The organism is Intestinimonas timonensis (assembly GCF_900626145.1).
GTDB classification, from domain to species: Bacteria; Bacillota; Clostridia; order Oscillospirales; family Oscillospiraceae; genus Intestinimonas; species Intestinimonas aquisgranensis.
Window position 1 is genome coordinate 363061 of sequence record NZ_LR130817.1, and the last position, 54937, is coordinate 417997.

The 54937-nt window shown below is 58.3% G+C and carries 62 protein-coding genes (1 of these 62 cut by a window edge); 38 read left to right on the top strand and 24 right to left on the bottom strand.

Annotation, left to right across the window (positions count from 1 at the left end; all coding sequences use genetic code 11):
• Positions 1-298 precede the first annotated feature (298 nt).
• Both epsC and cysS read left to right on the top strand, forming a co-directional pair.
• Positions 299-952, top strand: coding sequence for a serine O-acetyltransferase EpsC (gene epsC / locus E0E29_RS07945; RefSeq protein ID WP_165449838.1), 654 nt, complete (start codon positions 299-301; stop codon positions 950-952).
• A gap of 14 nt (positions 953-966) precedes the next feature.
• Positions 967-2415: a cysteine--tRNA ligase gene (gene cysS, locus E0E29_RS07950; protein ID WP_130849414.1), complete on the top strand. Its 1449-nt coding sequence runs from the start codon at positions 967-969 to the stop codon at positions 2413-2415.
• 74 nt (positions 2416-2489) lie between these two features.
• Here cysS and E0E29_RS07955 read toward each other — a convergent pair whose 3' ends face one another.
• The 3 genes from E0E29_RS07955 to E0E29_RS07965 form a co-directional block, all read right to left on the bottom strand.
• On the bottom strand, positions 2490-3110 hold the full coding sequence (locus tag E0E29_RS07955; protein ID WP_130849415.1) for a DUF4230 domain-containing protein: 621 nt from the start codon (positions 3108-3110) through the stop codon (positions 2490-2492).
• 124 nt (positions 3111-3234) lie between these two features.
• On the bottom strand, positions 3235-3420 hold the full coding sequence (locus tag E0E29_RS07960) for a hypothetical protein (RefSeq protein WP_130849416.1): 186 nt from the start codon (positions 3418-3420) through the stop codon (positions 3235-3237).
• 56 nt (positions 3421-3476) lie between these two features.
• On the bottom strand, positions 3477-4661 hold the full coding sequence (locus tag E0E29_RS07965; protein ID WP_130849417.1) for a M20 metallopeptidase family protein: 1185 nt from the start codon (positions 4659-4661) through the stop codon (positions 3477-3479).
• A gap of 182 nt (positions 4662-4843) precedes the next feature.
• Here E0E29_RS07965 and E0E29_RS07970 point away from each other — a divergent pair, with 182 nt between their 5' ends.
• Positions 4844-6214: an MATE family efflux transporter gene (locus E0E29_RS07970; protein WP_130849418.1), complete on the top strand. Its 1371-nt coding sequence runs from the start codon at positions 4844-4846 to the stop codon at positions 6212-6214.
• Positions 6215-6265: 51 nt separating this feature from the next.
• Here E0E29_RS07970 and E0E29_RS07975 read toward each other — a convergent pair whose 3' ends face one another.
• From E0E29_RS07975 to E0E29_RS07985, 3 genes are all read right to left on the bottom strand, one after another.
• Positions 6266-6814, bottom strand: a complete 549-nt coding sequence (locus E0E29_RS07975; RefSeq protein WP_130849419.1) for a DUF5317 family protein — start codon at positions 6812-6814, stop codon at positions 6266-6268.
• On the bottom strand, positions 6808-7998 hold the full coding sequence (locus E0E29_RS07980; RefSeq protein WP_165449839.1) for an HD-GYP domain-containing protein: 1191 nt from the start codon (positions 7996-7998) through the stop codon (positions 6808-6810). Before E0E29_RS07980 ends, E0E29_RS07975 begins: the two co-directional genes overlap by 7 nt.
• Positions 7999-8363: 365 nt before the next feature.
• Positions 8364-9029, bottom strand: a complete 666-nt coding sequence (locus E0E29_RS07985; RefSeq protein ID WP_130849421.1) for a hypothetical protein — start codon at positions 9027-9029, stop codon at positions 8364-8366.
• A gap of 201 nt (positions 9030-9230) precedes the next feature.
• Between E0E29_RS07985 and E0E29_RS07990 the strand changes: the two genes are divergently transcribed.
• The 9 genes from E0E29_RS07990 (at position 9231) to E0E29_RS08030 (ending at position 16486) form a co-directional block, all read left to right on the top strand.
• The gene (locus E0E29_RS07990) at positions 9231-9791 is read left to right on the top strand and encodes a hypothetical protein (RefSeq protein ID WP_130849422.1); all 561 of its coding nucleotides are present in this window, start codon (positions 9231-9233) and stop codon (positions 9789-9791) included.
• 137 nt (positions 9792-9928) lie between these two features.
• A complete protein-coding gene (locus E0E29_RS07995; RefSeq protein WP_130849423.1) occupies positions 9929-10330 on the top strand; it encodes a Mini-ribonuclease 3 in 402 nt (133 codons plus the stop codon).
• Between the two features lie 6 nt (positions 10331-10336).
• On the top strand, positions 10337-11968 hold the full coding sequence (locus E0E29_RS08000; RefSeq protein ID WP_130849424.1) for an Rqc2 family fibronectin-binding protein: 1632 nt from the start codon (positions 10337-10339) through the stop codon (positions 11966-11968).
• A gap of 31 nt (positions 11969-11999) precedes the next feature.
• A complete protein-coding gene (locus E0E29_RS08005; RefSeq protein WP_130849425.1) occupies positions 12000-12323 on the top strand; it encodes a hypothetical protein in 324 nt (107 codons plus the stop codon).
• Positions 12323-13012, top strand: a complete 690-nt coding sequence (locus E0E29_RS08010) for a response regulator transcription factor (protein WP_130849426.1) — start codon at positions 12323-12325, stop codon at positions 13010-13012. The genes E0E29_RS08005 and E0E29_RS08010 overlap by 1 nt, the downstream gene beginning before the upstream one ends.
• Before the next feature lie 96 nt (positions 13013-13108).
• Complete coding sequence (locus E0E29_RS08015; RefSeq protein ID WP_130849427.1) at positions 13109-14032, top strand: ABC transporter ATP-binding protein; 924 nt, start codon at positions 13109-13111, stop codon at positions 14030-14032.
• Positions 14025-14801: an ABC transporter permease gene (locus tag E0E29_RS08020; protein WP_130849428.1), complete on the top strand. Its 777-nt coding sequence runs from the start codon at positions 14025-14027 to the stop codon at positions 14799-14801. The genes E0E29_RS08015 and E0E29_RS08020 overlap by 8 nt, the downstream gene beginning before the upstream one ends.
• Before the next feature lie 18 nt (positions 14802-14819).
• Entirely contained in the window at positions 14820-15584 is a 765-nt protein-coding gene (locus E0E29_RS08025; RefSeq protein ID WP_130849429.1) for a hypothetical protein, read from the top strand.
• A 17-nt stretch (positions 15585-15601) separates the two neighbouring features.
• Entirely contained in the window at positions 15602-16486 is an 885-nt protein-coding gene (locus tag E0E29_RS08030) for a sensor histidine kinase (protein WP_130849430.1), read from the top strand.
• A gap of 38 nt (positions 16487-16524) precedes the next feature.
• On the opposite strand, the gene E0E29_RS08035 is transcribed toward E0E29_RS08030, so the two are convergent.
• Entirely contained in the window at positions 16525-17214 is a 690-nt protein-coding gene (locus tag E0E29_RS08035; protein WP_130849431.1) for a hypothetical protein, read from the bottom strand.
• A 235-nt stretch (positions 17215-17449) separates the two neighbouring features.
• On the opposite strand from E0E29_RS08035, the gene udp reads away from it, so the two are divergent.
• The 4 genes from udp (at position 17450) to E0E29_RS08055 (ending at position 21432) form a co-directional block, all read left to right on the top strand.
• Positions 17450-18223, top strand: coding sequence for a uridine phosphorylase (gene udp, locus E0E29_RS08040; protein WP_130849432.1), 774 nt, complete (start codon positions 17450-17452; stop codon positions 18221-18223).
• A 115-nt stretch (positions 18224-18338) separates the two neighbouring features.
• The gene (locus E0E29_RS08045; RefSeq protein WP_130849433.1) at positions 18339-19409 is read left to right on the top strand and encodes a tetratricopeptide repeat-containing glycosyltransferase family 2 protein; all 1071 of its coding nucleotides are present in this window, start codon (positions 18339-18341) and stop codon (positions 19407-19409) included.
• A gap of 150 nt (positions 19410-19559) precedes the next feature.
• The gene (locus E0E29_RS08050; protein WP_130849434.1) at positions 19560-20018 is read left to right on the top strand and encodes a MarR family winged helix-turn-helix transcriptional regulator; all 459 of its coding nucleotides are present in this window, start codon (positions 19560-19562) and stop codon (positions 20016-20018) included.
• Positions 20008-21432 (top strand): MATE family efflux transporter, encoded by a 1425-nt coding sequence (locus E0E29_RS08055; RefSeq protein ID WP_242622433.1) that lies wholly within the window; start codon positions 20008-20010, stop codon positions 21430-21432. The genes E0E29_RS08050 and E0E29_RS08055 overlap by 11 nt, the downstream gene beginning before the upstream one ends.
• A 49-nt stretch (positions 21433-21481) precedes the next feature.
• Here E0E29_RS08055 and E0E29_RS08060 read toward each other — a convergent pair whose 3' ends face one another.
• From E0E29_RS08060 to E0E29_RS08075, 4 genes are all read right to left on the bottom strand, one after another.
• Positions 21482-21631, bottom strand: a complete 150-nt coding sequence (locus E0E29_RS08060) for a FeoB-associated Cys-rich membrane protein (RefSeq protein WP_130849435.1) — start codon at positions 21629-21631, stop codon at positions 21482-21484.
• A 35-nt stretch (positions 21632-21666) separates the two neighbouring features.
• Complete coding sequence (gene feoB, locus E0E29_RS08065) at positions 21667-23874, bottom strand: ferrous iron transport protein B (RefSeq protein ID WP_130849436.1); 2208 nt, start codon at positions 23872-23874, stop codon at positions 21667-21669.
• A gap of 118 nt (positions 23875-23992) precedes the next feature.
• A complete protein-coding gene (locus tag E0E29_RS08070) occupies positions 23993-24214 on the bottom strand; it encodes a FeoA family protein (protein WP_130849437.1) in 222 nt (73 codons plus the stop codon).
• 26 nt (positions 24215-24240) lie between these two features.
• Positions 24241-24450 (bottom strand): FeoA family protein, encoded by a 210-nt coding sequence (locus E0E29_RS08075; RefSeq protein ID WP_130849438.1) that lies wholly within the window; start codon positions 24448-24450, stop codon positions 24241-24243.
• A 253-nt stretch (positions 24451-24703) separates the two neighbouring features.
• Here E0E29_RS08075 and E0E29_RS08080 point away from each other — a divergent pair, with 253 nt between their 5' ends.
• From E0E29_RS08080 to E0E29_RS08100, 5 genes are all read left to right on the top strand, one after another.
• Complete coding sequence (locus tag E0E29_RS08080) at positions 24704-25078, top strand: metal-dependent transcriptional regulator (RefSeq protein WP_130849439.1); 375 nt, start codon at positions 24704-24706, stop codon at positions 25076-25078.
• Between the two features lie 186 nt (positions 25079-25264).
• Positions 25265-25828: a DUF3793 family protein gene (locus E0E29_RS08085; protein ID WP_130849440.1), complete on the top strand. Its 564-nt coding sequence runs from the start codon at positions 25265-25267 to the stop codon at positions 25826-25828.
• 63 nt (positions 25829-25891) lie between these two features.
• Complete coding sequence (locus E0E29_RS08090; RefSeq protein WP_130849441.1) at positions 25892-26323, top strand: flavodoxin; 432 nt, start codon at positions 25892-25894, stop codon at positions 26321-26323.
• Positions 26324-26341: 18 nt separating this feature from the next.
• Positions 26342-26740, top strand: a complete 399-nt coding sequence (locus tag E0E29_RS08095; RefSeq protein WP_130849442.1) for a metal-dependent transcriptional regulator — start codon at positions 26342-26344, stop codon at positions 26738-26740.
• A gap of 88 nt (positions 26741-26828) precedes the next feature.
• The gene (locus tag E0E29_RS08100; RefSeq protein ID WP_207303591.1) at positions 26829-27620 is read left to right on the top strand and encodes a ZIP family metal transporter; all 792 of its coding nucleotides are present in this window, start codon (positions 26829-26831) and stop codon (positions 27618-27620) included.
• Between the two features lie 6 nt (positions 27621-27626).
• Here the strand turns inward: E0E29_RS08100 and E0E29_RS08105 are convergent, their stop codons facing one another.
• Entirely contained in the window at positions 27627-29618 is a 1992-nt protein-coding gene (locus tag E0E29_RS08105) for a fructose-1,6-bisphosphatase (protein WP_130849444.1), read from the bottom strand.
• Positions 29619-30049: 431 nt separating this feature from the next.
• Between E0E29_RS08105 and E0E29_RS08110 the strand changes: the two genes are divergently transcribed.
• The 7 genes from E0E29_RS08110 (at position 30050) to E0E29_RS08140 (ending at position 36576) form a co-directional block, all read left to right on the top strand.
• Positions 30050-30292 (top strand): ribosomal L7Ae/L30e/S12e/Gadd45 family protein, encoded by a 243-nt coding sequence (locus E0E29_RS08110; RefSeq protein WP_130849445.1) that lies wholly within the window; start codon positions 30050-30052, stop codon positions 30290-30292.
• An 81-nt stretch (positions 30293-30373) separates the two neighbouring features.
• Entirely contained in the window at positions 30374-30796 is a 423-nt protein-coding gene (gene rpsL / locus E0E29_RS08115; protein ID WP_130849446.1) for a 30S ribosomal protein S12, read from the top strand.
• 214 nt (positions 30797-31010) lie between these two features.
• Complete coding sequence (rpsG, locus tag E0E29_RS08120) at positions 31011-31481, top strand: 30S ribosomal protein S7 (RefSeq protein WP_204739783.1); 471 nt, start codon at positions 31011-31013, stop codon at positions 31479-31481.
• Between the two features lie 17 nt (positions 31482-31498).
• The gene (gene fusA / locus E0E29_RS08125; RefSeq protein WP_130849448.1) at positions 31499-33607 is read left to right on the top strand and encodes an elongation factor G; all 2109 of its coding nucleotides are present in this window, start codon (positions 31499-31501) and stop codon (positions 33605-33607) included.
• Between the two features lie 134 nt (positions 33608-33741).
• Positions 33742-34944, top strand: coding sequence for an elongation factor Tu (gene tuf, locus E0E29_RS08130; RefSeq protein WP_130849449.1), 1203 nt, complete (start codon positions 33742-33744; stop codon positions 34942-34944).
• Between the two features lie 197 nt (positions 34945-35141).
• A complete protein-coding gene (locus E0E29_RS08135; RefSeq protein ID WP_165449840.1) occupies positions 35142-35984 on the top strand; it encodes a mechanosensitive ion channel family protein in 843 nt (280 codons plus the stop codon).
• 109 nt (positions 35985-36093) lie between these two features.
• On the top strand, positions 36094-36576 hold the full coding sequence (locus E0E29_RS08140) for a hypothetical protein (RefSeq protein ID WP_130849451.1): 483 nt from the start codon (positions 36094-36096) through the stop codon (positions 36574-36576).
• A gap of 69 nt (positions 36577-36645) precedes the next feature.
• On the opposite strand, the gene E0E29_RS08145 is transcribed toward E0E29_RS08140, so the two are convergent.
• Positions 36646-37128: a DUF4830 domain-containing protein gene (locus tag E0E29_RS08145; protein WP_130849452.1), complete on the bottom strand. Its 483-nt coding sequence runs from the start codon at positions 37126-37128 to the stop codon at positions 36646-36648.
• 93 nt (positions 37129-37221) lie between these two features.
• Between E0E29_RS08145 and E0E29_RS08150 the strand changes: the two genes are divergently transcribed.
• From E0E29_RS08150 to lysS, 9 genes are all read left to right on the top strand, one after another.
• Complete coding sequence (locus E0E29_RS08150) at positions 37222-37932, top strand: pseudouridine synthase (RefSeq protein WP_130850826.1); 711 nt, start codon at positions 37222-37224, stop codon at positions 37930-37932.
• Between the two features lie 185 nt (positions 37933-38117).
• Positions 38118-39209 carry a PucR family transcriptional regulator gene (locus E0E29_RS08155; RefSeq protein WP_130849453.1) on the top strand — a complete coding sequence of 364 codons (1092 nt, stop codon included), beginning with the start codon at positions 38118-38120 and terminating at the stop codon, positions 39207-39209.
• A 117-nt stretch (positions 39210-39326) separates the two neighbouring features.
• On the top strand, positions 39327-40016 hold the full coding sequence (gene ftsE / locus E0E29_RS08160; RefSeq protein ID WP_130849454.1) for a cell division ATP-binding protein FtsE: 690 nt from the start codon (positions 39327-39329) through the stop codon (positions 40014-40016).
• Between the two features lies 1 nt (position 40017).
• Entirely contained in the window at positions 40018-40896 is an 879-nt protein-coding gene (gene ftsX, locus E0E29_RS08165) for a permease-like cell division protein FtsX (RefSeq protein ID WP_242622434.1), read from the top strand.
• 30 nt (positions 40897-40926) lie between these two features.
• The gene (locus E0E29_RS08170) at positions 40927-42207 is read left to right on the top strand and encodes a murein hydrolase activator EnvC family protein (RefSeq protein WP_227603496.1); all 1281 of its coding nucleotides are present in this window, start codon (positions 40927-40929) and stop codon (positions 42205-42207) included.
• An 88-nt stretch (positions 42208-42295) separates the two neighbouring features.
• Entirely contained in the window at positions 42296-43465 is a 1170-nt protein-coding gene (locus tag E0E29_RS08175) for a S41 family peptidase (RefSeq protein WP_130849456.1), read from the top strand.
• Between the two features lie 95 nt (positions 43466-43560).
• Positions 43561-44268 carry a hypothetical protein gene (locus E0E29_RS08180; RefSeq protein ID WP_130849457.1) on the top strand — a complete coding sequence of 236 codons (708 nt, stop codon included), beginning with the start codon at positions 43561-43563 and terminating at the stop codon, positions 44266-44268.
• A 142-nt stretch (positions 44269-44410) separates the two neighbouring features.
• Positions 44411-44890 (top strand): transcription elongation factor GreA, encoded by a 480-nt coding sequence (greA, locus tag E0E29_RS08185; protein ID WP_130849458.1) that lies wholly within the window; start codon positions 44411-44413, stop codon positions 44888-44890.
• A gap of 26 nt (positions 44891-44916) precedes the next feature.
• Positions 44917-46419, top strand: coding sequence for a lysine--tRNA ligase (gene lysS / locus E0E29_RS08190; protein ID WP_130849459.1), 1503 nt, complete (start codon positions 44917-44919; stop codon positions 46417-46419).
• A gap of 1477 nt (positions 46420-47896) precedes the next feature.
• On the opposite strand, the gene E0E29_RS08195 is transcribed toward lysS, so the two are convergent.
• Positions 47897-49171 (bottom strand): tyrosine-type recombinase/integrase, encoded by a 1275-nt coding sequence (locus E0E29_RS08195; protein ID WP_130849460.1) that lies wholly within the window; start codon positions 49169-49171, stop codon positions 47897-47899.
• A 174-nt stretch (positions 49172-49345) separates the two neighbouring features.
• On the opposite strand from E0E29_RS08195, the gene E0E29_RS08200 reads away from it, so the two are divergent.
• The gene (locus tag E0E29_RS08200) at positions 49346-49555 is read left to right on the top strand and encodes a helix-turn-helix domain-containing protein (RefSeq protein WP_130849461.1); all 210 of its coding nucleotides are present in this window, start codon (positions 49346-49348) and stop codon (positions 49553-49555) included.
• A 55-nt stretch (positions 49556-49610) separates the two neighbouring features.
• Here the strand turns inward: E0E29_RS08200 and E0E29_RS08205 are convergent, their stop codons facing one another.
• The 10 genes from E0E29_RS08205 to E0E29_RS08250 form a co-directional block, all read right to left on the bottom strand.
• Entirely contained in the window at positions 49611-50054 is a 444-nt protein-coding gene (locus E0E29_RS08205) for a DnaJ-like cysteine-rich domain-containing protein (protein WP_130849462.1), read from the bottom strand.
• A gap of 23 nt (positions 50055-50077) precedes the next feature.
• Positions 50078-50452, bottom strand: coding sequence for a DUF3307 domain-containing protein (locus E0E29_RS08210; RefSeq protein ID WP_130849463.1), 375 nt, complete (start codon positions 50450-50452; stop codon positions 50078-50080).
• Entirely contained in the window at positions 50449-51183 is a 735-nt protein-coding gene (locus tag E0E29_RS08215) for a hypothetical protein (RefSeq protein ID WP_130849464.1), read from the bottom strand. The genes E0E29_RS08210 and E0E29_RS08215 overlap by 4 nt, the downstream gene beginning before the upstream one ends.
• Positions 51184-51193: 10 nt before the next feature.
• Positions 51194-52003 (bottom strand): DUF1848 family protein, encoded by an 810-nt coding sequence (locus E0E29_RS08220; RefSeq protein WP_130849465.1) that lies wholly within the window; start codon positions 52001-52003, stop codon positions 51194-51196.
• A gap of 7 nt (positions 52004-52010) precedes the next feature.
• Complete coding sequence (locus tag E0E29_RS08225) at positions 52011-52385, bottom strand: HNH endonuclease (RefSeq protein ID WP_130849466.1); 375 nt, start codon at positions 52383-52385, stop codon at positions 52011-52013.
• Positions 52386-52750: 365 nt separating this feature from the next.
• Positions 52751-53845 carry a hypothetical protein gene (locus tag E0E29_RS08230; RefSeq protein ID WP_130849467.1) on the bottom strand — a complete coding sequence of 365 codons (1095 nt, stop codon included), beginning with the start codon at positions 53843-53845 and terminating at the stop codon, positions 52751-52753.
• Positions 53832-54200 (bottom strand): hypothetical protein, encoded by a 369-nt coding sequence (locus E0E29_RS08235; protein WP_130849468.1) that lies wholly within the window; start codon positions 54198-54200, stop codon positions 53832-53834. The genes E0E29_RS08230 and E0E29_RS08235 overlap by 14 nt, the downstream gene beginning before the upstream one ends.
• A gap of 5 nt (positions 54201-54205) precedes the next feature.
• Complete coding sequence (locus E0E29_RS08240; protein ID WP_130849469.1) at positions 54206-54469, bottom strand: hypothetical protein; 264 nt, start codon at positions 54467-54469, stop codon at positions 54206-54208.
• Between the two features lie 3 nt (positions 54470-54472).
• Entirely contained in the window at positions 54473-54778 is a 306-nt protein-coding gene (locus tag E0E29_RS08245) for a hypothetical protein (protein ID WP_130849470.1), read from the bottom strand.
• 3 nt (positions 54779-54781) lie between these two features.
• Positions 54782-54937 carry the end of a dUTP diphosphatase gene (locus E0E29_RS08250; protein WP_278045150.1) on the bottom strand. The gene runs 288 nt beyond the window's last position, so the window shows 156 of its 444 coding nt (coding positions 289-444); its start codon lies beyond the right edge, outside the window — the gene reads right to left on this strand; its stop codon occupies positions 54782-54784.

The following is a 54937-nucleotide window of genomic DNA, read 5'->3' on the forward strand; positions in this document are numbered from 1 at the left end:
ACATGATAATATACTGGAGACATAGGAGAAACCGGCGCAAGGAACGGAAAGAGTAGCGCGGGGGAGCATACCGGAAAGAGAGAGACCGTCACCGGCTGAAAGCGGTCTTACGGCAGTCCCGCGTGAAGTGCATCCGGGAGCGCGGGGGCGTAATGCCCCACGGCCAGGCCCCGTTACCAGCCCGCGAGTGAGAAACGAGAGTGGAACCGCGTGCGTGGATGAACGGCGCCTCTCATGCCTTCGGGCATGGGAGGCGTTTTTTGTGTCTGGCCAACCCACATAGAACGGGAGGTACCCCATGTTCAAACGACTTTCAGAGACCCTGGGCGCCTATCAGGCCCGTGACCCGGCGGCCCGGAGCAAGCTGGAGATCTTTCTCCTCTACCCCGGTGTCCACGCCATCATTTTTCACCGGGTTTCCCACTGGCTCTACCGCCACAGGCTCTTCTTCCTGGCACGGCTTAATTCCCAGATCGCCCGGCACCTCACCGGCATCGAGATCCACCCCGGCGCCAAGATCGGCCGCCGCTTTGTCATTGACCACGGCATGGGTATCGTCATTGGCGAGACCACCGAGATCGGGGACGACTGCCTCATCTACCATGGGGTCACCCTGGGCGGCACCGGTAAGGACCACGGCAAGCGCCACCCCACGCTGGGCAACAACGTGATGGTGTCCGCCGGTGCCAAGGTGCTGGGTCCCTTCAAGGTGGGGGACGGCGCCCGCATTGCCGCCAACGCCGTGGTGTTGAGTGAGATCCCCCCGGAGGCCACCGCCGTGGGCGTTCCCGCCCGGGTTGTGCGTATCGCCGGAGAGAAGGTGGACTTCGCCTCCTCTGTGGACCAGATCCATGTGACCGACCCGGTGCAGAAAGAGCTCCAGGCCCTCTCCTCCCGGCTGGAGTGGCTGGAAAATTATATCGATGAACAACATAGAATGGAAAATAGATAAGGAGTCAGACCGCCATGAAACTGTATAATTCCGCGTCCCATACCCGGGAGGACTTCGTCCCCCATACCCCCGGCAAGGTGAGCATGTACACCTGCGGCCCCACCGTCTACCACTTTGCCCACATCGGCAACCTGCGCAGCTACCTCATGGAGGATGTGCTGGAGAAGTTCCTCAGGTACGACGGCTATGATGTGACCCGGGTCATGAACATCACCGACGTGGGCCATCTGTCCTCCGATGCCGACACCGGTGAGGACAAGATGCTCAAGGGTGCTCAGCGGGAGCACAAGACCGTCATGGAGATCGCCCAGTTCTACACTGACGCCTTCTTCGCCGACTGCAAGAAGCTCAACATCAAGTATCCCGATGTGGTCCAGCCCGCCACCGGCATGATCGACAGCTATATCAAGGTCATCACCAAGCTGATGGAAACCGGCTACGCCTACTTTGCCGGCGGCAACGTCTACTTCGATACCTCCAAGCTGGACCACTACTACGTCTTTAACGACCACGACGAGGAGGACCTGGCAGTGGGCGTCCGGGAGGGCGTGGAGGCCGACGAGAACAAGCGGAACAAGACCGACTTCGTCCTGTGGTTCACCAAGAGCAAGTTTGAGGATCAGGCTCTGAAATGGGATTCTCCCTGGGGTGTGGGCTATCCCGGCTGGCACATCGAGTGCTCCTGCATCTCCATGAAGTATCTGGGCGAATACCTGGACATCCACTGCGGCGGCGTGGACAACGCCTTCCCCCACCACACCAACGAGATCGCCCAGTCTGAGGCCTATCTGGGCCACCCCTGGTGCAAGTATTGGGTCCACATCGCCCACCTGGACACCGCCGGCGGCAAGATGAGTAAGTCCAAGGGCGAGTTCACTACCGTCTCCACCCTGGAGGAGAAGGGCTACGATCCCCTGGTCTACCGTCTGTTCTGCCTCCAGTCCCACTACCGGAAGGCCCTGGTTTTCACCTATGAGAACCTGGACAACGCCAAGGCCGCCTACGAGAAGCTGGTGGGCCGGGTGGCCGCCCTCAAGACGGAGGGGACCGCCGACGAGGCTGCCATGGAAAAGTACGACGCCGCCTTCCGGGAGGCCCTGGGCAACGACCTCAACACCTCCCTGGGCGTCACCCGGCTCTACGATGTCCTCAAGGCCAAGGACCTTTCCGACGCTGACAAGCTGGCTCTGGTGGGTAAATTTGACCAGGTGCTGGGTCTGGACCTCCTGAAGAAGGCGGAGGCCAAGCGGGCCGAGCAGGCCAAGGCCACCACCACTGCCTCCGCCGGCGGCTACACCGTCACCGGCGAGGGGGACGCCGAGATCGACGCTCTGGTCCTCCGGCGCGGTGAGGCCAAGAAGGCCAAGAACTTCGCTGAGGCCGACGCCATCCGCGACGAGCTGAAGGCCAAGGGCATCGAGGTCACCGACGTGCCCGGCGGCGCTGTGTGGAAGCGGATCTGAGCCATCCGCCGCAATAGGATAGAAAAAGGCCCTTGCTTCGCATTTTGCGAAGCAAGGGCCTTTTTACAGCCGGTTCAGCGGATGGTCCAGGTATAGTTGTCGCTGCCGGGGAGGAAGGAGACGAAGGTTTCCACTGCGCTGCGGGCCTTTTCGGTGGCGTCGGTGAGCAGCCCCTCGTCAATGGCCTGCTGCTCCACCTCAGCCTTCTGGTCCCGGGTGAAGCCGGTGTAGTCCTCGATGGTGATGGGGTTGAAGATGTTGCGGGTCTCGTCAAAGACCTGGATGCTGTCCTCCGGGATCTCATGGGAGAGGATCTTGCTCTCTGGCAGGGTGATGGTCACAGCCTTCTGGATCTCGTCCACCTCCACAGTGGCCCCGCTCAGGTCCACGCCAGCTTTGATGACGCCGTCGTAGGAGACGAGGAAGCTCTTGGTGGTAAAGGGCACCTTCCAGCCGTAGAAGTCCAGCTGATTTTCAAATTTCCCCATGTTGGTGTAGTGGTACTCCACCGATACCAGCTCCTGGACCGACCGGAGCTGCTGGCCCAGCAGATCGCTGGTGATGGTGGGCTGCTGTTCGCGGCCGCTCCAGAGGGCGCCCAGCCAGAAGGCCAGGAGCAGGAGAAGGATGGCCCCAGCCGCCCAGAAGAGCTTGCGCTTCAAGCGAAAAAAGGTGTGGGTTTTGGCCTCTGTCATAGGGTGTTTCCCCCTTTCTTCCGCATATCATAGCGGAAAAAAGGAGAAAATGCAAGCCAAACAGGAAATATGGCGAAAAACAACGGCAGCCGCCCGGGCCGGTGGGCCGGGGCGGCTGTCACTGTTACGGGTAGTCCTGCCCCCCCCCCATCAGCCGGGCGGCATGGCTGCGCAGGTCGGAGAGGGTGTTGATCTGTTTCATCCGCCCGCTGAGCCGGGACTGAATGTCCTCGGGCAGGGCGTGGAGGTAGGCGTCCGCCTCCGGGTCGTGGCGGCACAGGGCGTAGAGATCGGCGTAATCCCGCCGCATGGGGCATCACCTCGCCCCTAGCATTTCCACGTTCCGCCGTCGCCAACCCAGGAAGATCATCCCTGCCAGGCCAGCCCCTCCAGGGCGGACCGGGCCAGCAGGGCGGCGTCGATGGCAAGGGCGGAGTCGTCGGTGCGGAATTTGGGGCTGTGCCAGCCGGCGTTCTCCCGGTCCGGGAAGCCGGAGCCCAGCCAATAGAAGAAGTAGGGCACCTCACGGCCAAATTCCGGGAAATCCTCCGAGCTCATCTCCGGGGCTGTGCCCACGATGTTCTCCTCTCCCACAACGGAGGCTGCCGCCCGACGGGCCAGGGCGGTCATGACGGGGGAGTTGAAGAGGAGAGGGGCGGCCTCTTCACAGGTAAAATCACAGCCGCAGCCGTAGGCCGAGGCAATGTCGCGGGTGAGTCGTTCCACCCGGTCCTGGGCCATCATCCGGGTCTCGTGGGAGAAGGCCCGGATGCTCCCCGTCATGGTGAGGTGGTCAGGGGAAAAGTTCTCCGGCGTCCCGGCGTGGATGGAACAGACGGCGCACACCAGCGGGTCCTCCGGGGCGGTATTGCGGCTCACCACGGACTGGATGCCCTGGATGATGGCCGCCGCCGGCACGATGACGTCTATACACTTCTGAGGGGTGCCGCCGTGGCCGGTGACCCCGTGGAGGACGATGGTGAAGTTGGCCTTCTCCGACATGAGAGGGCCCTCCTGAACGGCTACCTTTCCTGCGGGGATCTGGGGCCGGTTGTGAACTCCAAAGACACAGGCCGGTTTGCTGGGCAGCTTTTCCCACAGGCCATGGGAGAGCATGATCCGGGCGCCGCCGGTGGTCTCCTCGGCGGGCTGGAAGAGGAAGGCCACATTCCCGGCGATCTCCTCCCGCATGGTGGAGAGGAGACAGGCTGCGCCATAGAGCCCGGCGGTGTGGAAGTCGTGGCCACAGGCATGCATGACGCCGGGCACCTCCGACACAACTTCCCCTTCCTCCGGCGTCTCTTGGACGATGGCGTCAATGTCGGCCCGGAGGGCTACGGTGGGTCCAGGTTTTCCGCCCCGGAGCAGGGCGGCACAGCCGGTCTCCATACCCAGGTCGATGAGTTCCAGCCCCAGAGCGGTCAGCTTTTCCTTCAGAAGGGCGGTGGTACGCGTCTCCCGCCAGCTCAGCTCCGGGTGGCGGTGGAGGTCGTCTTTGAGCTGCCTGAGCGCCGGAAGAAACGACTGAGCCTGTTTCAGCAAGATATCCATAACGATCTGTCCCTCATTTCGTGGTGTTGTGTCGAAAAAAATAACAATTCCGAGGTATCACCAGTTGTTTTCGGCGGAGATCTGTATTATAATTATACATTATTCACCGAATGGACCTTAATGCGAATACCCACATATAGTATAATCCCTGTCACTTTAGATCACAAGGAGGAGACGCCGGGATGGCACAACAGCAGAATGATTTTTCCAAAGGAAGCATACCCAAGACCATCCTGACCTTGGCGGCTCCCATGACACTGGCCCAGCTCATCAATGTTCTATACAGCGTGGTGGACCGGATGTACTTGGGCCGTCTGCCCGGCCATCTGTCCCTCACCGGCCTGGGGCTTACCATGCCCATCATATCCATCCTCATGGGCTTTGCCAACCTCTGCGGCATGGGCGGCGCTCCTCTATGCTCCATCTATCGGGGCAAGGGCGAGAACGAAGAGGCCGAATATGTGATGGGTAACTCCTTCACTCTGCTCATCATTTTGGGTGTCCTGGCCACGTTGGGCTGCCTGCTGGTGAAGAAACCCATGCTCTACCTCTTTGGTGCCAGCGATGCCACCTTCCCCTACGCCGATGCCTACCTCACCATCTATCTCATGGGAACCCTCTTTGTGATGATCAGTTTGGGCCTGAATCCCTTTATCAACTCCCAGGGGTTTGCCAAGATCGGCATGATGACGGTGGGCTTGGGTGCCATTGTGAACATCGTGCTGGATCCGGTTTTCATCTTTGCGCTGGACATGGGAGTCCAGGGCGCAGCCCTGGCCACCATCCTGGCCCAGGGGTGTTCCGCTGTGTGGGTGCTCCACTTCCTCACCGGGAAGAAGGCCATCCTGCGTCTGCGCCTGAGCCGGATGCCCCTGACCCTCCGGCGGGTGAAAAAGATCCTCTCCCTGGGTCTGGCCGGATTCTTCGTCAACCTCACCAACAGCCTGGTTCAGGTGGTGTGCAACGCCACCCTTCAGACCTGGGGCGGCGACCTCTACGTGGGCGCCATGACCATTGTCAACTCCATCCGCGAAGTGGTGTGTATGCCGATCACCGGCGTGACCAACGGCGCTCAGCCTGTGTTGGGCTTCAATTACGGCGGCGGTCTGTACCGCCGGGTCCGGCAGGGTATCCGCTTCTCCGCTGCCGTGGTGGTCATCTACTCCATTGCGGCCTGGGCGGTCATCATGTTGTTCCCCGAGCTCCTCATCCGGCTCTTCACCACGGAGGATGAGCTGGTTCGGGTGGGTGTACCTGCCCTGCGTACTTATTTCTCGCTCTTTATGTTCATGTCCCTGCAGTTGGCGGGACAATCCATCTTCACTGCTCTGGGACGGGCAAAGAATGCAATCTTCTTCTCCCTCCTCCGCAAGGCCTTCATCAACGCGCCTCTCACTCTGCTGCTGCCCTATGTGTTCGGCACCAACGGTGTTTTCATCGCGGAGGCTGCCTCTCAGTTCCTGGGAGGCCTGGCCTGCTTCACCACCATGTACTTTGTGGTTTACCGCCCCATGGGTCGACTGGAGGCTGCGGAAACGAACGCATCCACATAGCAAAGTGAAAAAACGGCTGTCCACCATGGTGGACAGCCGTTTTTTGCTGCTTCAGCCGCTTTTCAGCCAGCGGGGCAGGCAGTCCGGGTCCATGACCCGGAGCAGACAGAAAAAGAGTCCCGCCGCCAGGAGCAGATCTCCCACACTGGCAAAGCCGCCCAGGAAGGGGAGGGGGCAGTAGAGGACATCTCCCAGAAAGAGAAGTCGGGTGTGTTCTCTGGCCAGAGCGTACATGGGGATCTCGCCGGCTGCCAGGCTGGCCGCCCCCTCGGGAGAGAGATGGGAGACGGCCCAGGCGGCAACCGGCATCCGAAAGCCGTTGGCGCAGATGACCAGGGTGTTGCAGCCCCAACCCAGACCACACAGAAGGGCGGTCTTGCGCAGATGGCGGTTTTTCCAGAGAAAGAGAAGAATGAGAAGGTAGGAAAGGGGGACCAGCAGAGCGTGAAGGCCGGTCAGATGGGGAAGAAGAACCTCCTGCATCAGAAGGGCGATCACCGGCAGCCAGAACCAAGTAAGGGCTGCCCCTTCATACCGAGAGAGACGGCCGCCTGTGAGATAGCCCAGAACGATGGCGCAGAGCACCGCCAGAATCAGCATGGGGTGTCCTCCTCGGCAGAAGCGGAACTGGCAGGTCCCAGTGCACCGCGCGCCACCATGGCAGAGATGGTCTCAACCACCCTGGGGTGAAATTGTTTTCCGGATTCAGCCATGAGAATCGATGCGGCGGCCTGGGGAGAGCGCCCGCTTCGATAGGGTCGGTCACTGGTGATGGCGTCAAAAGCGTCAGCAGCCCCCAGGATATAGGTGTCCAGGGGAAGCTCATCCCCCTTGGTGTGATCCGGATACCCACGGCCGTCGTAGAATTCGTGATGGTGGAGGATAAAGGGGAGAAGATCCTGGTAGCTGTCCAGGTTCCGCAGAATGTCCACACCGGTTTGGGGATGGCGCTGGATGATTGCCCGCTCCTCGGGCGTGAGGGCGGAGGGCTTCTGCAGAATGGAGTCGGGCACACCGATCTTTCCGATGTCGTGGAAAAGGGCGGCGTCATACAGCCGGCGAATGCGCTGCTCAGGCAGCCCCATTTCGGTGGCGATCTGAGCGGTATAGGCAGCAACTCGACTGGAATGGCCCTGGGTATATGTATCCTTGGCGTCCAGCGCGGCGGCAAAGGCCCGAATGATGCTGTATTGCTGGCGCTGGCCGTCCAGGTAGAGCTTGAAAGAATATCGGGCCAGCAGCAGGGGGAGCATAAAGAGCAGTGCCAGCCACGCGCCGTTGTGCATCACCAGTAGCATGGCCAGAAAGTAGCCGATGGGGGAGGAGAGGGCGATGCTGGGCAGAAGCCCGAGGAACATGGGGGCCACCATGGTGCGGAGGACCGTCTCCTGGCTGGACAGATAGTAGAGCAGGATGACCACCACATTGGCTGCAATGGAGAGCACAATGTAGAAAAACGCAGGGGGGAGGACCCCGGGCAGGGTGATGTTGCCCGGTGTGCCGCCCAGCATGTAATAGGCGACACCGCCGATCATCAGGGCGATATTGCAATTGCCCATGTTGAACAGTGTTTTGATGGGGGCGGTGTTGAAAATGTGAATACGCTCTTTTCCGTCGAAGGTGGTGCTGACGGAGAGGGGATAGGAGATCATGCTGATGATGACGGCAAACTCCGGGCCGAGGGTCAGGATGGATGCCAGCGTACTGATGAAGGAGAGGTCCACGGTGCAGTCATCGCGGACGTAGAGAGGCAGGCAATAGCAGATCCAGGAGAGGAGCAGCAAAACGCAAAATGTTGGGAGCTTGGCCGCAGACCAGAGGGGAGCATGCGAAAAGAAAAGGCGCCAAAAGGAATACAAGCCAATGCCAATTCCAATGGCGCCAATCAAAAGCATATAACATTTGGTCACACGACTCATAGTTGCCTCCAGCGAAAGGAAGTGCAGGTTGCTCCGGGCGGTCGGAGACCGCCCGGAGCAACGGGGGTGGTCAGCGGATGCGGAAGTAAGCGCCGCTAGCCAGGATCAGGGAAACCAGAGAGGTCAGAGCCATCATAAGTTTCGCCTTATTCATCGAATACAGCCTCCTGTTGACAGTACTCTGTCAATCGCTAAAGACAGGCTATATCCGCTTCGCTAACAAAAGAGAGTCAATGGGAGGGGACGGTGTTGTTTTCCCGTCGGGGCAGGGTGGGAAGACGGCGGTTGACGGCATCCAATGTGGCCAATGCCGCCGAAAAATTAGGGTCTTCTCCCTCGTAACAGGCGCCCAGCAGAGCTTCGGTCTTGCCCCCGTTTTTCAGCAGGAGCCCCACCAGCATGGCCTGGTGCTCCCCCAGAGAGATGGAACGGATCTCATCGAGAGAAAAGGAGCAGCCTGGGGCCAGGACCTGGTTGAGGGCGTCCACAGTGGCCAGTGCAATGGAGCGGAACCGACCGGTGGTGGAGAGGTCGCATTGGGAGCTGCCCTGATAGATTCTGTCTTCCAGGTTGAGGTAGACGGAGGCAGAAGCGCCGGAGCGCCCGGTCGAGAGCTCCAGCCGGTCGCAGATCAGCCGACCCTGACGGGCGATGGGACCGGGCACCTGGGCCACACTGACGACCCGGTGGTCCAGCTCCACCTGAAAGCGGGCCAGCAGGGCAGACTGGATGTCTCGAACGATCTGTTTGGGACTGCGGGACTGGTCAGAGAGGATATGTACTTCTCGAATGGAACCGTTTTCCAGGTTGAATTCCGCGCCTAAAACGCCTGGTAGCTGAATGACCAGGTCCTTCCAGGCTGCGGGACCGGATGACGGGTGGGACTGTGAGGTCATGGGGTCGCCTCCAATTGAAGGATCATCTGACCGGTGCGCAAAGCCGCCAGCCGGAGCAGGGTGAGAAATCGTATGCACATATTATACAGGATTCGACGGGGAGGTGCAATAGGATTTGCAGCTAACTCAACAGGAATTATGGCAGGAAAATCTTTCCTCTGAGCGCATAGGATAGAAAAAACAGAAGGGAGGAACAGGGCCATGGAGCGGCGGTATACGCTGGAGGGTGGCGGTAGTCTGACCGTGCAGGCGGATGGGCTCCGGGCGGTGCTGACGGCGGAGCGGGCATCGGACAGCAGGGGGCTCTACAAGGCCTATCTCCGGGGGCCCACTGGCCGGGCGCTGCTGGGCACTTTGGCACCGGAAAACGGACAGCTGCGGATCAGGCGCACCCTGACCCTGGACGCTCTGGAACGGCAGGGCGCCTGGCCGCCGGTGGGGGGTGAGCAGGAGCTGGCCTTTGCCTTCGGGGGGGAGAAGGCACCAGACGGGTGGTGCTGGATGGACCCGGAGAGGCTGACATTTGGGGAGGAGGCCCTCCGGGCCATGGCAGTACGGCAGGGACGCATGCTCTTCCGGCGGGTGGACGGGGGATTTCAGCTGGCCTATCCCTTCTCCTGTGCGCGGCCCTTCCCGCTGCCGGGGCTCTTCTGCCTGGCCAGGCCGGTGGCACTGGAGGGGGAGCGCCATGTGTGCTTTTGCTTCGACCGGAAGGGCTGGCCAATCGTCCCGCGTGGGGGCGGCGGTACGGGTGTTTGTTGACCGTCCGGCGGCGCTGTGATACACTGTAAAAGAATACCGTTTCGGAGCGGACGGGGACCTGTCACCCTCCGGAGCCGGGCGGTGAGAGCCTTGGACAGGCTCCCTGCCCATCCTACACAGATACGGAGAAGAGATACATGACCGATTATTTCCATTTGCACGCAGAACCCGACGAGATCCGGGCCGTCAGCAGTCTGGGCCTCGCCCACCTGGGGGACGGCGTCTTTGAGCTGATGGTGCGCTCCTGGCTGGTGCTCCACGGAAAAGCCACCTCCCGGGGACTCCACAAGGCCACCGTCCACTTTGTGGCGGCGCCCGCCCAGGCGGCTATGGCCAAGAAGCTGGAGGGCGTCCTCACTGAGGAGGAGCAGGACGTGTTCCGCCGGGGCCGCAACACCAGCCCCCACACCATCCCCAAGGCGGCCAGCCGGGAGGAGTACCAGACGGCCACCGCCCTGGAGGCTCTGTTCGGCTACCTTTATCTCCAGGGGCGGACGGACCGGCTCAACGAGCTGTTTACCCTGATGATGGAGGAGTGACGCGGCATGGCATTGGACGCGATCTGCCTGACGGCAGTGCTGGAGGAGCTCAGAAAGGTGCTGGAGGGCGGACGGATCGATAAGGTCTACCAGCCCAGCCGGGACGAGATCGTCCTGGCCGTCCGGGGCGCGGGAGCGAATGTGAAGCTCTTACTCTCCGCCAGCCCCAACGGTCCCCGGCTGCACCTGACCAAGGAAGTCCGGGAGAACCCAGCCCAGCCCCCCATGTTCTGTATGCTCCTGCGCAAGCACCTCACCGGTGCCCGTTTCCTCCGGCTGGAGCAGCCGGAGCTGGAGCGCATTGTGCTGCTGCGGCTGGAATCCACCGACGAACTGGGTGACAAGGTCCTACGCACCCTGGTGCTGGAGGCCATGGGCCGCCGGGCCAACCTCATCCTCTTGGACGGTGAGGACCGAATCATCGACTGTGTCCGCCGGGTGGAGGGAGATGTGGCTACCGGCCAGCGGGGCGTGATTCCGGGGCTCTTTTACCGCTTTCCCGACCCCAGGCCGGGCCTGCCCCCGCTGCTGGAACGGGAGCTGGACTTCCGCTCCAACGGCGTGAGCCGGGGAGAGAGTTTGGCGGAGAAGCTGGAGCGCCTCAAGGAGGCGATGGGCCCCGAGGGCTATGTGCCCTACGGCCTGGTCCGGGAGGACAAGCTGGTGGACTTCACCTTCCTCCCCATCCTCCAGTATGGGCCGGACACCGGGCTCAGACGCTATGAGAGCTTTTCCAAGCTCCTGGACGACTTCTATGCCAGCCGGGCCACGGCGGAGAAGGTGGGCCAGCGGGGTGCCGACCTCCAGAAGGCGGTGACCCGGGTCCGGGACCGGGTGGCCCGGCGTGTGGCCCAGCAGGAGCTGGAGCGGGAGGCCACTAAGGACCGGGAGCGGAAGCGGGAGCTGGGAGATATCCTCACCTCCAACCTCTACGCCCTCAGTAAGGGCATGGGGACGGTGCGTCTCACCGACTACTACGACCCCGAGGGCCGGGAGGCGGATATCCCCCTGGACCCTCTTCTCACCCCACAGCAGAACGCTGCCAAGTACTATAAGGAGTACAACAAGGCCAAAACGGCCGAGGTGGTCTTGGGTGAGCAGATCGAGAAGGGCAAACGAGAGCTGGAGTACCTGGACAGCGTACTGGAGGCCATCGTCCTGGCTGAAGGCGAGCGGGATTTGGCGGAGATCCGCCAGGAGCTCACCGACACCGGGTACCTCCGTCGGGGCGCCAAGGCGGCCAAGCGGATGAAGGTGGCGGCCAAGCCCATGGAGTTCCGTTCCACCGCCGGCCTGCGGATCTCGGTGGGCAAGAACAATACCCAGAATGATCTCCTGACCGCCAAGCAGGCGGGGAAGGGAGATCTATGGCTCCACACCCAGAAGATCCACGGTTCCCACGTAATATTGTGGACCGAGGGACGGACCCCGGATGCCGGGAGCATCGAGGAGGCTGCCAAGCTGGCGGCCTGGTTCTCTCAGGCCAGAGACGGGAAGAAGGTGCCGGTGGACTACACCCCGGTGAAATATGTGAAAAAGCCCGCCGGGGCCAAGCCGGGCATGGTGGTCTATACCACCTACCAGACCGCTTACGTGGACCCCGACGGGGAGCTAGCCAAGCGGCTGCGGGTAAAATAACAAAAGGCGGAAAAACAGGAGGCGTATGAATATGAAATGGGTCTGCTGGGAGTGCGGCCATGAAAACGACTATCATTTTATCAAAGCTGTGCAGGATAAGTGCCCTCATTGCGGCGCGCAGCTGAAGATCAGCCAGGCTCCGCTGGCCAGCTCCAGCAACATCGCCGGATTTTTGCTGATGTTCGGCGGTGTGTTCTGGGGCTATGACAATCTGGTGGATAAGTACATGAGCTTTACGACCTTTGGTATCCTTGCGGTGCTCTTTGCCCTTGTGGTGGGGATCCTCATGGTGCTGCTGGGGCTGTCCCTCTATAACCGGGCAGCCAGGGACCACAGGGAAGGGGAGCGGCTCTGATGGAGACCTGCCACATCCTGGTGGTGGAGGACGACCAGGACATCAACCGGCTCCTGTGCCGCATCCTCACCGACGGCGGCTATGACGTACGCCCGGCCTTTTCCGGCAGCGAGGCGATACTGTGGGCGGAGCAGTATGACTATGACCTGGTGCTGCTGGACCTGATGCTGCCTGGGATCACCGGCGAGGAGTTCATCGCCCGGATGCGGAAGAAGCGCACCATGCCCATCATCGTCCTCTCGGCCAAGGCCGGGCTGGAGGACCGGGTGAATGTGCTGCGGCTGGGGGCCGATGACTTCATTCCCAAGCCCTTTGACAACGCCGAGGTCCTTGCCCGGGTGGAGGCACAGCTCCGCCGGTACAAGCAGTTCTCCGCGCCCGGCGGCGGCCAGGTGCTGCGCTGCGGGGACCTGGAGCTGGACCGGGAGGCCATTCGGGTTACCGCCGGAGGGAGAGAGGTTTCCCTCACCGCACGGGAGTTTGAGATCCTTTCCCTCCTCATGTCCCATCCCAGGAAGGTCTTTACCCGGGAGCAGCTCTATGAGAGCGCTTGGGGCGGAGAGTATATGGGGGACGACAACACCGTGAACGTCCACATCTCCAACCTGCGCTCTAAGCTCTCCAAGGTATCGGACCAGGAGTATATCAAGACGGTGTGGGGTATCGGCTTCAAGATGAATGTGGAATGAAGGAAAGACTTTATTCTTTCTTCATCTTTGCTTTATGTAGGATTGTTGCCTTTCCGCTACAATGAAACCATGATCAAAAGGAAAGGCTGATGCCAAATGTCAGAACCCATTCTGGTGACCCGTGGGCTCACCAAGAAATACGGCACCCACGCTGCGGTGGAGGATGTGGAGCTCCGGCTGGAGAAGGGCCAGATCTACGGCCTTGTGGGCCGCAACGGGGCGGGCAAGACCACCATCATCCGCATGCTCACCGCCCAGACCGTACCCACCTCCGGGGAGATTGAGCTCTTTGGCGAGACCACCGAGAAGGGCCTCTCCACCGCCCGGGCCCGGCTGGGGGCCATGGTGGAGATCCCCAGCTTTTACCCATACCTCACCGCCGCCGAGAATCTGGAGTACTACCGCCGGCAGCGGGGCATCCCAGGCCGGGACTGTGTGCCTCAGGTGCTGGAGCAGGTGGGGCTCGGAGGCGCCGGAAAAAAGAAATTCAAGCAGTTTTCATTGGGCATGAAGCAGCGGCTGGGGTTGGCCCTGGCCCTCATGGACCATCCCGACCTGCTGCTTCTGGACGAGCCCATCAACGGCCTGGACCCGGAGGGGATCGTGGAGTTCCGAAACCTGTTGCTGGAGCTCAACCGCCAGCGGGAGACCACCATCCTCATCTCCAGCCATATCCTGTCGGAGCTCTCCAATGTGGCCACCCACTACGGCTTTTTGGACCAGGGCCACATGCTGGAGCAGATTTCCGCCCAGAAGCTCCGGGAGAAGTGCCGGGCCTGTCTCCAGCTCACTGTGGACGACGCCTCCAAAGCTGCCCTGGCCCTGGAGCAGCGGCTGGACACCCGGGAGTATGAGGTGCTTCCCGGCAATGTGCTGCGGCTCTACGCCTTCCTGGACCGGCCCCAGGTGGTCACCGCTACCCTTGTGGAGGAAGGGGTGGCCCTCATCGGGGCAGAGAGTAAAAATGCCGACCTGGAGGACTACTTCCTGGGCTTGATCGGAGGTGTCCACCATGCTTGATTACCTCCGTGCCGAGTGCTATAAGATGCTCCACAGGTCCTATCTGTGGATGGCCCTCCTCATCACGGGCGGTCTGGAGCTGGTGCTGGTCCTGCTGTGGGCCTGGATTAACTGCGAACTGCCCAACAACATGACGGTCTCCGCGGGCTTTTCTATGGTGCTCTACCTCCTGTCCCTGGGCTATTATGCCACCGCCATCACTTCGGATATCGCTTTTTCCGACCAGTACAAGTACAACACATTGAAGAATGAGGTGGCCTACGGCATCCCCCGGGCCCGGATCTACCTGGGCAAGCTCTTTGCCGGCGTTCTGCTGTCCATTGGGGCCTGCGCCCTGCTGCTGGGCTGGTATGCCCTGCTGTGTGCCCTCATGCTTCCCGGAGACGGCGCTGTCCTGGAGGCCCTGAAGGTGCTGGGCTTTGCGCTACTGTGCGCCTTCCCGGTGTGGGTAGGGGCGCAGGCCCTCTACCTCCTGTGCTTCTTCTCCATCCGAGGAAATACCGCTGCCACCATTGTGAGCGTCTGTATCATCGCTCTGTTCGGACAGATGCTTACATTCCTCTCCCTGCTGGTGAGCATGCCAGCCCCTGGGCTGGCGGACGCTCTGCTGGCGATTAAGGGGCTCCTCCTCACCTCGCCCCTGGAGAGCATCACCGATGCCATCGGGGACTGGTCCCGGGTGGCCTGGGCCTGGGCCGTGGGTGCCGGCTGGTGTGTGGGTACCACTGCTTTGGGCCTGTGGTGCTTCCACCGGAGAGAGATCAGCTGACAGGAGAGGGGGACAGGCATGCTCAACTATCTCAGCGCTGAGCTGTGGCGGATGACCAGGCGGCGGGCGGCCTGCACCGGCTGGGGGATCTATTTGCTCCTAACCTTTTTGACGGGACTCACCCTCAGGGGGAGTCCACCTTCGGAGTGCCTCCTGGCCTTCCGAAACTTTATGGTGATCGGGCTCTATGTGGCGCTGCCGCTGGCCGACTGGGCGGGAGGCGGCCTGGACCGGGCGGGGAGTCTGACCAATGAGGTATCCTTCGGACTGCCTCGGGTCCGGATCTATCTGGGTAAGCTCTCCGCCGCCCTGCTGGTGGGGGTGCTCCTCTTCCTGCTCACCACGGCGGTCTTTTTCCTGGGCGCGCTCTCCCCCACTGCTGTGCTGGCGTTGAGCGAGGAGGAAAGGGCGCTGGTGAGTATGGACCTGCTGATCTCCATGCTCCACTCCCTGCCCAGGTATGTGGGAGCGGTGTCCCTGGCCTATTTTCTGGTCTTCACCCTTCGTCCCGCCGGGGTGGGCACCATACTCTACTACCTCTACATCACCATAGGGGAGCTGACTTTGGCCGCTGTCCGGGTGATGGGCATGGGGGTGGTGGGAAATATGCTCAACCACCTGGCCGAGGCTGTGCGGCCTTTTCTGCTCACCAATGCCTACTTTGTCTATAGCTACGGGAATGTACCCCCCACGCTGGACAACAGCTGGCTGACGGGAGCGCTGTGGCTTGGGGTTACCACCGGACTGGGGCTCCTCCTGCTCCGGCGTCGGGAGATCCGATAGAAAGGGGAGAAGTGAGCATGCTCATCCTGCTGGCACTGCTGGTGCTGCTATGTCTGGGGCTGGGCCTGCGGCTCTATGCGTTGGAGCGGGACATCCGCTCTTGCGCACGGCAGCTCCGCTCCGGGCGGCCCAGGGTGTCCATGGCGGCCCCCAACGCCGCGGCGGAGGAGCTGCTCACTGCCATCAAAGCCCTGCTGGACCTGCGGGAGCAGGAAGAGGGGGACTATCGCCGTCAGGAGCGGGCCATCCGGCAGCAGATCGCCAACATCTCCCACGACCTGCGTACCCCCCTCACCTCCATCCTGGGCTACCTCCAGTTGCTGGAGGGGGAGGGGCTTACGGCGGAGGAGCGTCGGGAGTACCTGGCCATCGTGCAGGGCCGGGCCAAAGCGCTCCAGAGTATGATCGTCAGCTTCTACGACCTCTCCCGGCTAGAGGGGGGCGAGTACCCTCTCTCCCGGGAGCGTGTGGATCTCTACCACATGCTCAGTGAGCTGGCGGCGGAGTTTTATAACGACTTTGAAGGATTTGATATGACGGTGGAGCTCCGGGAGGGCCTGCCGTCCGTGACCGCCGACCCGGCGGGGGTATTGCGGGTGTTCACCAACCTGATCCGCAATGCCATGGAGCACGGCAGGTCCAGAATGTCCATCCTCCTTTATCAGGAGGGCGACGAAGTAGTGTCCGTTTTCGCCAATGACGCGCCCGGCCTGACGTCTGAGGATGTGGAGCATGTCTTTGACCGGTTCTTTACCGCCGACAAAATGCGTACCGGACAGTCTACCGGTCTGGGACTGGCCATTGTGAAGGCTCTGGTGGAGCGGATGGGCCATACCGTATCTGCTGAGCTGGAGGGAGACCTTTTCCGAGTGGTAGTGCGCTGGCAGACGGCAAAACAGTAAAAAACCAGGGCGCCGCAGCTGCGGCGCCCTGGTTTTCATTATATGGTCCACTCACTGTGGATGATGCCTACCAGCCGGTAGGTGCCGTTGTCTTCCACGTCACGGAAAACCAGCTTGAGGGCGCACCAGTCCAGGCCGCCCACCTCCGGGTCCTGGCCCGGGAAGTAATATTCCAGAAAACGGTCTCCCGGGTAGGCGTCCCGAACGTTTTCAAGGGAGTTGCCGGAGGAAAGGACGGAGTCCACTCCGATGATGGGTGCCTGGGTATAGTCGGCGTTGAAGACGTAGTTGTCCAGATACTCCGGCAGGGTCATGGTGATGGGGTCACCCTTGCCCTGGGTGTAGCCCCAAACATATCGGGTGCCGTTGGCGCCCGCCTGGGTGAGCTGGTCGGGGGAGAAGGTGAGGTCACTGTGGGGGTCTACGGTGGAGTAGGGGGTGAAGGTAACGCCCCGCTCCGGGTCCACCAAGGTGGACAACGTCTGGATGTCATCCTTCTTGAGGGCGGCGAGGACGGCGTTTCCCGCATCCAACAGCGGGGCGTTGCTGTCCGGATCGACGGAGCTTACAGTGGTGTAGGGACTGAGCAGGGCAGTGCTCGGAGTAGTGGCGGCAGCGGCGTTTGAGGCCAGAAGCCAGCGGCCGTCAAGCTGACTGAAGTTGAGGAGCAGACCGGCGGTGGCGCCCAGGAGGAGTGCCAGCACGCACAGGAGAGCGCTTCGTTTCATAAATGCCTTCTTTCCACCGGCAGAGAATCCCGCCGGGCATGTTGAGATGGAGGAGTCCCGCTCCCAGAGACAAAGAAGCGGCACTTTCCCCAAACTGGTATACTACATTGTAGCGAAACGACGGAAAAATTGCAATTACAAATGGTTACAACCGGCTGGGAGAAGGCGGATTTCTTGCAAAAATAGGTGAGATGTGGTAGAATCAAACTACCCTAATGTTACAGGAGGCGAGCAGATGCAGCAGCATGAGCTTCAGTTCCATATTCAGTGTAAAGAAGGCGACGTAGGCCGGTATTGTATCCTGCCGGGGGATCCCGGTCGTTGTGAGAAGATCGCCGCCTATTTTGATGATCCCGTCAAGGTCCAGTCCAACCGGGAATATACCGTCTATACCGGCACGCTCCTGGGGGAGAAGGTGTCTGTCTGTTCCACCGGTATCGGCGGCCCCTCCGCCGTCATCGCTATGGAGGAGCTCCACGCCATCGGCGCCGATACCTTCATCCGTGTGGGCACCTGCGGCGGCATCGCCCTTCAGGTGCAGAGCGACGATGTGGTCATCGCCACCGGCGCCGTCCGCCATGAGGGCGCCAGCCGGGAATACGCTCCCATCGAGTTCCCCGCCGTATCCGACTACCGGATCCAGGAGGCCCTGGTTCAGGCCGCCAAGAACCTGGGCAAGTCCCGGCACGCCGGTGTGGTCCAGTGCAAGGACTCCTTCTACGGCCAGCACGACCCCGCCCGCATGCCGGTGAGCTATGAGCTCCAGGCCAAGTGGGAGGCATGGAAGCGTCTGGGCGTTTTGGCTTCCGAAATGGAGTCCGCCGCCCTCTTCTGCTGCGCCGCCGCCCTGGGTGTGCGCTGCGGCTCCTGCTTCCATGTGGTGTGGAACCAGGAGCGGGAGGCCGCTGGCCTGGATCAGCAGGAGAGCCACGACACCTCCGCCGCCATCGAGGTGGGCATCGAGGCCCTCAAGATCCTCATCCGGGAGGAGCAGGCCAAGCAGGGCTGAGGAGCGCTTTTGTGAGTGAATCGCCCGCGGGTACGGTCCCACGACCGTGCCTGCGGGCAGTTTTTTGTCACCATCTCCCCGAATGGCACATAGGCTGGGCGGAGGAGGTGGTCCCATGGCGACGATTAGCCTGTGCATGATCGTAAAGAATGAGGAGAAGGTGCTCTCACGCTGCCTGGAGAGCGTGGCTGGGCTGGTGGATGAGATGGTCATTGTGGACACCGGCAGCACCGACACCACCAGAGAGATGGCCCTGTCCTACACCAATCGGGTCTACGATTTCACCTGGCGGGATGATTTCGCAGCCGCCCGGAACTTTGCCTTTTCCAAAGGGCGGATGGAGTACCTCATGTGGCTGGACGCCGACGATGTGCTTCTGCCGGAGGACCGGGAGGTCTTCCTGGAGCTCAAACGGACCCTGACGCCTGATGTGGATGTGGTGATGATGCCCTACCACAGCGGCCTGGACGAGGGCGGGCGGTCGGTTTTCACCTGTTACCGGGAGCGATTGGTACGGAACCTGGGGCGTGATTTGTGGGAGGGTGCGGTCCATGAGGCCATCGCTCCCTTCGGCAAGGTGATCTGGTCCAGGGCGGCGGTGACCCACCGAAAGGAAGGACCCGGCGACCCGGACCGGAACCTGCGCATCTATGAACAGAAGCTGGCCCGGGGGGAGACTCTCTCGCCCCGGGAGCGGTTCTATTATGCCCGGGAACTCATGGACCACCAGAAGTATGGCCTGGCGGCGGTCCAGCTGGAGCAGTTTCTGGACCGGGGCGGCGGCTGGATAGAGAACGAGATCGAGGCCTGCCGGCTTCTGTCCAGGTGTCGGCTGGAGGCGGGCGACGAGAGCGGCGCTCTCCAGGCCCTGCTGGACAGCTTTCGCTATGACGACCCCAGGGCGGAGACCTGCTGTGCCCTGGGCGCCTACTTCCAGGCACGGGAGGCGTGGCGGCGGGCCATCTTCTGGTATGAACTGGCCCTTACACGGGAACGGAACGACGAGGGCGGCGGCTTTGTCCAGCCGGACTGCTACGGCTTCCTACCCTGCATCCAGCTGTGTGTGTGCTGGGACCGGCTGGGCCGCCACGCGGAGGCCGAGGCCTGGAACCAGCGGGCGGGCGGCTATAAGCCGGATGATCCATCCTATCTCTGGAATTTGGCGTATTTTAGCTCTCTTTCCTGAAAAGTCCCCTGTTTCCCATCGGGAAACAGGGGACTTTTGTCGATTATGATTGACCATGCAACTACTATGTGGTATTCTGTATGGGCCCTGGGAAACGGCGGCAGAGAGAGCGCCGTGAGCACGGAGCACCACGGAAAGGGGACAGACACTATGGACGAGTCTGTGTTTCTGGGTCGGAATATCTCCATCGCGTATCGGATGGCCAATCGCTTTTATGACCGGGTCCTGGCGCCCTGGGGAATCGGCTGCGGACAGCAGTTCTTTCTCCTGCGCATCTATGAGCATCAGGGGATCAGTATGTACGACCTGGCGCGGATGGGCCTTTATGACAAGGGGACGGTGACCCGGGCGGTACAGAAGCTGGAGGATCTGGGCTATGTCCGCTGCGAGGCGGATGAGCACGACCGGCGGATCCGGCGGCTATACGCCACAGAGAAGGCCGAACCTGTTGTCCAGGAGGGATATGCCGCCCGCATCCGTTGGAACGAAATGCTCACCCAGGGGATGACGCCGGAAGAGGCGGAGACGGTCAAGGACCTGGTGTCCCGTGTCGCCGAGAACGCCATTCTGGCATTGGAACAGGAGGAGAAAAAGAGCAATGACATCTGAACAGATGGAGCAGGTGAGACGACCGGGAGAAAACCCTCTGGGCTATGAACCCGTCAGCAAGCTGCTGCTGGCATTTTCCGTACCCTCGGTGGTCTCCATGCTGGTCAACTCGGTCTACAATATCGTGGACCAGATATTTATTGGTCAGGGTGTGGGCGTGCTGGGCAATGCCGCCACCACCATCGCCTTCCCGGTGGTCACCATCATGCTGGCCATATCTACCATGATTGGTTCCGGCGGCTGTGCCTACGCCTCCATTAAGATGGGCGAGGGCGACGAGAAGGCCGCGGGTCGTACCCTCAACAACCTGTTTGTCCTGTCCATTCTGGCAGGTATCGTCATGATGGCCTTGGGGCTGATTTTCCTGGAGCCCATGCTCCGGGCCTTCGGCGCCAAGGATACCGTAATGCCCTATGCCAAAGATTATACCTCCATCATCCTCATCGGCGCGCCATTCAGCGTATTGTCGGTGACCCTCTCCAACATGGTCCGGGCCGACGGCAGCCCTAAAATGTCCATGTACGGCATCATCATCGGCGCCGTCCTCAACACCATCCTGGACCCCATCTACATTTTCATCTTCCACTGGGGCGTCCGGGGTGCTGCTATCGCCACCATCACCTCCCAGCTCATCTCCGCGGTGGTTCTGGCCCTCTATTTTTGGAAAAAAGGCATCCATATGCGCTTTGACCGGCGCCTTATGGGACTGCGGCGGGACTTGTGCAGCCGCATCTGCGCTCTGGGCATCTCCTCCGGCATCACCCAGGGTGTGGCCTGCATCATGCAGATCGTCATGAACAACTCCCTGAAATACTATGGTGACTTAAACCCCGTGGGCGGTGAGACCGCTCAGGCGGCCATGGGCATCGTCATGAAGATCGCCATGATCCTGGGCTCCATCTGTGTGGGCATCGGCATGGGCGCCCAGGCCATCCTGGGCTTCAACCGGGGTGCCCGGAAATTCCACCGGGTGCGCAAGACCTACCTCATCGCCGTCATTACCGCCACAATCGCTATCACCGCCGGCTGGGCTGTCTGCCAGACGGCACCCGAGCTCATTCTCTCCCTCTTCGGTACGGGTGACCAGAACTTCGCCGACTTCGGTGTCCGGTGTATGCGGACCTATATGTTCGGTATCTTCTGCGCCGGCTTCCAGATTGTCTCCACCAGCTACTTCCGGGCCACCGGCCAACCGCTGAAGGCGTCGCTGCTCTCCATGCTGCGGCAGCTGCTGCTGCTCATCCCTCTGCTGCTCATCCTGCCCACCTTCTTCGGCCTGGACGGCATCCTCTACGCCGGCCCCATCGCCGACATCTCCTCGGGAGTCATTGTGGCCCTCTTCATTGTCCCTGAGATGCTGAAGCTGGGCCGCCTGATGGCCAGTGAGGACGCCGAGCGGCTCCCCGATCGTTAAACGTAAAAAGTCCCGGTACATCACAGATGTACCGGGACTTTTTGTGCTTTTAGTGGTGTTCATCGGAGCAGTGGCAGCAACTCCCGCCGCAGCCGCCGCCGCAGGCGGAGCAGCCCCCCTTTTTGCGGGACTTGATCATGCTGCGGATGGCCAAGCAGAGCACGGCCAGGACGATGGCACCTACGATGACGGTCTCCATAGAGGAAGCCTCCTTTCAGAAAGGGGATGGGGTATTCAGGCCTGAACGGCGTCCACGGCGCGGAGCCGGACGGTATCGCCCTGATAGCCCTTGCGGAAGAGCAGGTAAATGAGTGCGGCCAGGCAGAGCACGGCGGCCACAGTGCCCACACCGAAGGACACCTCGCCAGTGATGAGTCCGCCGAACTGATAGACCATGAGGGAGATCACATAGGCAAAGCCGCACATGTAGCCGATGGCGCCCAGGGTCCACTTGGGACTGTTCATCTCCCGCTTGATGGCGCCCATGGCGGCGAAGCAGGGGGCGCAGAGGAGGTTGAAGATCATGAAGCTGTAAGCGGTGATACCGGTAAAGTCGCCGGCGATGTTGCCCCAAATCTCGGCGCCGTCCTCAGCCACCTCGGCGAAACCGTAGAGGACACCGAAGGTGCCCACCACATTCTCCTTGGCGATGAGGCCGGTGAAAACAGCCACGGCGGGCTTCCAGGTGCCGAAGCCGATGGGGGCGAAGAGGAAGGCAATGGCGGAGCCGATGGTGGCCAGCAGGGAGGTGTTGTTGTCCTCCACAGCCTGGAGGGCGCCGTCCACGATGCCATAACCCTGGAGGAACCAGAGCACCACAGAGGAGACCAGGATCACGGTACCAGCCCGCTTGATGAAGGACCAGCCCCGCTCCCAGGTGCCCCGGAGGATGTTGACGGCCTTGGGAACGTGGTAGGCGGGCAGCTCCATGACGAAGGGGGCGGGGTCGCCGGCGAAGATGCGGGTCTTTTTGAGAATGATGCCGGAAATGACCACGGCAGCCACGCCGATGAAGTAGGCGGAGGTGGCCACCCAGGCCGAGCCGCCGAAGAGGGCGCCGGCAAAGAGGCCGATGATGGGCATTTTGGCGCCGCAGGGGATGAAGCCGGTGGTCATGACGGTGAGCTTGCGGTCACGGTCCTGCTCGATGGTACGGGAGGCCATGATGCCGGGGACGCCGCAGCCGGTGGCCACCAGCATGGGGATGAAGCTCTTGCCGGAGAGGCCGAAGCGGCGGAAGATCCGGTCCATGATGAAGGCGATGCGGGCCATGTAGCCGATGTCCTCCAGGATGCACAGCAGGAGGAAGAGGACCAGCATCTGGGGCACGAAGCCCAGGACCGCGCCCACGCCGGCCACGATGCCGTCCATGATGAGGCCGTAGAGCCACTGGGCGATGACGGGAGCGCCGTCGGCGCCCAGGAGGAAGCCGTTGAGGAAGTTGGGGACGATCTCACCGAAGAGAACGTCGTTGGTCCACTCGGTGGCGGCGGTGCCGATGGAGATGGGAATGGTGAACGTGTCTGTCTCGATGACAAAGCTGCCCATGGAGAGGGCGTATACCAGGAACATGACCACGGCGAAGATGGGCAGGGCCAGGATGCGGTGGGTGACGATCCGGTCGATCTTGTCGGAGGTGGAGAGACCGGTGCGGACCTTCTTCACACAGTGGCTCATGACCTGAGAGATGTAAGTGTATCGCTCGTTGGTGATAATGGATTCGCTGTCATCGTCCATGGCCTCCTCACAGCCTCTGATGAAGGCTTCCAGACGGGTAGAGGCATCGGCGGAGAGGGTGAAGCCAGCCATGACCTTCTCATCCCGCTCGAAGAGCTTGATGGCGTACCAGCGCAGAGAGTCGGCAGGGACCACGTCCTTCACCAGCTGGGAAATGGAGCTGAGGGCCTCCTCCACCGGCTGGGCAAAGGTGTGACGGGGGACAAAGGGCTCCTTGGTCAGAGCCAGGGCGGCGGCCTTTTCGGCGGCGGCCATACAGCCTTCACCCTTGACGGCAGCGGTCTCCACCACCGGACAGCCAAGGGTGGCCGAGAGCTTGGCGGTGTCGATTTTATCGCCACGCTTTTTGACCACGTCGATCATGTTGAGAGCCACCACCACTGGAATGCCCAGCTCCAGCAGCTGGGTGGTGAGGTAAAGGTTGCGCTCGATGTTGGAGGCGTCCACCAGGTTGAGGATGACGTCGGGGCGCTCGTGGGTCAGGTAGTTCCGGGCCACCACCTCCTCCAGGGTATAGGGGGACAGGGAGTAGATGCCGGGCAGGTCCATGATGGCCACATCCTTGCGGCCCTTGAGCCGGCCCTCCTTTTTCTCCACGGTGACGCCCGGCCAGTTGCCCACGAACTGGGCGGAGCCGGTGAGGGCGTTGAACATGGTGGTCTTGCCGCAGTTGGGATTGCCGGCAAGGGCGATGGTGATAGACATAACGATCGATTCCTCCTCTGCGGGGTATCCCGCTGACAAATTCAGTCTTTGAAGGCTGGTTATCTCTTGCTAACTCAATTACAAAAGGGATGGGCGGTCTCCCGCCCGTTTTGTGCGCTCACTGCACTTCGATACACTCTGCGTCGCCCTTGCGGATGGACAGCTCATACCCGCGGACGGTGATCTCCACGGGGTCACCCAGGGGGGCGACCTTACGGACATAGACGGTAGTGCCCTTGGTGATGCCCATGTCCATGATGCGCCGGCGCAGAGCGCCCTCGCCATTGAGCCGGGTCACCTGTACGGTCTGTCCCACTTTGACGTTTCTCAGGGTCACGATGGTTTCCTCCTCTCCCTACTCTGCTGTTAAACCAGGATGCGACCCGCCATGCTCTTGCTCAGGGCAATGCGGGTGTCCTTGACATTGACGATCAGGTTTCCGCCCATCTCAGAGACCACGGTCACCTCTCCGCCCTCCACAAAGCCCAGGCTCTTCAGAAAATGGCGGATCTCATCCTTCCCGTTGATCTTCTTCACGGTGTTGGCGGAACCGGAAGGGGCCATAGTAAGCGGCATGATAACGATCACCTCTCATCTGATGTTGCCGTACGCAGGAGGCGTACGACGATTGGTTAGCTTCATCTAACCAACTGACGGAAGTTAGTTTACCATTGCTAACCGGTTCTGTCAATACCCCGCAGGAAAAATTCTCCGCGGGGGGACCGGAATGCCGCCTCTTGTGTCCGGATTGGGAATGTGCTAAAATATAGCAATCTGATTTACGCTGTGCCACTGCGCACAGCCACAGCCTGACCAGGAGGGGAGCCCATTGAAGATCCAAGAATCGGCGGAGGACTACCTGGAGGCCATTCTGGCCATCCGGGAAAAGAAGGGCACGGCCCGTTCCATCGATGTGGCCCACCATTTGAATTACTCGAAGCCCAGTGTGAGCCGGGCCATGAGCCTGCTGCGGGAGAACGGCTATGTGACGATGGACAAGGACGGCTTGCTGGACCTCACCGATGCGGGGATGGCCATTGCCTCCCGAATCTATGAGCGGCACCGTCTCCTCACCGAGTGGCTCACCGCCCTGGGTGTGAGCCCGGAGGTGGCCGCAGAGGACGCCTGCCGCATTGAGCACGACATCAGTGAGGAGACATTTGCCCGTCTGAAGGCCCACATCGCCCCCAAAGAGCAGCCGTGATCTTCTGCCCGCCGGTGTCCGGTGGGCAGAATTTTTTTACTTGCCCCCTTGACAGGGCCGAGTGAGGTGTGGTATTCTCCAGATGGTTAGCAAATGCTAACTAACAAAAGACGGGGGATGCGAACCCTATTTCTTTTTGAAATTTGGTTAGCAGAAACTAACTACCAGAAAAGGAGAAGACCGACTATGGAACGGACCCTGGACCAGATCCTGGCCTATCACTGCGCTCCGGCGCTGGCGGGCCTGAAGCCCTCCAACCTTGTTTCCCTCTCACGGGAGGAATTTCCAGACCTGGAGGAGCGGCTGGAGGAGTACCGGCAGCTGTTTGCCCCCAGGGGGGTGGCCTTCCGAACCATGTGCGGCTGCGACCGGAATGTGTTGCTGCTGGTCTACCGCCCGGCGGAGCTGGAGCGGGCCCTGAGGACGCCGTTGTCCGCGGCCCTGCTGAAGAAAGACGGCTACGACGCCGGAGAGGACCTGGCAGCCATGCTGGACCGTCTGAGCCAGAGGCTCCGGGTTGAGGGGGACTTTCCCCATGAGATCGGTCTTTTCCTGGGCTATCCGCCGGAGGATGTGGCGGGGTTCCAGCGCCACCGGGGCCGCAACTGCAAGCTGTGCGGCCATTGGAAGGTCTATTCCGACGTGGAGCGGGCCAAGACTCTGTTCCGGCGGTACGACCAGTGCCGGGAGCACCTGTGCGCCCGGCTGGCCGTGGGCATGACCCTGGGCCAGGTCTTCCAGGCGGCATGAGCCCATTCGCAATCGTTTAGAGTACACTTATTATTTTAAAAACAACACAGGAGGGAAATTACTATGAGCAAGATGACTGTGATCTACTGGTCCCAGACCGGCAACACCGAGGCGATGGCCAAGGCCATCGCCCAGGGGGCGGAGGCCGCCGGTGCTGAGGTGAAGCTGCTGACAGTCTCTGAATCATCTGAGGCCGACGTCACCGGCAGCGACCTGGTGGCCTTCGGCTGCCCCGCCATGGGTGCCGAGGTGCTGGAGGAGGACGAATTTGAACCCTTCTTCACCGCTATCGAGGGCAAGCTCGCAGGTAAAAAGGTAGCCCTCTTTGGCTCCTACGGCTGGGGCGACGGCCAGTGGATGCGGGACTGGTGGGACCGCGCGGAGCGGGACGGCGCCGTTCTCTATGGCGGCGAAGGTCTGATGGTCAATGAGACGCCGGATGACGAAGGCTTGGAGCGCTGCCGGGCCTTCGGCGGCGGCTTCGCCGGGGCGTAAGGAAAGGAGGCGGCAGGAATGGGCATGTCTGCGGCGGCCACACGGTATCTGCTCACCATTTATCGGCTCAGCGGCGAGGGTGCGCCTGTGCGCTCGGTGGATATCTCCCGGGCGCTGGGGGTATCTCCCGCCAGCGTGGTCCACATGATGGGCGTATTGAGCCAGGAGGGCCTGGTCAGCAAACGGCATTACGGCCGGGTGCAGCTCACCGGGGAGGGCATCTGGGCAGCCAATCAACTCCATACCAAGTGCATGCTTCTGGAGTCCTTTTTGGCTGAGGAGCTGGAGGTGGAGGAGCAGGCGGCTCGTCGGGACGCCATTGCCTGCCTGTGCAGCCTTTCGGAGGAGAGCATCGAGCGGATCGTCCGGCGCGTCCTGCCGGACAACGCCGTCATCCTGCGGGCCGTGGGAGAATAACGGTCCATTTTACAAAAGCAGCGCGCCGGTGAACAGAGGCTTTCTGTTCACCGGCGCGCTTATTCATTCAAAAAGGAGAACGAATATGATGTCAACGATTTTATGGGCGGCAGGGGGCACAGGCTTCACCTTCCTGATGACCACTTTGGGCGCCGCTCTGGTGTTTTTCTTCCGCAGGAGCGCCGCGTTGGAACTCCAGCGGATCTTTCTGGGGTTCGCGGCAGGCGTCATGACGGCGGCCGCCGTGTGGTCCCTCCTCATTCCCGCCATCCGGGAGGCCGAGGCGATGGGGGGACCGGGCTGGGTGCCGGCGGCGGGGGGCTTTCTCCTGGGCGTGGGCTTCCTGCTGGGGCTGGATGTGCTCCTGCCCCATCTCCACCCCGGCAGTCAGGAACCGGAGGGGGTGTCCACCAGCCTGAAACGCAGCACACTCATGGTGCTGGCGGTCACGCTCCACAACATCCCGGAAGGGATGGCGGTGGGGCTCAGCTTCGCTCTAGCGGCCCAGCACGGCGGGGACGAGGGACTCTACGCCGCAGCCATGGCGCTGGCTCTGGGCATCGGTATCCAGAACTTCCCCGAGGGGGCGGCGGTGGCCCTCCCTCTCCGACAGGAGGGAATGAGCCGGATGAGAGCCTTCCTGTACGGGAGCGCCTCCGGGATAGTGGAACCCATCTTCGGCGTCCTCGCGGTGCTGGTCGCAGGAAACGTCGGTCCCGTTATGCCCTGGCTGCTCTCCTTTGCCGCCGGTGCCATGCTGTATGTGGTGGTGGAGGAGCTCATCCCGGAGGCCCATCTGGGGGAGCACTCCAATGCGGGGACCCTGTCGGTTATGGCCGGTTTCCTCCTTATGATGGTACTGGATGTGGCCCTTGGTTGAGGCCGGTCAGCCCCGGTGGTCCTCCAGCACTTCGCCCATTCTGTACGCACGCAGCAGGGCCTTCAGGTCGTCCACCTGCTGCTGGAGCTCGCTGCCGATGTCGGTGCCGGAGATCTTGACCCGGGTCTCCATGCGCTCAAAGACCTCCGAGGTGGAGGCGATGTCCCGGTTTTCCCGAATGGCCTCCTGCTTGCCGGAAAAGGGCTTATGGGAGACGATGCGGTAACAGTTGGAGTTATAGATGAGGGTGTAGCCGGCGATGCCGGTGGTGGGCTGGTAGGCCCGACAGAAGCCGCCGTCAATGACGATGAGCTTGCCGCCGCCCTTGAAGGGACTCTCGCCCTTTTTGGACTTCACCGGTACGTGGCCGTTGATGATGTGGCAGTGAGGGCCGCTGAGGCCGAACTCGGCCAGGAGCATGTCGCACACGGCGGGATCATTATAATAAGTATAGTAGGCGTTCTTGGGCTCGGCCCAGGAGGACTCGTCCTTGATGAGGCGGCGCTCGAAGGTGGTCATCTGCTGCCGGCCGAAGAGGGGGGAGTTGCGGCCGCACCAGAGGAACCAGAGGAAATCCTGACCGGCGGTGCGCTCCGGGGTTCCGGGCTTGGCGTAGTAGCCCTGGCGGGCCACCGCCTCGGCGTGGTCCAGGAAGGCCCGGCTGCCCAGGTTCTTGCAGCCCACCATGCTGAACTTCAGGATCTGGCCGTCCTCGGTGAGGGGAACGCAGCCGTGGAGGAGGAGATTGCCGTTGAAGACCTTGTAGAGCCCACCCTTGGAGTAGAGGAAGCGGACGTGCTTCTGGAGCTTCTCGCTGCGCTGGAAGGATTCGGTGAGCTGGTTGATGAGGTCACTCTCCTCGGGGGAGAGGTCGTAGGGGTGTTCGCGGTCCACGGTGGGGAAGTCGGTGTCGGCCAGGTCGTACTTCACCCCGTTGATGGTGATGCACTTGTGTTCGTAGTCGATCTTGTCCAGCAGCAGCCGGTCCTCCATGCCGAAGCCGGGGTTGCGCAGGATCTTCTGTCCCTCCAGCTTGAAGAGGATGATGGTGATGGCCTTGTGCATCCGGGCGGCCAGGGCCTTATCCTTCTCGGTGTAGTGGTCGGCGTCGTCCCCGGCGAACTTGGCCTCGAAGCAGGAGCAGTCGCAGTCCCGGTAAACCTCGTTGGCGAAGAGGGCCAGGGGCCGCAGGGAGATGCCGTAGCCGGTCTCGATGACTTCCAGGTTGTTGTAATGGATGGAGTTGGAGAGCACCGTGGCCACCAGGGTGCGGCTGCCGGTGGCGGCACCCATCCACAGTACGTCGTGGTTGCCCCACTGGATGTCCACGTTGTGGTGCTCCATGAGGGCATCCATGATGATGTCCGCTCGGGGACCACGGTCGAACATGTCGCCCACCATGTGCAGCCGGTCCACCACCATGCGCTTGATGAGGTTGCACACGGCGATGATGAAGCCCTCGGCCCGGTCAATGTCAATAATGGTGGAGATGATGTTCTCATAGTAGTCCCGCTTGTTGTGGAACTCGTAGTTGGTGTTGAGCAGCTCATCAATGATGTAGGCGTACTCCTTGGGCAGAGCCTTCCGGACTTTGGAACGGGTGTACTTGGAGGTGACCAGACGGCAGATGTCGATGAGCCGGTGGAGGGTGATGCGGTACCACTCCTCCAGCTCCTCCGGATTTTCCGTCTGAGCGGCAATCACGCTGAGCTTCTCCTCGGGATAGTAGATGAGGGTGGCCAGCTGGTCCCGCTCCGCCTTGGACACGCTGGTGGCGAAGAGGGCGTCCACCTTCTCCCGGACCACGCCGGAGGCCGAATTGAGGATGTGGAGGAAGGCCTCATATTCGCCGTGTACGTCGGAGATGAAGTGCTCGGTGCCCTTGGGCAGGTTCAGGATGGTCTGCAGGTTGATGATCTCACTGCTGGCGGCCTGGACAGTGGGATATTGACGGGAGAGCATCTGCAAATAGCGCAGGTCTGGGGTCGTTTTTTTCATCCGGCTCACTCCTTCTGTGTGGTTGTGTCATCACCCCTGATTGTACCACCCCGGCGGCAGAAAAGGTACTACCTTTTTTACTAAGATTGTAGTAAAAAACGGCGGAAAACCGGCAAAACAGAAACGAAAGAAGGGGCTTTCCTATGAAAAAAGGTAACGGTGCGATAGGACTGGGAGACCCTTTTGAACGACCAGATATTTCCTTTTGATAGAAGAAACACGTGCGTCTATGGACGTTTTGCGCGGGGAAAATGCAAAAATGTATAAACCGGCAGGCTGGAAGGTGGTTTTTCCTGTCAAAATATCGCTTGACTTCCCTTGCGGCCCATGGTATAATCCCAAATTGCGCAGGTGTATTCTGCGCTCGGTGGAAAAGTGGGTGGAAAACTCCGCTTTCCATTGGGACATCTGAACTCAAGGGGGATGACGGTTTGCTCACCGAGCTCAAGACCGGACCCCGGGTGGTGGGCGCCAAGCAGACCCGCCGCGCTCTCAGCGATGGAAAGGCCGTTCGGGTCTATCTGGCAGAGGACGCCGACCCGGGTGTGACCGGACCCATCGAAGCCCTGTGCGCCGAGAAGGGCACAGAGGTGATCCATGTTCCCGCCATGCGGGAGCTGGGCCAGGCCTGCGGCATCGCCGTGGGAGCCGCCGTGGCGGCACTGGTCCGCTGAAAGTGATTTTAACGGAATAATTTCCTGTTATTCCGTTAAAATATATTTTTGATTGAAAATGCGAGAAAGGAGGAAACATCCATGCCTACGTTCAACCAGCTCGTCCGCAAGGGCCGCGAGAAGGTGACCTACAAGTCCACTTCCCCCGCCATGCAGCACGGCCTGAACACCCTGAAGAACCGCGAGACCGACCTGCCTTCTCCCCAGAAGCGCGGCGTGTGCACCGCTGTTCGTACCTCTACCCCCAAGAAGCCTAACTCCGCGCTCCGTAAGATCGCCCGTGTGAAGCTCACCAACGGTTACGAGGTCACCGCTTATATCCCCGGTGTCGGCCACAACCTGCAGGAGCACTCCGTGGTCATGATCCGCGGCGGCCGTGTTAAGGACCTGCCCGGCGTGCGTTACCACATCATCCGTGGTACCCTCGATACCCAGGGCGTCTCCGGCCGTATGCAGGCCCGTTCCAAGTACGGCGCCAAGCGGCCCAAGGCCGGCAAGAAGTAAGAGATTACTTCTCCATGGAACGCGGTCGCGTTCCGCGCAACCATGAACGACTTTCGCGCTCGTAGCGCAAGGCAGTTGTCCTTGCAGAAGCGCTTACCTATATAATAGGGGCGTTTTCCTGTGAGGCACTGGACAAGCAGGCACTTGTCTTACACGGGGGCTTTTTGAAGCCTTCGAGTACCTATGAAATCATACTGTGAAGGAGGGAAGCAAAGTGCCCAGAAGAGGAAACGTACCCAAGCGGGAGGTTCTGCCCGATCCCCTGTATAACTCCGTCCTGGTGACCAAGCTGGTCAACAGCATCATGCTGGACGGTAAGAAGGGTGTCTCCCAGAAAGTGGTCTACGGTGCTTTCGACATTATCAAGGAAAAGACCGGTAAGGAACCCCTGGAGGTCTTCACCACCGCTCTGGAGAACATCATGCCGTCCCTGGAGGTCAAGGCCCGCCGTGTGGGCGGCGCCACCTACCAGGTGCCCATCGAGGTCCGCCCCGAGCGTCGTCAGACCCTCGGTCTGCGCTGGCTCACCACTTATGCCCGCAACCGCAGCGAGAAGACCATGAAGGAGCGTCTCGCCGGCGAGATCATGGATGCCGCCAATAACCTCGGTTCCGCGGTCAAGAAGCGCGAGGATACTCACAAGATGGCCGAGTCCAACAAGGCCTTCGCGCATTACCGCTGGTAATAAGGAGTTATTAGAGTATGCCTAGAAAAGTCAGCCTAGAGAATACGCGTAACATCGGCATCATGGCCCACATCGATGCCGGTAAGACGACGACTACCGAGCGTATCCTGTTCTACACCGGCGTCAACTACAAGATCGGTGAGACCCACGACGGCACCGCCACCATGGACTGGATGGCTCAGGAGCAGGAGCGCGGCATCACCATTACCTCCGCCGCTACCACCTGCTATTGGCAGGGCTCCAAGAACCAGTTCCCCCAGACCCGTATCAACATCATCGACACCCCGGGCCACGTGGACTTCACCGTTGAGGTGGAGCGCTCCCTGCGCGTGCTGGACGGTTCCGTGACCGTCATGTGCGCCAAGGGCGGCGTGGAGCCCCAGTCCGAGACTGTGTGGCGCCAGGCCGACCACTACAAGGTCCCCCGCATGATCTACGTCAACAAGATGGACATCATGGGTGCCGATTTCTACAACGTGCTGCGCATGATTCACGACCGCCTCAAGTGCAACGCCGTGCCCATCCAGCTCCCCATCGGTAAGGAAGAGACCTTCAAGGGCATCATCGACCTCATCGAGATGGACGCTGACATCTACTACGATGAGATGGGTAAGGACATGCGCGTGGAGGAGATCCCCGCCGACATGATGGAGCTGGCCCAGGAGTACCGGACCAAGCTCATCGACGCCTGCGCCGATCTCTCCGATGAGATCATGGAACTGGCCCTGGAGGAGAAGCCCATTCCTCAGGACCTGATCCGGAAGGTCATCCGTCAGGGCACCATCGACAACAAGTTTGTCCCCGTGACCTGCGGCACCTCCTACAAGAACAAGGGTGTGCAGAAGCTGCTGGACGCCATCGTGGACTTCATGCCCTCCCCCTTGGATATCCCTGCCATCGACGGTGTGAACCCCGAGACCGACGAAGAGGACAGCCGTCCCGCCGACGACAACGCCCCCTTCTCCGCTCTGGCCTTCAAGATCATGACCGACCCCTATGTGGGCCGTCTGTCATTCATCCGTGTGTACTCCGGCCTGCTCAACACCGGTACCTCCGTGCTCAACTCCACCAAGAACCAGAAGGAGCGCATCGGTCGTATCCTGCAGATGCACGCCAATCACCGTGAGGACATCGAGACCGTCTACTCCGGCGACATCGCCGCCGTGGTCGGCCTGAAGAACACCACCACCGGCGACACCCTGTGTGATGAGAAGCATCCCATCATCCTGGAGTCCATGGAGTTCCCCGAGCCTGTTATCCGCGTGGCCATCGAGCCCAAGACCAAGGCCGGTCAGGAGAAGATGGGCCTTGCTCTGGTGAAGCTGGCTGAGGAGGACCCCACCTTCAAGACCTACACCGACGATGAGACTGGTCAGACCATCATCGCTGGCATGGGCGAGCTCCACCTGGAGATCATCGTGGACCGTCTGCTCCGCGAGTTCAAGGTGGAGGCCAACGTGGGTGCTCCCCAGGTCGCCTACAAGGAGACCATCAAGAAGGCTGTCGAGCAGGACACCAAGTATGCCCGTCAGTCCGGCGGTAAGGGCCAGTACGGCCACGTCCGCATCACCGTTGAGCCCAACGAGCCCGGCAAGGGTTACGAGTTCCTCAACGAGATCACCGGCGGCGTCATCCCCAAGGAGTATATTCCTGCTGTCGATGCCGGTATCCAGGGTGCTATGCAGGCCGGCGTTCTGGCTGGCTACCCCGTGGTCGACGTGAAGGTCCACCTGACCTTCGGCTCCTACCACGAGGTCGACTCCTCCGAGATGGCCTTTAAGATCGCTGGCTCCATGGCCTTCAAGGAGGCCTGCCGCAAGGCCAATCCCGTCCTGCTGGAGCCTGTGATGAAGGTCTCCGTCATCGTCCCCGACGAGTACCTGGGCAACGTCATTGGCGACCTGAACGGCCGCCGCGGCATGATCCAGGGTCAGGAGAGCCGTCCCGGCGCCACCCAGATCGACGCTCTGGTGCCTCTGGCCAACATGTTTGGCTACGCCACCGATCTGCGTTCCAGCACTCAGGGCCGCGGCCAGTACTCTATGGAGCCCCACAGCTACGTGGAGATCCCCAAGAGCATTGCCGAGAAGATCATCGCTGAGCGCGGCCGCAACAACGCGGAATAAATTCTACGCTTTCCCTGGGGCCTTTGCCTCAGGGCAGGGCGAGAAAGGGTATTGCAATTCTGACGGCTATGCGTTAGAATGTTACCCGTAATTATACAGTCGTAAAACCTGTAATATAAGGAGGATAACTTAAAATGGCTAAGGCTAAATTTGAGCGTACCAAGCCCCATGTCAACATCGGCACCATCGGCCACGTTGACCACGGCAAGACCACTCTGACCGCCGCTATCACCAAGTACCTGGCTCTGAAGGGCCAGGCTCAGTACGAGGACTACTCCAGCATCGATAAGGCTCCCGAGGAGCGTGAGCGTGGTATCACCATCAACACCGCCCACGTGGAGTACGAGACTGACGCTCGTCACTATGCCCACGTTGACTGCCCGGGCCACGCCGACTATATCAAGAACATGATCACCGGCGCTGCTCAGATGGACGGCGCCATCCTGGTCATCGCTGCCACCGACGGCCCCATGGCTCAGACCAAGGAGCACATCCTGCTGGCCCGTCAGGTGGGCGTGCCCGCCATCGTGGTCTTCCTGAACAAGTGCGATCAGGTTGACGACGAGGAGCTGCTGGAGTTGGTCGAGATGGAGGTCCGTGAGACCCTCGACAAGTACGAGTTCCCCGGCGACGAGACCCCCATCATCAAGGGTTCCGCTCTGAACGCTCTGACCTGCGAGTCCGGCAATCCCGACGATCCCGACTTCGCTTGCATCAAGGAGCTGATGGACGCTGTCGACTCCTATATCCCCACTCCCGCCCGTAACGACGACCTGCCCTTCCTGATGCCCGTCGAGGACGTGTTCACCATCTCCGGCCGTGGCACCGTGGCCACCGGCCGTGTGGAGCGTGGCGTGCTGAAGGCCGGCGAGACCGTCGACATCGTGGGCCTGAGCGACGAGAAGAAGTCCACCGTCGTCACCTCCATGGAGATGTTCCGCAAGACCCTCGACTATATCGAGGCCGGTGATAACGCTGGCTGCCTGCTGCGTGGTATCGCCAAGACCGACATCGAGCGCGGCCAGGTGCTGTGCAAGCCCGGCTCCATTCACCCCCACACCAAGTTCGTGGGCCAGGTGTACGTCCTGAGCAAGGACGAGGGCGGCCGTCACACCCCCTTCTTCAACAACTATCGTCCTCAGTTCTACTTCCGTACCACCGACGTTACCGGCGTCATCACCCTGCCCGAGGGCACCGAGATGTGCATGCCTGGCGATAACGTCGACATGAAGGTCGAGCTGATCACCCCCATCGCCATCGAGAAGGGCCTGCGTTTCGCTATCCGTGAGGGTGGCCGTACCGTGGGTTCCGGCGTGGTTATCGACATCGAGGAGTAATTTTACTCCTAAGACACCCCACCGCAGATGCGGTGGGGTGTTTTTTTGCCCTATCAATGCTGAAACAGCGGTGAAATCAGTAGATTTTGTATCGGAAGGGCCGACCTTTTTTAAATGGGCGGGTTCTCTTTTTACGGATACCATGGTATACTGATACCACCATACAGATGGTGAAAAGGGGAGAGGAGGAGAATAGAATGTCGACAGAGCTGCCCACTTCCAGCGCTACACCGGAGGAAACGGTGGAAGTATTCGAGCAGGTCGCACGGGGGATGACCCTGACAAAGGCGCTATACGGTGTGCTTCTGTTTCTGGCCTGTATGGCGGTGATGAAGGTGGTTTTGTCCTTCATTGATCGCACCATGACCCGGTTGAAGGTGGAGCCTACCGTCCATAATTTCACCCACTCCTGCCTCAAGGTACTGATGTGGGTGGTCACCGGTCTGATCGTAGCCGCCTATCTGAACTTCCCGGTCAACTCCCTGGTGACAGTACTGGGCGTCATCGGTGTAGCACTGTCCCTCTCCCTCCAGGGAAGCTTGTCCAATCTGGCAGGGGGCATCACGGTCATGGCTACCCGCCCCTTTGCTGTAGGGGACTATGTGGAAGCCGGCGGCGTGTCCGGCACGGTTAATGAGATCGGTTTGGTTTACACCAAGCTGAAGACCATTGATAATAAGATCATCTTTATCCCCAACGGTGAGATTTCGGGGGAGAAGATCGTCAACTATAATAAGCAGGAGCAGCGCCGGGTGGACCTCACCTTCACCGTCTCCTACGATGATGACCCGGAGCGGGTCAAGGAGATCATGCGCCAGGTCATCGGCGCCCATCCCAAGGCACTCTTCACCCCGGAACCCTTTGTCCGAACGACCTCACTGGGAGAGAGCAGCGTGGGCTATACCCTGCGGGTATGGTGTGCCACGGAGGATTATTGGGACCTCTATTATGACCTGCTGGAGCAGGTCCGTGCCGCCTTCGACAGGGAGGGCGTGGAGCTCACCTACAACCACCTCAACGTACACATCATGAAGGAGTGAGGTGGGAACTGCGTATGTACGACGACAATCTGCTGGCTGGCCGGGGCCTGAGACTCCTTTTCATCTCTCAGCTGCTGGCCTTGATCGCGGACCTGATCGGAGATGGGTTGTGCTGTGCGTCATCCTGTATATCGTGTCCTTTGCGATGGCCATTGGCGCACTGAACGTGGCGGCTCCCAGCCACCCTTATTTTGGCCGGGCCTTCTGGCTCAATATTGCCCGGGTGGTACTTACCGGCCTCACAATTTTTAGCGGCGCATACGAGCTGACGGGACTGGTGATTGTGTTCTCCATAGCCGGTTTGGCCCTGGAAGCATATATCGTCTACCTCGTCTGTACCGCGGCGGGACAGATCCTCATCATCAACGGTTATGCTACCCTGGCTGACAAGGGGGCCACTGTGTGGAAGGTCAATCTGTTCTGCACCTTTGCCCTTGCCTGCTTCATGGTGATGGCCCTGGCACCCCTTTTGCTGATATTGGTCGGTGTGTTGGTGATCGGCACGGCAATCGCCACACTGGTGGGCAGTCTTTTGTACCTGAAGTTCCTCAGCAATGCCTATCATATCCTGCTGGGGGCGGAGAATTTCTGAAAAGCGGATACAGGCTGCCGGGAAAGCCGCGGGGACTTTTTCGGCAGCCTGTGCTGTTGAATATGCGTTTTATTCCGGCATGGCCAGGCCCTGGATAAAGCCGCCCAGCTTGGTGGAAAGGACCTCGCCGGCCACCACGGTATTTTTGTAGATGAGGAGCCCAGCCTCCACACCGCTCTCTCCGGAGGGATAGTTGGTGACCTCGTACGTATACCGCTTCACCCGCTTTCCCTTGTATTGGGTGAGGTCAAAGCCCTGCTGGGCCTGAAGGGCCAGGTATTGGTCATAGGTCTCGTCGAACTCCTCAGGAATGAGGAGCTCCTCAACAGATACCGCCTCAGGTGAGACGGTCCAGCCGTAGCTCTCCAGATAAGCCACCCGGTCCTCATTGGTCTTGATGCCCTTGGGGCTGGCAGGGGCGGGGGAGACGGCGTCCACCTCTCCGGGGGAGAGGCCGCCGGCCAGGACAACTGCTCCGCACAGCGCCAGCAGCAGCGCCGCCGCACCGGCGGCCAGCCTCCCCCGGCGCAGTTTGGCAGTCCAGATAAACACAGCGCAACGCTCCTTCCATGCTGGTCTCAAGGCATTGATATGCGGGAAGGAGCGCTGCTATGACCACGGAAAAGGAGCGAAAGCGATATGGCATTGGAGCGGCTGGATAAGATCCTCTCCGGTACCGGGCGCTGGTCCCGGCGGGAAGTGAAGGACCTGGTGAAGGCCGGGCGGGTGACGGCAGACGGCGCGGTGGTCCGGCGGCCGGAAGAGAAATTCGACCGGGCGGCCACGGTGCTGGCGGTGGATGGGGAGCCGGTGGACGGTGAGAAATATGTCTACCTCATGCTCCACAAGCCCGGCGGTGTGCTGTCGGCCACCGAGGACCCCAAGCAGCCCACGGTGCTGGATCTGCTGCCGCCCCATCTGCGGCGGGTGGGGCTGTTTCCGGTTGGTCGGCTGGATAAGGACACCGAGGGGCTATTGCTCCTCACCAACGACGGGCCTCTGGGGCACCGGCTCCTGGCGCCCAAAAAGCATGTGGACAAGGTCTACTTCGTCCGGGTGGACGGTAAGCTGGACCAAGAGGACAGTGCCGCCTTCCGGGCCGGGATGACGCTGGACGACGGGCTCCAATGTCTTCCGGCGGAACTGGAGGTGCTGGAATCACCGGATACCGGTCTGGTCACGCTGCGGGAGGGAAAGTACCACCAGGTCAAGCGAATGCTGGCCGCCCGGGGCAAGCCGGTGCTCTACCTCAAGCGGCTGTCCATGGGGCCCATTGCCCTGGATCAGGACCTGGCGCCCGGCGCCTGGAGACCGCTGACGGAAGCGGAGCGAGAGGCTTTGGAGGGCCTGCGGTGATCCTCTGGCCTCCACTGGAAGACGGCACTTGAGGTTCTTCGGCATTTTTCACAAAAAAATGCGATTTCCCTATTGAAAAGGGAGAAAAAAACCAGTATAATAGAAAAGCCGGGTTTGACGTTGTTCAGTGAACCGGCTGTTTGAGATTTTTGCGCAATGATGCGCTGAGAAGGGGGCAACGCACGATGTCCAGCCGGATTTTCCAAAGCGTGGTTTTGCAGATGAAGGACAGCACCGACCGCGCCATCGGCGTCATCGATTCCGAAGGAACGGTGGTAGCCTGCAACGAGCTTACCTGCATTGGAGAAAAGTGGAGCGGTGCGGTGGAAGCGGTGAACGCCGCTGAGACTGAGCTGGTATCCTTTGGAGGGAACACTTTTAAGCCACTGGCGGGGTGGAGCTCCCAGTTTGACTATGCCGCCTTTGCCCGGGGCGAGGATGAGACCGCCCGCACAGTGTGCGCCATGGCTGTGGTGGCGCTGAATGGGGCCAAGGCCTATTATGAGGAGAAGCACGACAAGGCTACCTTTGTCAAGAGCATCATCTCCGACAATATCCTTCTGGGAGACATCTATGTGCGAGCCAAGGAGCTCCACTTTGTCTCCGAGGTGCCCCGTGCCGTCTTCCTGATCCGCCAGGTGGGCACCACCGACATGGCCGCCATCGACGTGGTCCAGTCCCTCTTCCCGGACAAGCAGTCGGACTTCGTCCTCTCCATTAACGAGACCGATCTCACCCTCATCAAGCAGCTGGGGGACGGTGTGGAGGCCAAGGACCTCTACCGCATCGCCGAGCAGGTGGAGAACGCCCTGAAGAATGAGCTGGGGCTGAAGGTGGTCATCGGTGTGGGCACTGTGGTGGGCCACATCCGTGAGCTGGCCCGGGCCTACAAGGAGGCACAGGTGGCCATTGATGTGGGCAAGGTCTTCGATACCGAGAAGTCCATCATCAACTATGAGAATCTGGGCATTGGTCGTCTGATCTACCAGCTGCCCACCACCCTCTGCGAAATGTTCCTCCAGGAGGTTTTCAAGAAAAACCCCATTGACTCCCTGGATCAGGAGACCCTCTTTACCATCAACAAGTTCTTCGAGAACAACCTGAACGTCTCTGAGACGGCCCGGAAGCTCTTCGTCCACCGGAATACCCTGGTTTACCGCCTGGAGAAGATCAAGAAGCTCACCGGCCTGGACCTGCGGGAGTTCGACGATGCCATCACCTTCAAGGTGGCCCTGATGGTCAAGAAGTATTTGGTGTCCAGAGGTATCGAATCTTAATTACACATGATCTGCGGCGGGGGCGGTGCCCCCGTCCTACCGAGTCTCAGTCTTGCGTTTTTTGGTAGGGCGGGGGGACCTGTCCCCGCCGCTGTGCCTTATTTGTGAGGATTGCGTATGATACGTCTTATCGATGTACAAAAGACCTATGACAATGGTACCCGGGCGCTCAAGGGCGTCTCCATGAAGATCGAGGACGGGGAATTTGTCTTTCTGGTGGGTCCATCCGGATCGGGAAAGTCCACCATCCTGAAGCTCATCACCGGTGAGGTGACCTGCTCCGGGGGGCGCCTCATGGTCAATGGGTACAACCTGAACAACATCCGCCCCCGGCAGATCCCGTATATGCGCCGGACCCTGGGGGTCATCTTCCAGGATTTCCGTCTCATTGAGAAAAAGACGGTGGAGGAGAATCTGACCTTCGTCATGCGGGTGGTAGGCGCCTCTCCCCGGGAGATCCGGAAACGGGTGCCCTATGTTCTGCAGCTGGTGGGCTTGGACCACAAGGGGGACCGACTCCCCACCGAGCTCTCCGGCGGTGAGCAGCAGCGTGTGGCCATCGCCCGGGCCCTGGTGAACAATCCCCAGGTCATTGTGGCCGATGAGCCCACCGGCAATCTGGACCCCCAGCGCTCTCTGGAGATCATGATGCTGCTGGAGAAGATCAATGAGTTGGGCACCACCGTCATGGTGGTAACCCACGAGAAGGAACTGGTCAACCGCTTCTCCAAACGGGTGGTGGCCATTGAGAGCGGCCGGATCATCAGCGACGGAATGGGTGGGTATTACAACAATGAGTCAGTATAATATGGGTTATCACATGAAAGAGGGCTTCCACAGCATCTTCACCCACGGCCTGATGTCCTTTGCCGCCGTGTGTATGATTGTGGCCTGCCTTATCATCATGGGCTCCTTTTCCCTGGTGGCCGTCAACCTGGACAACACCCTGGGGGACCTGGAGGCCGAAAACGAGTTCACGGCCTATGTGGACGAGAACCTCACCGAGGCCGAGGCCCGGGCCCTCCAGTCCAAGCTGGAGGCAGTTCCCAATGTGGATTCGGTGACCTTTGTGACAGCGCAGCAGGCGCTGGAGAACTACAAGCAGCGCTATGTGGACAGCGAGTATGCCGAGCTCTTTGATCTCCCCTCCGAGGTTCTGCGCCACCGCTATCAGATCCACGTGGTGGACATTGAGCAGCTGGCTCAGACGGTCAAGGATGTGGAGCAGGTGGACGGCATCGCCAAAACCCAGGCCGCTCTGGACGTGGCTCAGGGCTTTGTCACGGTCCGGAACGTGGCCGGCGCTGTGGCCTGGATCCTGATCCTGATGCTGCTCATCATTTCCCTCTTTATTATCGCCAACACCATCAAGCTGGCCACCTTCCATCGCCGGGAGGAGATCGCCATCATGAAGATGTGCGGTGCCACCAACTGGTTTGTCCGATGGCCGTTCATTTTTGAAGGCATGATCCTGGGCCTCATCGGCGCGCTGCTGGCATTCCTGCTCCAGTGGGGAATTTACAGCCTGATCGTCACCGCCATCACTGAGTATGGCGGTTTGCAGCTCATTGCCATCGTGCCCTTCAAGACTCTGGCCCTCCGGGTGCTGGGGGCCTTCGCGGCGGCCGGTCTGGCCATCGGTGCCGGCGGAAGTCTGCTGGCCATCCGCAAGTTCCTGCAGGTGTGACCTGCACCGTCCCGGGAAAGGAGAAACAACGTGTCCGAAGCAAAGCGTGTCCCAAAGAAAGCCGCAGCCAAGCGCCCCAAGCGGGACTGGCATAAAACAGTGGTGGCTCTGCTGGCCCTGCTGATGGCGCTTTTGATGATCCTGCCTATGGTGACCATGGTGTTCCAGACGGCGGGTGCCGCCACCCAGGAGGAGCTTCAGGCCCAGATCGACGCGGGAAAGTCCCAGGTGGCCGATTTGAACGACCAGATCGACGCTCTGGGTGAGCAGCTGGACAGCATCCAGGACGACAAGAACCAGGCGCTTCAGCAGAAGAGTCTGCTGGAGCAGCAGATCAATGCCCTCACCGAGAGCATCAACGGTGTCAGCGCCACCATCGCCCAGTACGACCAGCTGATCGCAGAGAAGGAGACCCAGGTGGCTGAGACCCAGGCCAAGGAAGAGGAGCAGTATGCCCTCTTCTGCAAGCGGGTACGGGTGATGGAGGAGATGGGCACTGTCTCCTACTGGGACATCCTGTTCGGCGCTTCCAGCTTCTCCGACCTGCTGGACCGGGCTACCATGGTCAGCGAGATCATGGACTATGACAACCAGATCATGGACGAGTTGGCGGCCACCCGTCAGGAGCTCCAGACACAGCAGGAGAGCCTGGAGGCTTCCCGGGCCGACCAGCAGGCCCAGAAGGACGAGCTGGAGAGCCAGAAGAGTGACCTGAACACCAAGAAGGCGGAAGTGGACCAGCTCATCGAGAGCATCAAGGCGGACGAATCCAAGCTGGAGCAGGCGGAGGCCGAGCTGAAGGCGGAGGCCGACCGCATCGATGCCCAGATCGTCCAGAAGCAGAAGGAGCTTCAGTCCCTCATCGCCGCCGGACAGATCAGCTTTGACCCCGGTTCCGGCTGGCAGTGGCCGGTACCCGGCTACTACACCATTACATCGGTCTTCGGACCCCGAATCCACCCCATCACCGGGCGGCCGGGCAACCACACCGGTACTGATATCGCTGCGCCCGGCGGCACCAAGATCCTGTCGGCCCGGGGCGGTGTTGTGACCATCTCTACTTATAACAGCTCCTATGGCAATTATGTGGTGGTCCAGCACGACAACGGCATCTCCACCCTCTACGCCCACATGAACTCCCGGGCGGTGTCTGAGGGCGATGTGGTGACCCAGGGCCAGGTACTGGGCTACGTAGGTACCACCGGCTCCTCCACTGGCAACCACCTGCACCTGGAGTTCCGGGTCAACGGTACCCGGACCGATGCTCTGGACTATTATCCGTCCCTGGCCGGTCAGTTCACATACCGTTGACGCAGGTAAAATACGGATTTTATATGGCATGAAAGGCGGAGACGGGGCGGCAGCCCCGTCTTTGTCCTTTTATAAGGAGGTCTCTGCATTGAAAAAGAAGTGTTTTTCACCGCTGGCGCTGGTGGTCACCGCTCTGCTGACAGTGGTGGTGACGGTGGCTGTTCTGGCTGGCATGGCCTGGCTGCTGCTGGGGCGGGCCGGACTGGGGATGGCACAGGCCATGGTCCTCATCAACACCCAGTTTGTAGGAGAGCACGATATCGACAAGGCGGTAGACCAGGCCATGGACGCCCTGATTGAAGGTCTTGGGGACCGCTGGTCCTACTACATGGACGCCGACGGCTATACCGCCCAGCAGGAGAGCCGCAGCAATTCCTATGTGGGCATCGGCGTCACTGTCACCTATCCGGAGGACGGCGGCATGCTCATCCAGTCGGTGACCGAGGGTGGACCAGCGGAGAAGGCCGGTCTGACTGCCGGAGAGCGGATCGTGGCGGTGGACGGCACCGAGCTGACGGCGGAGAACCAGCAGGAGGGTGCCACTCTCATCAAGGGGGAGGAGGACACCCAGGTGGTACTCACTATCATGTCCGCTGATGGAGTACGCCGTGAGGTGACGGTGACCCGGAGAACAGTGGAGGAGCATCCGGCCAAAGGAGAGCTCCTGAGTGACGGCACAGGGCTGGTCACCATCAAGAATTTCAACAGCCGCTGTGCCGAGGAGACCATTGCCGTTGTGGAGGAACTGGTGGACCAGGGGGCGAAGCGACTGGTCTTCGATGTGCGCAACAACGGCGGCGGCTATGTGAACGAGCTTACAATTCTGCTGGATTACCTGCTGCCCGAGGGGAACATCTTCCGCAGCGAGACCAAGGCGGGAGCAAAACAGGTGGTCACCTCGGATGCCGACTGTGTGGATCTTCCCATGGCGGTGCTGGTCAACGGAAACACCTATTCGGCGGCGGAGCTCTTTGCCGCTGAGCTCCAGGAGATGGACTGGGGTGTGGTGGTGGGAGAACCTACCTTCGGAAAGGGATTCTCCCAGCAGACCTTCCCCCTGGTGAACGGAGGCGCCATCAATATCTCCACCGCCCGGTATTACACCGGCAAGGGTGTCTGCCTCATCGGTACCGGCCTCACCCTGGACCAGGAGGTCACCCTGACCGAAGAGCAGAGCGCGGCCCTGGCCGCAGGCAACCTGACACCGGAGGACGATCCCCAGCTCCAGGCCGCCCTGGCGTTGCTGGAGGAGAACTGAACACACAGCCCCGGAAGCCAATGCAGCTTCCGGGGCCTTTTTGTGCTTTGGATAAAGGAGGGAAGAGGTGCATATCTTGTTCCGAGGTGAGTGAAATGACAGGCCATATCGTGCCCGGGGCGGGGAACCGCTTCCTGGTCCGCCTCTCCAGGGAGCGGCTGTTGGGGCTGCCTCTGCTGCGGGCAGAGGTACCGGGGAAGAGCCTGACACCCCGGCGGGTTCGGCGGACGGCTAAGGCACTTCGGAAAGCGGGCGTGGTACGGGTGCTGGCGCCGGAGGAGTTCCCACTCTGGAATGAGGTGCTGGGCCAGGGGCTCCGGCCGGTGGAGACGGGGGAACTGTGCCGGTCTCTGGCCGTCCCCGTCACTCTGGCGGCACTGGCGGGGGATGGGGTGCCGCTCCGGCAGGCCAGCGTGACCCTGCAAGGGGACCGGGTCACCCGTGCCCTGCGTGCGGCAGCCATGGAGCTGTGCCCCCAGGTGCGTCAGCTTCTGGTGGAGGTCCCCTCCGGAGGCGAGGAGCTCCAGCGGGAACTGAGCCGGGAGTTCGGTCTGCCGGTGGTAGAGGGCGGGCCGGAGAGACAGACCCATCTGACCCTGTGCTTTTCGCCGTCCGGCGGAGCGGGAAGAGGACGGATCGCCGATCTCTCAGGGGAGACACCTGCTCTGGCAGAATACCGCTTCAGCCTGCGGGAGGGCGCTCTTCCGGTGGATGCCGCCGCCCTGCCGCTGCTCTCCGCCCTGTGGGGCTCCGGCCGGCTGGAGCGGAGCGATATTGCGGTTTCCCCCCATTTTCACACTTGACAGACTGGAGGAAAGTACATATAATACAGAATAATGTAAAGGTATCACTATTTGCATAGCAGATTATGACCGATAACGGTCTTTCCAGGGGAATTTGCCCCCATTTCCGCCGGAAAAGGCGCAGAAAGGAAGCAGAAACAGCATGGCGAAAGAGTATAAACTGAGCCCTGAGCGTTTCAAGGCGCTCCAGGATGAGCTGGTCTATCTGAAGACCGTCCGTGAGAAGGAAGTGGCCGACCAGATCAAGGAGGCCCGGTCCTTCGGCGATCTGAGTGAGAACAGCGAATACGACGAGGCCAAGAACGAGCAGGGCAAGCTCTACTCCCGGATCGCGGAGGTGGAGGGAATCCTCCAGAACTGCGTGGTCATTGAGGAGGCCCACGACGAGAACCATAACGCGGTGCGTCTGGGCAGCAAGATCACGGTCCTGGACAAGGAGTTCAACGAGGAGGAGGTCTACCAGGTGGTAGGCTCCCAGGAGGCTGATCCCATGAACGGCCTCATTTCTGAGGAATCTCCCTTCGGCAAGGCCCTGCTGGGCAAGGTCGTTGGAGATGACGTGGTGGTGGAGGCGCCCGCCGGCGTCCTGCGCTACCAGGTCTTAGATATTCAAAAGGCCTGAGAAAGGCAAGACAGGAGGAACCCGAAATGACAGAAGAGAAGAACACAGGCGCTCCCGAGGAGCTGGACCTGTCCGAGCAGAGACGCATCCGCCGCACCAAGCTCAAAGAGCTCCAGGACGCGGGTCAGGACCCCTTCCAGATCACCAAATACATCGTCACTGCTCACAGCGCCGATGTGAAAGAGAAATTTGATGAGATGGAGGGCAAACAGGTCTCCGTGGCGGGCCGCATCATGTCCAAACGTGGCATGGGCAAGGCCGTGTTCTGCGATCTTCAGGACGGGGAGGGCCGTATCCAGCTCTATGTCCGCATCGACGAGCTGGGCGAGGAGCCCTTTGCCAAGTTCAAGAAGACCGACATCGGCGACATCGTGGGCGTCGAGGGCGAGGTCTTCAAGACCAAGCGGGGCGAGATCTCCATCAAGGCCCATAAGGTCACCCTCCTGTCCAAGTCCCTCATCCCCCTGCCTGAGAAGTTCCACGGTCTGAAGGACACCGAGACCCGGTTCCGTCAGCGCTACGTGGACCTCATCATGAACGAGGATGTGCGCCGGACCTTCGAGATCCGCACCAAGTTCATCAAGCACGTCCGTGCCTATCTGGACGCCCGGGACTATATGGAGGTGGAGACCCCCGTCCTCAACACCATCTCCGGCGGCGCCACTGCCCGGCCCTTCATTACCCACCACAACACCTTGGACATCGATATGTATATGCGTATCGCCACCGAGCTCCATCTGAAGCGCCTCATTGTGGGCGGCTTCGAGCGGGTGTATGAGATCGGCCGCATCTTCCGCAACGAGGGCATGGACCCCAAGCACAACCCCGAGTTCACCTCCATCGAGCTCTATGAGTCCTATGCCGACTTCCACGACATGATGGACATCACCGAGGGCATCCTGTCCTCCGCCGCCAAGGAGATCCTGGGCGACTACCATGTCCAGTGGCTGGGCACCGACATCGACCTGACCCCCGGCTGGCAGCGGCTGACCATGATCGACGCCGTGAAGCAGTACGTGGGCGTGGACTTCACCGCCATCAGCGACGACGAGACCGCCTGCAGAGCCGCTGAGGCTGTGGGCATCGACCTGGAGGGCTGTGAGCGCACCTGGGGCACCGCCCTCTACGAGTGCTTTGACCAGCGGGTGGAGGAGAAGCTGATCCAGCCCACCTTCATCACCATGTACCCCGTGGAGGTCTCCCCCCTCACCAAGCGCTCCCCCAAGGATCCCCGCCTCACCGAGCGTTTCGAGCTTTTCATCAACCACGCCGAGTTCGCCAACGCCTTCTCCGAGCTCAACGACCCCATCGACCAGCGGGGCCGCTTCGAGCATGAGATTGCCCTCCGCGAGGCCGGTGACGATGAGGCCGGCATGATGGACGAGGACTTCATCAACGCTCTGGAGTACGGCATGCCCCCCACGGGCGGCCTGGGTATCGGTATCGACCGTTGCGTCATGCTGCTGACCAACTCCGACACCATCCGTGAGGTCATTCTCTTCCCGACTATGAAACCCCTTGGGGACTAATTCTCTAAAAACACACGATATAGAGTGATTTCAAGCGAATTTGACACTATATATTGTGGTTTCGAGAAGGCCGGATTTTATCTTACCACAGCGTTACCACATTTGCCGAAAATACCACAGAGAAATGTGGTAGACTGGAAAGCTGGAATCTGACTGATTAGGGCGGCAAGCCCACCCAGATATAATCTGGTGATGGTCGCAGCAATGCGGTCTAACAGTGGTGTATCTCAGCCATAAGTGAGAAAGTTAGTCGGTACGGAGACATTAAACCCCTGCCAAGTGGTGTGACTGACACCTACAAATCTGACGCTCTCTGTGAATAGCGTAAACGCAGATCGTGGGCTTGCACATTAAGAGCCGTGAGGCAGCAAGAAAGCGATGCGACAGAAATCCGACGATTGGCGGATGAAGGAGTCGATGGTTGGCAGACAACGGAAAAATCAGTCATTTGAGAGGCGATACATCATTGCGGTGGTGTGTCGCCTCTTCCTCTTTACATTGAATGTCGAAAGCGGTAGGTATTGACATCGCATAGAGTTTCTGCTATACTTTAAATAGAAAAACCTATCTTGTCAGCTCGAAAGAGTGAGACATTCAACTTTATGCTTTAACTGCGGACGGAGGGTAATCTGCCCTCCGTCCATCTTTTCTATATTGACAATTAAGAGCTGGTCGAATATCGGCTCTTTTACAAAGGGAGCCGGCTTGATGCCGGCTCCCTATTTTTTTCATAAAACAAGGGTACAGAAATCCGTTGAGGAAATCTGTACCCTATTTTTTCTCGTGCGCAGCCCAGGATAGCCCAGGAGCGACGATTAAGCTTTAGGAGTGTAGTTTCACCAGTAAAGGCATTGAGCGCTCTGAGAGCCGTCTACGGGCTTTTATTGAGGCTTGTTAAATCTGGTGCATTTGCAGTGTCCGTATGGATCGCTGTGTCGCAGCCAATAGCTACCGACTTCCACTGTACGACCACAGTTTTGGCAGAGACATTTCCATCTGGTTTCATTGCCGGCGATCCGTTCATTCTGCACTGGCTCGATTACTTTGAGATAGCCAAATGTCTGGCCTGTAAGGTCGTGCTGGAGTTGGAACTGGGAGCAGCCACAGGATTTGGTTTTACCTTTCCTGAGACTGTCTGATAGGACGGATACTGTGCTCCCGCACTCACACTTACAAATCCACCTTGCTTTCCCGTTTTCAGTGGTAGTATCTTTCTGGATTACAGTAAGTTTTCCATATACTTTGCCTGTCAAATCAATGAGGGTAGGAGATTGCTTATGCCTCAAACACCCACATGATTTTGTACCATTTTCTTTGAGCAAATTAGTAGATGACACAATAACGGTCTTCCCACACTCACATTGACAGAGCCACATGGGGCGACCAGGCTTGCGGTCTTCTACTCTTTTCAAAACGGTAAGCAAACCGAATGTTTGACCAGATAAGTCAACGAGTTTACCCACAAAAATCCCTCCCGTCAAGATATCTTGATTTTACCTTCGAGATTTGCAAAGGACTGTTTTTTCACTTCCTTGGTAGCCTCGGCGTAGATATTCATGGTGGTTTCGATATCGGCGTGTCCCATGATTTCCTGGATTGCTTTGATGTTCTTCTCGACTTCGCAATATCTGGTGCAGAATGTGTGACGGAGATTGTGGGCGGAGAAGTGACGGATCAAAACAGGATCACGGCCATCTCTGTCGGCCTGGATGGTTTCGTCTTCGATATAGGCAGCACAAATGCGGTCAATGGCACGGTTGACGCTGTGAGGGGATAGTGGATCGCCATACCGATTTTGAAAGATAAATCCCGTATAGCCGTCTATAATAGACTCATTAAAGCCTATGATTTCTTGCTTTGCCCATTCTGTGCGCAGCGCCTCTTTGACTTCTTCCAGCATGGGGACGATACGGGTGCCGGCCTCTGTCTTTGGCGTTTCAATATGGAAACGGGCTTTGGATTCACCCTCATATTTCCGATATACCATGTTGTGGTTGATGCTGATAATCCCGTCCTCAAAGTCGCAGTCCTCCCAGCGCAGGCCAATGACTTCACCAATGCGGCAACCAGTTCCAAGAAGAACAGTAAAGAGCGGAAGCCAGTGGTTATAAATTTTACTGCTTTTAATATAGTCGATGAAAGCTGCCTGCTCTGCTTTAGTCAGAGCGTGACGCTTTGGCTTTTCCCAATTGTTGCTTTTCTTGATTTCTGCCATAGCGCCGGTGGCGGGATTGATACGGATATAACCATCACGCACGGCCATCGTAAAGACAGGGTGGATGATGGTGTGAATGATTTCCATGGAATTGGGCTTAAATCCACGCTCTCTGATGAGGCGGTTATAGTAAGCCTTGACATCTGAATACTTAATGCTTGAGATTTTCTTCTTGCCAATATCGTCTTGGACATACTTCTTGTACATATAGAGATAGTTGGCGCGGGTGGATTGTTTCAGCTCTGGCTTATTAGAGATATAGAGATTGAAGAGGTCATTCAAAGTAGCCCTGTTTTCTACGGTGGCTTTGATACCATCTTCAAGGTCACGGATGATTTTCCGTTCCTTTTCTCTAAGGCTCAGATCATCCTTACAACCAGGAGGGAGGCGGTCAGTTGGCACAAGCCGCCTGCTGTATACATCGTGCCGGTTGCCATCTGCGTCGGTGTAGGTGAAACGATAGGTGCCATCTTTGCGCTGAGTTTCACGGTCTTTAAGAATACGGCCTTTATTGTCGGTTCGTTTTTGACCGGCCATGACATTCTCTCCTTTCGTAAGATTTAAGAAAATAAATTCACTCTACAATTACATGATAAATCAAAGAGCGAAATTCGTCAAGGGATAAAATCGCTGAAAAGTTACTTTTGAAATTTAGCGTTGATTTTATTCGTGCGTTAGTTTACAATTAAGATAATAGGGGAGGGGAAGCCCATGATGACAGAGAAGATCCGTATTGCCTTAATCAAGCAGAATAGGAGCGTAAAAGACCTTGCTGCCGCCATAGGCTGTACCTCTCAAAATCTGAGCGGAAAGTTCAAGCGGGACAACTTCAGCGAAAAGGAATTGGTGGAGATCGCTGAGGCACTTGGATACCGATATGAAGGTAAATTCATCAACAAAGAAACCGGGGAAGAGATATAAAACATATGTTCGAGTTCTAAAGCTTTATAAACGGGGTGCGCTGCACCCCGTTTTTTTACGCAATAATGACTGCCTGAATTGATCCCGCCTCGTCTACAAAAGATGATTTGGCCGCAATGACAGGGCGATTAACTGCCTCTGCCCACGGGTTCACATAGACACCAACATCTCCGTACTTTTCCTGGATCTCCTGCAAGTCCCTAATGATTTCGGAAATCTTTGCTGCTCTGTGTTCACCTTTTGTTTGACTCGGCGGTATAGTCGTAATTTCGCCTGCTCCATTACACATACTGCATTTTCTAATGCCACGAACCCCAGGAGCGATAGCAACATATCCCGTTCCGTTACACTCTTCGCATTTCAAAATCAACACCCCATTTATAGACTTATTTTTCTGTAAAATGTCTATCATCGCGTCCAGTTCGGTATCTGAAATGGCTGGCACCCTATCCCATACGGGTGTTGCTCTAACCATCTTCAGGTATTCAATAATTCCCATAAAATAACCTTTCATTTATCTTTTCAGAACAGCATAACAATAGCAGTGACGGCTATTTGCGACATATGAATGAGCTGGTCATGCCATAGATTTATCTTTTTGCGGTTTGCTTTCAAATCGTCTACTAAAGCATGGACGAAAACATTGATCAAGAAGTATACCAGGAAAAACCAGGAGATGTTGAACGACATAGTAACAGCGATAGGGAGCATAATCATAAATGCCCAACTGAAACTGTGCATTAGGAGCGCCCAGATGTAGTCGTATTTGTATAGAGGCTGCGGCGCATTTTCTTTCCACCATTGCTTTTGCTTTGCAGAGGCCAACCACCCTTGTAGGTAGTAATCATCGACGATATGGAAGAAAATCATCCATAGAATGATAAAGGCTTTACTCATATCCCAAACCTCCTACAAGCACCATCGATATCAATGTGATCTCCAGGCTTTAGAGAAGGGAAGAGGGCGTTGTTGATGTCGGCAATCCAACCATTTTCACTATTGCCAATGCCTACAATATCGCTGTTCTTGATGTGTTCTACATATTCCGCAGTTGGGAATAGGTTCTTGATTGCTTTAATAGCTTCAATTTCCTTACCAGAAAGCGGAGTCGTTTTTACAATACGCTCTGGGTAGTTAATAATCTGGCTTAAAGCTTCTGCTGGGAGCCTACCTTCGTCGCTTACAATATCTCCATTTTCATCTATGCGGCAGGTTCGTGTTATTCTTGTGGCATGAGATGTATATGTGATGCAAAATTTCTCTCCCTGCTCAACTCCAAGAACATCACAAATTCTTGGCGACTTAATATTGCACTTGTCATCGTATAGATGAAATTCTCCGGTCACAGTGCATTTTACCTTTGGCGGATTGCTGGTATAGCACATACCGTCTGTTTTATTACATTGACCACAAAGCTTTGCCATTGCCTGTTGTTCACTCCAATCTTTGAACTCTTTACAGGTATCGTTGCAAACTTCAACTCCATTTTCGTTTGCAGTTCCCCAACCATGATCGCACCCATCGCATGGGTGTTTGCTTCTTAAAAGGTATTCAGGTTTGCTGGCCGGACACTCTCTGCATGAGCGCATTTCGTATGCTCCGCAGCCACCGGATTTATAACAAGGCATTTGCATTACCTCACATATCTGCGATATCTCTGCTATGGCTCTCTTGCCATCCTGGATATCTCCAATAGCAATATAGGCACTGGTGAGTGCATGGATGTTTTTGATTGAGCAGTTCCATTTTTCCAGAGTAACACATACAGTTTTTTCTTTGGAATCCGTATTGATCTGCATTATCATCATGTAAGCCAAGTAGCTCTAAGTCATAAGAAGAAATGCAGCCACATTGAATAGTTTCTGTTAATCCGGGTTCTGCACATGATTCAATCCGAATACTATCTAACGGTCTTGAATTGGAGAAGTAGGATTTTATATCTCGAAGCATCTGGTCAACTTGGGCAATTTGCTGTTTGTCTGGAGCAAAACCATTTTCTCCGTAGGGCAGAGGTAGACCAGCATTCTTAAATCTTCTTCTGACATGAGGGTACATATCAATCAAACTGATTCGGAATCTGTTAAATCCGTGGTCAATAAATGTCAGGAAGACATTTTTCGCTGTTTCAATGCCTTTCTTTGTGGGAATGATTGGATCGATCCTTACAACAATTTTGCTCTTTGGGAAGCCGCCACCGACCAGTGTAGTTATCGCATCAAATTCATCATATGGCGCTGGGACAAACGGTTCTAAAACAGAATGACCAAAGCCAGTAAATGTTGTGTGGATGATCACCTTGTCTTTATATTTGAGTGCAGCGTCGTAAAAATCTGGCGATACACATTTTGTTATTAGGATTGCGCCGTCGATTTGGTTCATTTTACTTGTCCAGGAAAGGTCAAGCCCTGCATCACCGGCCTCGGTTATCCCAATTTTGTATTTTGCCACTTTGCTATCACCGTCCTAACTGCTCAAAATAGAATTTAACCGGGTGTGGAGTAGGAGTGACCAGGCCAAAGCGAACAGCGTTCTTATATGTAACGCTGTCACGCATAAGAACAGTCGGCATATTTTCTACCATTTTGCGGAACCCTTCTAAGGTGGATCTGCTTTTGTAGTGGTTGCAGCTCCTACAAGCGGGGAGCATATTGTCCAGCGTATCTTCTCCCTGCTCCGACCAGCCATTGATAGGGATAACATGGTCAACCTGCATATCCTTATATTCCAGTTCACACCCACAATAAGCGCAGTGTCCGTTTGTCTTCTCATAGACTGCCATGCGCTCATCTTTGGTTAGTTTTCGACGCCGGCCACCTACTTTATCGAGCATAATAAACCCCTCTTAATCAAATGTTTTCAGATCTTGTATGGGAAACAAATTATGAGCGATCATATCATATGGCTCATCTTCCCATGAAATTTGGATTGGGCAATCTGAGACGGGAGTGCATACTTGCCGACCATTTAGCCTGTGGTACGTTATGTTTGCCCAGTGGTCTCTATATCTCTTCCACTCTTTGTCCGATGAATCGAAATGTACTTTTGGAGCTAAGAAACAATCGGCAATTCGCCAATACCCAACAGTATGGGCTGGTTGAACTCGGACTGGTGGTTTTTCATGCGCCCATACCTGTCCTGATTCATCACATACCAGATAACGCAATCCCCAAGAACGTAGCTTGTTTATGTTAAATTTCATAGCGATAAATCAGCGAGTTCCGAAAGCTTGATAGACTGCTCTGGCTTTAGAGAGGGGAATGCGCCTTTCCTCAGATAGATAATTTTTCCGTCTACTCTAAGAGTAGTCATGTCGCCAACACGCTTTAGCTCACCGTCACCGAGAACATCGAGTAGGTTTTTTGCGTGTACGATTTCATATTCTGCAAAGTGAGGCTTTCGGATGATACAGTCTGGATCGTTGATAGCCTTAACCAGATAATTCACATTTAGGTCAGTTTCCTTGTGCTCTCCGTGCGATAACGAAATGTGGATTTTCCCATCGTCATTCACCAGCAAAACGATCCCGGTGCTTTTAAGTTCAAATCGTTCCCCAACCTCAACCCCCAGCACTTCACAAATGCGAGGGCGCATCATTTCGGCGGTGCCATCAATATGATTATCCATGCCGGACTCCTTTTCTACTGTTTTTGTGGGTTCTACGAAAGCCCACTCATAAACTTCTTGCGGATTATTTAGTGTCATATAACACAATTTACCACTATAATATTCTCCAGGCTTATGGTAACAGTTCCCGCTTGTGTCCCCACAAATGGAACAAATTTTTGTATTAACAGAACACGCAACACTGATTTTCTGCTTTTCTCCACGCTCAATCTGTTCAATTAGCTTCTCTGTTTCGTTGATTCTTGGAATAGTAGCAGTTGCTTTTATCCACCGATGACGCTCATAGAATGTTGCCCACTTATTTTCATCTGTAACAATCTCAGTTGAAACAATTTTTGCGATTCTGGTTTCCCCGATACAACCATACTTCCCAACGAACATTTCTGCCATTTGTTTGAGGCACTGAGAAGAGAACCGCTCGTTATCGTCATCAATTTCATTGTCACAAAGCTTGACGGTAAATGTGTAGTCATCATCTGCAACCTTACACCCGATTAACGAGGCAGCTTCGATTGGATTCCCAAGATAAAACTCTCTGCACCCAGGAATCGGTTTTTTACAATATAGAGGACACCATTCGCCGCACTCTTCTTGCTGCTGGCATACATATCCAACGGCTTCATTGATGGTATCAAATACCTTTCCTTCTTTGTTAATGAACTTCATGGCCGTCCTCCTGAGCCAATTTAGCACCACAATATCTACAGTATCGTGCAAGCGGATCTATGCTATCGAGCCGGTGGCAGTTAGGGCATACTCCCTTGCCATTGTTACACAAAATACGCTGCTCACCATCGTCAAAATATTTTTCCCACTGCTCTGTTGTGGAGTTTGTATAGTTGATGTCGATATCGTCATCCCAGTCTACATGAACACCGACTTTTTCATTGGCAAAGTGGGTAACGCAACTGGTAGAAATGCCATCAAGAGCATCATCTTTGATAAGTCTCTTGATTTCCTCCAAGGAAAGGTTTTCTTCCAGATCACATACATACAATGTCATTTTATAAAGTTGTGCCAAAGCCATCACTCCTTGTCCATCTTTGCACCGCAGTTAGGGCAGTAGTTCCAGAAGTTGCTTTCGATACGCTTCTTGCAAACCGGGCAATTCCGTTCTTTGAAGAAATTCATACCGACATTAACGCCCCACTTTGCGTGCCGCACCGGGGAGACTTCAACCAGATGATCACACGGAACACCGTCCTCTGAATCTGAAATAGCTTGTTCGATAGAATCGTAAAATTCGTGCGGGCAGCATCGTCCTTGTTTTTCGCAGATGAATTGTGCCATCAGTCAGCCCTCCAAATCCATCTTTGCCCCGCAGTGACAGTACGGATATTTCTCGATGTTTACTTTTACAGCAGACATGATTTCTCTGCCACAAACCGAGCAACGGTATTTTGCCTTTGTCGCCCATTCCTTGATTTGCTCCCACCGCCCATGAACCACAGGCGCAACATCAGCAGCGGGTAGGTTTTCGGCGTATTCAAGCACAGCCTCTATGCCAAAGATAAAATGCTCATCTCCGTTCTCCTTGTCATAGTGGTCTTTCCGAATTGGGAATTGTCTCAGCGCCTCTTTTTCGATGTACTCAGACATTGCTTATCGCTTCCCAGTAGATCCGATACCGCCTCGATCAGCGTTGCCCAGCGTATCGACCGACTCGAAAAACAGCTGGGGCTGGTGCTTCTCAATACGGAACTGGCAGATACGATCGCCGGCCTTAATGGTGGTATCCCGCATAGCGATGGCAGGGAA

Excerpts from the sequence above, each read along its gene's own strand:
- epsC (WP_165449838.1), top strand. The coding sequence starts at position 299 with ATGTTCAAACGACTTTCAGAGACCCTGGGCGCCTATCAGGCCCGTGAC.
- cysS (WP_130849414.1), top strand. The coding sequence starts at position 967 with ATGAAACTGTATAATTCCGCGTCCCATACCCGGGAGGACTTCGTCCCC.
- E0E29_RS07955 (WP_130849415.1), bottom strand. The coding sequence starts at position 3,110 with ATGACAGAGGCCAAAACCCACACCTTTTTTCGCTTGAAGCGCAAGCTC.
- E0E29_RS07960 (WP_130849416.1), bottom strand. The coding sequence starts at position 3,420 with ATGCGGCGGGATTACGCCGATCTCTACGCCCTGTGCCGCCACGACCCG.
- E0E29_RS07965 (WP_130849417.1), bottom strand. The coding sequence starts at position 4,661 with ATGGATATCTTGCTGAAACAGGCTCAGTCGTTTCTTCCGGCGCTCAGG.
- E0E29_RS07970 (WP_130849418.1), top strand. The coding sequence starts at position 4,844 with ATGGCACAACAGCAGAATGATTTTTCCAAAGGAAGCATACCCAAGACC.
- E0E29_RS07975 (WP_130849419.1), bottom strand. The coding sequence starts at position 6,814 with ATGCTGATTCTGGCGGTGCTCTGCGCCATCGTTCTGGGCTATCTCACA.
- E0E29_RS07985 (WP_130849421.1), bottom strand. The coding sequence starts at position 9,029 with ATGACCTCACAGTCCCACCCGTCATCCGGTCCCGCAGCCTGGAAGGAC.
- E0E29_RS07990 (WP_130849422.1), top strand. The coding sequence starts at position 9,231 with ATGGAGCGGCGGTATACGCTGGAGGGTGGCGGTAGTCTGACCGTGCAG.
- E0E29_RS07995 (WP_130849423.1), top strand. The coding sequence starts at position 9,929 with ATGACCGATTATTTCCATTTGCACGCAGAACCCGACGAGATCCGGGCC.
- E0E29_RS08000 (WP_130849424.1), top strand. The coding sequence starts at position 10,337 with ATGGCATTGGACGCGATCTGCCTGACGGCAGTGCTGGAGGAGCTCAGA.
- E0E29_RS08005 (WP_130849425.1), top strand. The coding sequence starts at position 12,000 with ATGAAATGGGTCTGCTGGGAGTGCGGCCATGAAAACGACTATCATTTT.
- E0E29_RS08010 (WP_130849426.1), top strand. The coding sequence starts at position 12,323 with ATGGAGACCTGCCACATCCTGGTGGTGGAGGACGACCAGGACATCAAC.
- E0E29_RS08015 (WP_130849427.1), top strand. The coding sequence starts at position 13,109 with ATGTCAGAACCCATTCTGGTGACCCGTGGGCTCACCAAGAAATACGGC.
- E0E29_RS08020 (WP_130849428.1), top strand. The coding sequence starts at position 14,025 with ATGCTTGATTACCTCCGTGCCGAGTGCTATAAGATGCTCCACAGGTCC.
- E0E29_RS08025 (WP_130849429.1), top strand. The coding sequence starts at position 14,820 with ATGCTCAACTATCTCAGCGCTGAGCTGTGGCGGATGACCAGGCGGCGG.
- E0E29_RS08030 (WP_130849430.1), top strand. The coding sequence starts at position 15,602 with ATGCTCATCCTGCTGGCACTGCTGGTGCTGCTATGTCTGGGGCTGGGC.
- E0E29_RS08035 (WP_130849431.1), bottom strand. The coding sequence starts at position 17,214 with ATGAAACGAAGCGCTCTCCTGTGCGTGCTGGCACTCCTCCTGGGCGCC.
- udp (WP_130849432.1), top strand. The coding sequence starts at position 17,450 with ATGCAGCAGCATGAGCTTCAGTTCCATATTCAGTGTAAAGAAGGCGAC.
- E0E29_RS08045 (WP_130849433.1), top strand. The coding sequence starts at position 18,339 with ATGGCGACGATTAGCCTGTGCATGATCGTAAAGAATGAGGAGAAGGTG.
- E0E29_RS08050 (WP_130849434.1), top strand. The coding sequence starts at position 19,560 with ATGGACGAGTCTGTGTTTCTGGGTCGGAATATCTCCATCGCGTATCGG.
- E0E29_RS08055 (WP_242622433.1), top strand. The coding sequence starts at position 20,008 with ATGACATCTGAACAGATGGAGCAGGTGAGACGACCGGGAGAAAACCCT.
- E0E29_RS08060 (WP_130849435.1), bottom strand. The coding sequence starts at position 21,631 with ATGGAGACCGTCATCGTAGGTGCCATCGTCCTGGCCGTGCTCTGCTTG.
- feoB (WP_130849436.1), bottom strand. The coding sequence starts at position 23,874 with ATGTCTATCACCATCGCCCTTGCCGGCAATCCCAACTGCGGCAAGACC.
- E0E29_RS08075 (WP_130849438.1), bottom strand. The coding sequence starts at position 24,450 with ATGCCGCTTACTATGGCCCCTTCCGGTTCCGCCAACACCGTGAAGAAG.
- E0E29_RS08085 (WP_130849440.1), top strand. The coding sequence starts at position 25,265 with ATGGAACGGACCCTGGACCAGATCCTGGCCTATCACTGCGCTCCGGCG.
- E0E29_RS08090 (WP_130849441.1), top strand. The coding sequence starts at position 25,892 with ATGAGCAAGATGACTGTGATCTACTGGTCCCAGACCGGCAACACCGAG.
- E0E29_RS08095 (WP_130849442.1), top strand. The coding sequence starts at position 26,342 with ATGGGCATGTCTGCGGCGGCCACACGGTATCTGCTCACCATTTATCGG.
- E0E29_RS08100 (WP_207303591.1), top strand. The coding sequence starts at position 26,829 with ATGTCAACGATTTTATGGGCGGCAGGGGGCACAGGCTTCACCTTCCTG.
- E0E29_RS08105 (WP_130849444.1), bottom strand. The coding sequence starts at position 29,618 with ATGAAAAAAACGACCCCAGACCTGCGCTATTTGCAGATGCTCTCCCGT.
- rpsL (WP_130849446.1), top strand. The coding sequence starts at position 30,374 with ATGCCTACGTTCAACCAGCTCGTCCGCAAGGGCCGCGAGAAGGTGACC.
- fusA (WP_130849448.1), top strand. The coding sequence starts at position 31,499 with ATGCCTAGAAAAGTCAGCCTAGAGAATACGCGTAACATCGGCATCATG.
- tuf (WP_130849449.1), top strand. The coding sequence starts at position 33,742 with ATGGCTAAGGCTAAATTTGAGCGTACCAAGCCCCATGTCAACATCGGC.
- E0E29_RS08135 (WP_165449840.1), top strand. The coding sequence starts at position 35,142 with ATGTCGACAGAGCTGCCCACTTCCAGCGCTACACCGGAGGAAACGGTG.
- E0E29_RS08155 (WP_130849453.1), top strand. The coding sequence starts at position 38,118 with ATGTCCAGCCGGATTTTCCAAAGCGTGGTTTTGCAGATGAAGGACAGC.
- ftsE (WP_130849454.1), top strand. The coding sequence starts at position 39,327 with ATGATACGTCTTATCGATGTACAAAAGACCTATGACAATGGTACCCGG.
- ftsX (WP_242622434.1), top strand. The coding sequence starts at position 40,018 with ATGGGTTATCACATGAAAGAGGGCTTCCACAGCATCTTCACCCACGGC.
- E0E29_RS08180 (WP_130849457.1), top strand. The coding sequence starts at position 43,561 with ATGACAGGCCATATCGTGCCCGGGGCGGGGAACCGCTTCCTGGTCCGC.
- greA (WP_130849458.1), top strand. The coding sequence starts at position 44,411 with ATGGCGAAAGAGTATAAACTGAGCCCTGAGCGTTTCAAGGCGCTCCAG.
- lysS (WP_130849459.1), top strand. The coding sequence starts at position 44,917 with ATGACAGAAGAGAAGAACACAGGCGCTCCCGAGGAGCTGGACCTGTCC.
- E0E29_RS08195 (WP_130849460.1), bottom strand. The coding sequence starts at position 49,171 with ATGGCCGGTCAAAAACGAACCGACAATAAAGGCCGTATTCTTAAAGAC.
- E0E29_RS08200 (WP_130849461.1), top strand. The coding sequence starts at position 49,346 with ATGATGACAGAGAAGATCCGTATTGCCTTAATCAAGCAGAATAGGAGC.
- E0E29_RS08205 (WP_130849462.1), bottom strand. The coding sequence starts at position 50,054 with ATGGGAATTATTGAATACCTGAAGATGGTTAGAGCAACACCCGTATGG.
- E0E29_RS08210 (WP_130849463.1), bottom strand. The coding sequence starts at position 50,452 with ATGAGTAAAGCCTTTATCATTCTATGGATGATTTTCTTCCATATCGTC.
- E0E29_RS08215 (WP_130849464.1), bottom strand. The coding sequence starts at position 51,183 with ATGCCTTGTTATAAATCCGGTGGCTGCGGAGCATACGAAATGCGCTCA.
- E0E29_RS08225 (WP_130849466.1), bottom strand. The coding sequence starts at position 52,385 with ATGCTCGATAAAGTAGGTGGCCGGCGTCGAAAACTAACCAAAGATGAG.
- E0E29_RS08230 (WP_130849467.1), bottom strand. The coding sequence starts at position 53,845 with ATGAAGTTCATTAACAAAGAAGGAAAGGTATTTGATACCATCAATGAA.
- E0E29_RS08240 (WP_130849469.1), bottom strand. The coding sequence starts at position 54,469 with ATGGCACAATTCATCTGCGAAAAACAAGGACGATGCTGCCCGCACGAA.
- E0E29_RS08245 (WP_130849470.1), bottom strand. The coding sequence starts at position 54,778 with ATGTCTGAGTACATCGAAAAAGAGGCGCTGAGACAATTCCCAATTCGG.